The sequence below is a fragment of the Rhizobium sp. Root482 genome, from assembly GCF_001426565.1.
Lineage (GTDB): Bacteria > Pseudomonadota > Alphaproteobacteria > Rhizobiales > Rhizobiaceae > Pararhizobium.
Genome location: NZ_LMFA01000010.1, coordinates 1 through 55978 on the forward strand (window position 1 = coordinate 1; position 55978 = coordinate 55978).

A 55978-nucleotide genomic window follows, 5' to 3' on the forward strand; every position below is an offset into this window, starting at 1 on the left:
CCGCCGGGCGGCTTTGCCGTCCAAGGGCCCAGGGCTTACCCCGCCTCATTGAAAGTCCCGCGGATAAGCGGCGGGATGGGGCATTGGAAGTCTCTCGCAAATGGGAGGCGTAGAAGAACCTGAGAAGCGCGGCAAAAGACACCGAAACGGGGCACGGCATGTGTCACCTATATTTACCTACTGAGGCACCTGTCGTGCCCCGGCCGATCCTCCCCTTGAACCCACGGCGAAATTTTCGCGCGTGGACGCGATGCGTGGGCCCACAAACCACCCGCCCCCGTGAGCGTGGACGACGAAAGCCGAGCCAACCGCGAACCATCCCCGCCAGCCGCCATCGCGCCCTGATTGATTTTCGCAGGAAGCGGCGTTATCTAGGGCATCTCGTGGTGATTTGGCCGGCCGGCTTGCAGCCACGTTAAACAAATCGCTAAAGGGCCGTGCAAGCGCAAGCGGGCCGGTAGCGATTTCATCGTTGCCGGTTTTTTGTTCGCCGGTGTCCGCCGTCCGTTGATCGAGTGTCGCCCATGCCCATCAAGATCCCCGATACGCTGCCCGCCTTCGAGACCCTCGTGAAGGAGGGGGTGCGGGTGATGACCGAAACCGCCGCCATCCGCCAGGATATCCGCCCCTTGCAGATCGGCCTTCTCAATCTCATGCCGAACAAGATCAAGACCGAGGTCCAGATGGCGCGCCTCGTCGGCGCCTCGCCGTTGCAGGTCGAATTCTCCCTCATCCGGCTGGGCGGCCACAAGGCCAAGAACACGCCGGAGGAGCACCTCCTCGCCTTCTACGAGACCTGGCAGGAAGTGAAGCACCGCAAGTTCGACGGGCTGATCATCACCGGCGCGCCGGTGGAACTGCTCGATTACGAGGACGTGACCTACTGGAACGAGATGCGCGAGATTTTCGACTGGACGCACACCCATGTCCATTCGACGCTGAACATCTGCTGGGGCGCCATGGCGGCGATCTATCATTTCCACGGCGTGCCGAAATATGCGCTGAAGGAAAAGGCCTTCGGCGTCTATCGCCATCACAATCTCAATCCGGCCTCCGTCTATCTGAGCGGCTTTTCCGATGACTTCCAAATCCCGGTCTCGCGCTGGACCGAGGTGCGCCGCGCCGACATCGAGAAAGTGCCCGGCCTGGAAATCCTGATGGAATCCGACGAGATGGGCGTCTGCTTCGTGCATGAGAAGGCCGGCAACCGGCTTTATGTCTTCAACCATGTCGAATATGATTCGACCTCGCTGTCGGAGGAATATTTCCGCGATGTCGAGGCCGGCGTGCCGATCCGCATGCCGCACAATCATTTTCCCCACAACGACCCGGCATTGCCGCCGCAAAACCGCTGGCGCAGCCATGCGCATCTGTTGTTCGGAAACTGGATCAACGATATCTACCAGACGACCACCTATGACGTGAACGATATCGGGAAGGACAGAGCGTGAGCGAACCCCTGGTGATCCGGCCGATCGAGCCCGGCGACGAACAGGACTGGCGCCGGCTGTGGAAGGCCTATCTCGCCTTTTACGAAACGGTCCTGCCGGAAGAAATCTACGCCCTCACCTTCAAGCGGCTTTTGAGCGGCGATTCCCATGAGTTCGCCGGCCTCCTTGCAGTGTTCGACGGCCGGCCGGTCGGCCTCACCCATTTCGTCTTCCACCGCTCCTGCTGGACCGAGAATTCGGTCTGCTACCTGCAGGACCTGTTCGCCGATCCGGATATCCGCGGCAAAGGCATCGGCCGCGCCCTGATCGAGGCGGTCTATGCAAGGGCGCGCGATGCCGGCGCCCCGAAGGTCTACTGGATGACGCAGGAGTTCAACGCCACCGCCCGCCAACTCTATGACCGCATCGCCATCAAGTCGCCGTTCATCGTCTACCAGCAGCCGCTCTGACGCGGCGTTCGATTGCCGCATCCGGCGAAATGACGAAAGTTTGCCGCCGTCCGGCGAGAGGAAAGAAGCCATGACCACCAGGACTGAAGTTTTCGGCCACCTGCCAAGCGGCGAGCCGGTATTGCGCGCCACGCTCCGCGGCGGCGGCCTCACCGCCCATATCCTCACCTATGGCTCGGTGATCCAGGACCTGCGCCTCGAAGGCCACGCTCCGCCGCTGGTGCTCGGCTTCGATGATCTGAAATCCTATCTCGATCATTCCCCCTATTTCGGCGCAACGCCCGGCCGCAACGCCAACCGCATCGGCGCCGGCCGCTTTTCGATCGACGGCACGCCCCATCAGCTGGAATGCAACGAAAACGGCGTCACCCATCTGCATGGCGGCAGCGATGGCATCGCCAAGCGGCTATGGACCATCCGCGAGCAGGCGGAAGACCGGATCGTGCTTGAGATCGTCGATCCCGACGGCCGCGCCGGCTATCCCGGAAATTGCACGATCACCTGCACCTATACGCTCGGCGATGGCGGCGGCCTGAACGTCGCCTATGCCGCAAGCACCGACCGCGCCACGCTCTGCAATGTCTGCCAGCACAGCTATTTCAATCTCGACGGCAACAAGGATGCGCTCGGCCATGACGTGATGATCGCCGCCGATCACTATCTGCCGACGGACGAGCGCCAAGTGCCCACAGGCGAGATCCGACCCGTCGAGGGCACCGCCTTCGACCTCAGGTCCATGACCCCGATGCGTCGCCAGTTGGAAGGCGAAAGGATCGGCTACGACCATAATTTCTGCCTGTCGGCGGCGCGCGGTGCAAAGCAACCGGTGGCGCTGGTGCGCAGCGTGGATTCCGGCGTCTCGCTGGAAGTGCGCACCACCGAGCCCGGCCTGCAATTCTATACCGGCTTCAAGATGGATATTCCCGTCCCCGGCCTCGACGGCCGCCGCTACGGCCCCTTCGCCGGCTTCTGCCTGGAAACCCAGACCTGGCCCGACGCCGTCAACCACGAAAATTTCCCGAACGGCATCCTGCGCCCGGGCGAAACTTTGCGCCAGGAAACCGATTATATCTTCAGGAAGGACTGAGGCCGGCACCGAATCGGCTCAAGACAGCGCTAATGACCGCCATGGCATCCACTGCCATGGCGGCGCGATTATACTTTGAAAGTTACGGAAAACGTCAACGCCGAATCGCCCGGAGGCCTGTCGCGTCACATCATGCCTGGAAGAGATATCTTGAAAGAGAAAATGGAGCGGGTGAGGCGATTCGAACGCCCGACCCCAACCTTGGCAAGGTTGTGCTCTACCCCTGAGCTACACCCGCTCATCAGCCTTGGTCCGGGGGTAGACGGTGGACCGCGGCGCCGTCGCATCTCTGCGGCGACGGGCGCTATATGGCCCAGCCGTTTTGCAAATGCAACAGGGAAATGACGCCGGATCGGAGAAATTTTCGAGACCATGTCGCAAGACCCTGAAAACAGGACGTTTTGCAGCCCGCCCCGCCTCGATATTTGCGCTTGTCTCCGCCGCGCCGTAAAGAAAAACACCGCTTTTCGAGACGAGGAAACAATGATGCCCGATGCACAGCCGAAGACGCCCGACGACCTGTTCCGCTTCCTGGACAGCCTGGGCATCGCCCACAAGACCATGCGCCACCAGCCGGTGTTCACCGTGGCCGAATCGGTGGCGCTGCGGGATGAAATTCCAGGCGGCCACACCAAGAACCTGTTCGTGAAGGACAGGAAGGACAATTATTTCCTGCTCACCGTCGAGGAGAACGCCGTGGTCGACCTGAAGACGGTGCACACGGTCATCGGCGCCGCCGGCAAGGTTTCCTTCGGCAAGCCGGAAAAGCTGATGGAGTATCTGGGCGTCATTCCCGGCGCCGTCACCGCCTTCGGCATCGTCAACGATACCGGCCATCATGTCCGCATCGTCCTCGACGAGAACCTGATGAAGGAGGAGATCGTCAATTGCCATCCGCTCAGCAATGACGCGACCACCTCGATCGCCTCGTCGGACCTCCTGCGCTTTATCGAGGCGACGGGACATGAACCGCTTGTCTTGAAAGTGACGGCCTGACATACGATCTCTAGCGCAAGGCAATCAGGCGGACGGCGATATCCGCAAGGAGTGACGATGAGCGGCAGCGACAATCCCTATGCAGGTTCCTATGGCAGCCAGATGACGGCGACGGCGAGCTATGGTGCCGCGCCGGCGACGGCGCCGGGGGCCGCCTCCGACCTGATCAAGGAAACGACCACCGCCAATTTCACCCGCGACGTGATCGAGGCCTCGCGCCAGCAGCCTGTACTGGTCGATTTCTGGGCGCCCTGGTGCGGTCCCTGCAAGCAATTGACCCCGGTGATCGAAAAGGTCGTCACGGAGGCTGCAGGCCGCGTCAGGCTGGTCAAGATGAATATCGACGACCATCCGTCGATCGCCGGCCAGCTCGGCATCCAGTCGATCCCGGCCGTCATCGCCTTTTCCGCCGGCCGGCCGGTCGATGGCTTCATGGGCGCCGTGCCCGAAAGCCAGATCCGCGAATTCATCGACAAGGTCGCCGGCCCGCAGGTCGATGACCGGCAGGCCGAGATCGAGGCTGTTCTGGCCGAGGCAAAGGCGCTTTTCGATGGCGGCGACCTCGAAAATGCCGCCAGCCTTTTCGGCGCGGTGCTCCAGGCCGATCCGGACAATGCGGCCGCTCTGTCCGGTCTCGCTTCCTGCCTGGTCGATGCGGGCGACCTGGAGCAGGCACGCGCCCTCCTGTCCGACCTTTCCGAGGCGCTGGCAAAGGATGCCGGCATTGTCGCGGTCCTGAAGAAGCTCGACCAGATCGAGGAAGCCCGCAAGCTCGGCGATCCACAGGCGCTGGAAAAGGCGCTGGCCGCCAATCCCGACGATCACGCGGCCCGCATCAAGCTCGCCAAGATCCGCAATGTCGAGGGCGACCGCGAGACGGCGGCAGACCATCTGCTGACCGTGATGAAACGCGACCGCGCCTTCGAGGACGACGGCGCACGGCGCGAACTCCTGCAGTTTTTCGAGGTCTGGGGGCCGATGGACCCGGCGACGCTTTCGGCGCGGCGCAAGCTCTCCGCGATCCTGTTTTCGTGATGCCCATGTGATGCCCTCTTAAGGGCGTGCTCCCTTGAGTTTTCGGGACGGCGCACCATTTCTTCCGTGAAAGGTGCCGCCCTGCGGCATCCGTGGCGAAAAGACCTGACAGCGATGGGGTGTGGCAAGGATGCAAGTTGGAAATGCACGTTATCTCGGGCCGCAGGATCTCCCGGAGACGCTTCCGGTATTCCCGCTGACGGGCGTGCTCCTGCTTCCTGGCTCGCAATTGCCGCTGAACATATTCGAGCCGCGCTATCTTTCCATGTTCGATGATGCGCTGGCCGGAAACCGGCTGATCGGCATGATCCAGCCTTCCTTCGGCGAGGTGCGCGTGGAGGCCGGCCAGGCGCATATCCAGGCGCTCTGCCAGGTCGGCTGCATCGGCCGGATCACCTCCTTCGCGGAAATGGAAGACGGCCGCTACCTGACCTCGCTGACCGGCATCTGCCGGTTTCGCCTGTTCGACGAACTCCACCCCTCCAAGGGCTATCGCAGCTTCAGGATCGCCCCTTTCGCCACCGATCTTGCCGGCCCGCAGGATGAGGCGCAGGTGGACCGGCAGGCGCTACTGGCCGCGTTCAGGGCCTATCTCGACGCCAACAAGCTGGAGGCGGACTGGGAAAGCGTCGAGCGGGCAAGCAATTTGACGCTGGTCAATTCCATGGCGATGATGTCGCCCTACGGCCCCGCGGAAAAGCAGGCGCTGCTGGAAGCGCCCGATCTGAAGACCCGCGCCGAAACCCTGATCGCCATCACCGAAATCGTGCTTGCCCGCACCTTCGGCGACATCGAGACGATCCTGCAATAGGAAGATAGGATGGAAGACAGGACAAGCCGGGTCGATCCGAAATTGCTCGAACTCCTGGTCTGCCCGTTGAGCAAGGGCCGGCTGAGCTATCATGCTGACGAAAACGAACTCGTTTCGGAAAAGGCACGGCTTGCCTATCCGATCCGCGACGGCATCCCGATCATGCTGATCTCCGAGGCCCGCAAGATCGAAGACTGACCAGTTCTAAGGATCGACCGGCTCTAAAGATCAAAATGGGCGATGACCGGCACATGGTCGGAGGGACGCTCCCAGCCACGGGCTTCCTTCAGGACATCGACATGGGTCAGATGCGCGGCAAGGTCGCCCGAGGACCAGATATGGTCGAGCCGCCGGCCACGATCGGCCGCCTGCCAGTCCTTGGAGCGGTAACTCCACCAGGTATAGAGCTTTTCCGCCGCCGGCACATGCTGGCGCAGCAGATCGACCCAGGCACCATCGGATAGTATGGCGGTCAGCGCCTCGGTTTCCACCGGCGTATGACTGATCACCTTCAGCATCTGCTTGTGCGACCAGACATCGTGCTCCAGTGGCGCGACATTGAGATCGCCGACGAGGATCGAGGAGAGCCCCGCCTCGCTTTCGGCATGGAGCATCTTCATCTCGTCGAGGAAATCCAGCTTGTGGCCGAACTTCCGGTTGATTTCCCGGTTCGGCTCGTCGCCGCCGGCCGGCACGTAGAAATTATGGAGCCGGATCGTCTTGCCGCCCTTTTCGAAGACGACGGAGAGATGGCGGGCATCGCCGATGCCGCAATAATCGCGCCGGTCGCTCAGATCGTGCAGCGGGAGGCGAGAAATGGTGGCGACGCCGTGATAGCCCTTCTGGCCATGGATGGCGATATGCTCGTAACCGAGCGCCTTCAGCGGCGACAGCGGGAAAAGACTGTTCTCCACCTTGGTTTCCTGAAGGCAGAGAATATCCGGCGCCCATGTCGTCAGGAGATGTTCGACCAGCGGCATGCGCAGGCGCACCGAGTTGATGTTCCAGGTCGCGATCGACAATGACATTCTATGAAAAGCCTTCTGAAATTCGCAAAACGAGCGGTGATCTCATCCGCCCGCAAAGGTGCTTAGGGGATATTCGGGCACTTGACCATGCCTGGCGGAACAAGCCCGCTCAAGAAGACGCGCGCCGGCACCCGGCCCTGTTTATTTGCGGACATCGTCATAGGGAATGCGGAAGACCTTGTCGTCCATCGGCACGCCGTTCTTGACGTTGAAGATCATCACCGACGTATCCTTCTTCTGGGCGTCAGTGATCGTCCATTGGCGCAGGTCGTAGGTCTTCGGGTCGAACATCATCGTGATCGTCGCATCGCCGAAAATGCTGCGGTCTCCGAGCACGATGGTCACCAGGTCCGGTTCTTCCTTGACGTCGCGCACCATCTTGCCGGACAGATCGATCTCGTCGGACAGCAGCAGCTTCAACGGCGTCTTCGACAGCGGATAGAGGTCCCAGGTCTTCATCTTCTGATTGCCGATGACGACCGACTTACCGTCGGCGATCACCCGCATCGGCGACGGCGCGTCATAATTGAAGCGGATCTTGCCCGGTCGGCTGATAAAGAACTTGCCGCCGGTCTGCTCCCCGCGTGGCCCGAACTGCACGAATTCGCCACTCATCGTCTTTACCGAGGCGAAGTGATCGGCGATCTTCTGGGCGACGGCCGTTTGCGCCCGGACAGGCTCGGCCGGCAGGCCGATGAAGGACAAAGCGGCGAAAACGGCAAGCCCGCCGATCAGGGATCGGCGCGTCAGGGAGCCGTTCTTCTGGTCCTCGTCACGGTGGCCGGTTTCGATGGCTGTCATTGCAAACTCCTTGTTTGCGTTTCATGTGGCGCTCAACTGCGGCACCGTCAAGGCGTCGGCGGCGCCGGCGGGCTCAATTGCCCGTGAGCCAAAGGCGCACCAGGCCGCAAGAAGGGGTGCGCCGGCGGGTGGCGGCATCAGAGGCCGGTATCGCTGTCCGTCGGCACGAGGATCTCGCGCTTGCCGGCATGGTTGGCGGGGCCGATAATGCCTTCCTGTTCCATGCGCTCGATCAGCGAGGCTGCACGGTTGTAGCCGATGCCGAGACGGCGTTGGACGTAGGATGTCGAGGCCTTGCCGTCGCGCAGCACGATGGCGACCGCCTGGTCGTAAGGATCGTCGGATTCCGAGAGATTGGAGGTACCGGCCGGACCGCCGCCGTCCTCGCCGTCGTCGTCGTCATCCTCGGTGATGGCGTCCAGATATTGCGGCGCGCCTTGTGTCTTCAGATATTTGACGACGTCCTCGACCTCCGTATCGGACACGAAGGGACCGTGGACACGCTGGATACGGCCACCGCCGGCCATGTAGAGCATGTCGCCCATGCCGAGCAGCTGTTCGGCGCCCTGTTCGCCAAGGATGGTGCGGCTGTCGATCTTGGAGGTGACCTGGAAGGAAATACGGGTCGGGAAATTCGCCTTGATCGTGCCGGTGATGACATCGACAGAGGGACGCTGCGTCGCCATGATGACATGGATGCCGGCGGCGCGCGCCATCTGCGCCAAGCGCTGCACGGCGCCTTCGATATCCTTGCCGGCGACCATCATCAGATCGGCCATTTCGTCGATGATGACGACGATATAGGGGATCGGTGCCAGATCGAACTCTTCGGTCTCGTAGACGGCCTCGCCGGTCTGTCGGTCGAAGCCGGTCTGCACGGTACGGCTGATCTGCTCGCCCTTGGCCAGCGCCTGTTCGACGCGCGCATTGAAGCCGTCGATATTGCGCACGCCGATCTTCGACATCTTCTTGTAGCGCTCTTCCATCTCGCGCACGGTCCATTTCAAGGCGACGACGGCCTTTTTAGGATCGGTGACGACCGGGGACAGAAGGTGCGGAATGCCGTCATAGACGGAAAGCTCGAGCATTTTCGGATCGATCATGATCAGCCGGCACTGTTCCGGCTTCAGCCGGTAGAGGATCGACAGGATCATCGTGTTGATCGCCACCGACTTGCCCGAGCCGGTGGTGCCGGCGACGAGCAGATGCGGCATCTTGGCGATATCGACGATCACCGGTTCGCCGCCGATGGTCTTTCCGAGTGCCATGGCGAGCTTGGTCTTGCTGGTTTCGAAATCCCTGGAACCGATCAGTTCCCGGAGATAGACGGTCTCGCGGCGCTGGTTGGGCAGTTCGATGCCGATGGCATTGCGGCCCGGCACGACGGCAACGCGGGCGGCGATCGCCGACATCGAGCGGGCGATATCGTCGGCAAGGCCGATGACCCGCGACGACTTGATGCCCGGTGCCGGTTCCAGTTCGTAGAGCGTGACGACGGGGCCCGGGCGGACATGGATGATCTCGCCCTTGACACCGAAATCCTCCAGCACGCCTTCCAGCATGCGGGCGTTCTGCTCCAGCGCATCGGCCGACAGGGTCGCGTCGCGGGCGACGTTTTTCGGCTCGGCCAGGAAATGCAGCGGCGGCAGGACGAAACCGTCATCGTCGGAAACGAGCGATGCCTGCGCCTCACGCTCGGTGCGCTGGCCGGCCCTTGGGCGCGGCGCGGCCGCGGCGACCCGCGCGGTGATCGTCGAGGGGGCCGGCGGCGGCTTGCGCGGCGCTGGCACCGGCGCCCAGCCGGCATCCATCCCGTCATCCTCGTCGTCCGGCATGATGCCGGCCGGCAGGCGGTCGTTCTGCGCGTCCAGATAATCGTCGTCATCGTCTTCGTTCGCCAGCGACGGCGGCGTGACGGTGCGGCGGGCGCCGCCTTCCAGCGAGGGCTCGACCCGCTGCGACAGCGCAACCGCCTTCGGCCGCACGGGCTCGTTCAGCGTGCCGAATTCATCGGTGTTGAAATCATAGGGCTCGTCGAAATGACGCGAGGCCGGCTTGCGGCGGCCACTCAGCCCGAACAGGCGGCGCAGCCGCGCCTGGGCGGTGAAACGCATATGGGTGAGCGCGCCGGCCAGCACCATGACGATGCCTTCGGAATCGTCCTCCTCGGTCTCGTCGCTGATCGTGCGCGCCTTGCTGGGCGCGGATACCGCGATGACCGGCTCCTCTTCCGGGTCGGCGGCTCCGATCAGGCCGGCGCCATAGATGAGGAAATAGGCAGACGGCAGGGCAAAGAGCGCGGCCAGCACCAGGCCGACGGTGCCGCTGGGAAAGCCGCCGATGAACAGGGCGGGAAAGCGCAGGATCATATCGCCGAAGACGCCGCCAAGGCCGCTCGGCAGCGGCCAGGTGACCGGGGCCGGAAGGCATCCGAGCGCCGCCGAGGCGAGGATCGATCCGACGAACCAGGCGGCGAGGCGCTTGACGATCTGGTCGAACGGCTTGGCAAAGATCAGCACCATGGCCCAGGCAACCACCGGCAGCAGCGCGACGACGCTGGCAATGCCGAAGAACTGCATGAAGAGATCGGCGAAGGCGGCCCCCGCATAACCGAGGATATTGGTCGGCGCATCGGCGGTCGCATAGGAGAAGCTCGGATCGGCGACATTCCAGGTGGACAGGGCGGCAACGGCCAGGGCCAGCGCCAGGAACAGCGCGAACCCCGCCAGCGCCGCCACCTGCCGCCAGACGAAGGTGGACAGCACAAACCGGTTGGACCGGTCGTCGAATACCGCCTGATTGCTTCTGCTCATGGTAACCTGCTTGCCTGTTTTCCTGCAAAGCGCATAGCGCATGTGCTTTCAAGCTAAGCAGAGGAGGGTTAAAGCCTCATTAACCTTGACGCTTCGTTTACAAGAAAGCGCAGGCTTCAACAGTTTTAGTGCCTGCAGGCACTCACCGAAATAAAAGGGCCCGGATGCAGGCATCCGGGCCAAAGGCGGTTTCGCACTCGCGCAAAACCGCGACGGGACTGGAACGCGGCGCCGCTTTCCGACGCCGCGAAATGTCAGGAATGATAGGCGGCTTCGCCGTGCGAGGAGAGATCGAGCCCTTCCCGCTCGGCCTCGACCGGCACGCGCAGGCCGACGATCACGTCGACGAGCTTGTAGAGGATCGCCGAACCGATGCCGCACCAGGCGATGGTGACGAGAACGGCATAGACCTGCGTCATGAACTGGCCGCCCATGGTCACGCCCTCGGCATAGCCGATGCCGCCCAGCGAGGACGACGCGAAGATGCCGGTTGCCAGCGCCCCGAAAAGACCGCCGATGCCGTGGACGCCGAAGACATCCGCCGTGTCGTCATATCCGAACTTGTTCTTCACGACCGAGACGAAGAAATAGCACAGCGGCGAGACCAGGAGGCCCATGACGATGGCGCCCATCGGGCCGGCGATGCCCGCGGCCGGAGTGATGGCGACGAGGCCGGCAATCATGCCGGATGCGGCGCCCAGCATGGATGCCTTGCCGCGCGTGAAGGTTTCGACCAGCGACCAGGACAGGATGGCGGCAGCCGTTGCGATGAAGGTATTGACGGTCGCGAGCATCGCGCCGCCCGACGCTTCGAGGTTGGAGCCGGCGTTGAAGCCGAACCAGCCGATCCAGAGCATGGCCGCGCCGACGAGCGTCAGCGTCATCGAGTGAGGCGCCATCATGTCCTTGCCGAAGCCGGTGCGCTTGCCGACCATGATCGCACCGATCAGGCCGGCCAGGCCGGCATTGATGTGAACGACGGTTCCGCCGGCGAAATCAAGCGCGCCCCAGCCGAAGAGAAGACCATTGGCATCCCAGACCATGTGGGCGATCGGGAAATAGACGAAGGTTGCCCACAGGACACAGAACAGGATCGCCGCCGAGAATTTTATGCGCTCGGCAAAGGCGCCGACGATCAGCGCCGGCGTCAGCGCCGCGAAGGTCATCTGGAACAGGATGAAGATATATTCCGGAATGACGGCATCGGAGAAGGTGGCGGCCGTCGATTCCGGCGTGACGCCCGCGAGGAACATCTTGGCGGTGCCGCCAAAGAAGGCGGAGGTGGAGCCGCCGAAGGCGAAGGAATAACCGTAGACCACCCAGACGAGCATCATGGCCGCGCCCGCGACGGTGCACTGCATCAGGACCGACAGCATGTTCTTGGCGCGAACGAGGCCGCCGTAGAACAGGCCGAGGCCCGGAACGAGCATGAACAGGACAAGCAGCGTGCACAGGAACATGAAGGCGGTATCGCCCTTGTCGGGAACCGGCGCTGCCGCGACAGCCCCGGCCGCGGCAGGCGCTGCTTCCTGGGCGAATGCGATCGCCGGCGCAAGCAGGGCTGTGACGGCAGCGCCCATCGGCCGAAGAGCGGTGGAAAATTTGAAATTGATCATTGAAATTGCTCCCTGACGGCCGTGGTTACAGCGCTTCTGTGTCGGTTTCGCCGGTACGAATGCGCACCGCATGGTCGATCGAGTAGACGAAGATCTTGCCGTCGCCGATCTGGCCGGTTTTGGCCGCGCCGGCGATCGCCTCGACGGCCGCGTCGGCGAGTTCGGTGGCGACCGCGATCTCGATCTTCAGCTTCGGCAGGAAGCTGACGGCATATTCCGTGCCACGGTAGATTTCAGTATGCCCCTTCTGGCGCCCGTATCCCTTGACCTCGGTCACGGTCAGGCCCTGGATGCCGAGCGCGGTGAGCGCCTCGCGCACCTCGTCGAGCTTGAACGGCTTGATAATGGCCATTACGATTTTCATCTGGTTTCCCATCCTTCATGTTCATCTGCGGCGCGGTGCCGGCTCCCCTTGCCGCTGGAGAAACCCCACCGACTGCACAGGACCATTCAAGCCGCGTGCCAGTTGACACGCGCCGAGCCAACAGATTGAAAAGACACGGGAATGCGAAGAGGCCCCACGGCGTGGCAGCGGGGCCTGGGAAAAACATCGATGTATTAGATTAAAAATTAGGCAGAGATGAAAAGCCGCCCGTTTTTTATTCAGATGCCTTTTTCCGGATCAGACCTTCCTGGGCGACCGAGGCGACCAGCAGGCCGGAGCGGTCGAAAAGACTGCCGCGCGTCATGCCGCGGGCGCCGAAGGCGCTGGGACTGTCCTGGGTATAGAGCAGCCAGTCGTCCATCCGGCAGGGCCGGTGGAACCACATGGAGTGATCGAGGCTCGCCACCTGCAGATTGCGGTCGAAGACGGACGTGCCATGCGCATAGAGCGCCGTGTCGAGCAGGGTCATGTCGGAGATATAAGCCAGCACCGCCGCCTGGATATGGCGCTCGTCGGGCACCGTGCCGAGCGCCTTGACCCAGACATCCTGGGCCGGCTCGAGTTTTTCGCGCGAGAAATAATGCTTGAGGGAGACGGGGCGGATCTCGATCGGGCGGGGCCGTTCCCAATAGCGGCGGATCGCTTCCGGCGCATTGGCGAGGAATTTGTCCTTGATGTCCTTTTCGCCCATCAATGTTTCCGGCGGCGCGACCTCCGGCATGGCGATCTGGTGCTCAAAACCCTCCTCGTCGAACTGGAAGGAGGCCGACAGCGAGAAGATCGCCTTGCCATGCTGGATGGCGACGACGCGGCGAGTGGCAAAGCTCGATCCGTCGCGGATGCGATCGACATCGTAGATGATCGGCACCGCCGGATCGCCCGGCAGCATGAAATAGGCGTGCAGCGAATGCACGTAGCGCCCCTCGCTGACGGTTCGCTGGGCAGCCACCAGAGCCTGGCCGATCACCTGCCCGCCGAACACCCGCTGCCAGCCGACCTGCGGGGAGCGCCCGCGAAACAGGTTTTCCTCCAGCTTCTCCAGGTCGAGCGTCTTGAGCAGGACATCCATCGGAGACGGGGTTTCGGCAGGGCGCGACATTTCGGCTATCTCCAGCGGAGGAACGCGCCAACGGTAGGAAGCGGCGCATCAATGATCTATATAGACCAACAGCAATGCTCAAGAGCGACGGGAGAACAGTGATGATCGATGTGCTGATTGCGGGCGGCGGTTATGTCGGCCTGTCGCTGGCCGTGTCCATCAAGAAGGCCGCGCCGCATCTATCGGTGACCCTGATCGACGGGGCGCCCGAGAGCACTTGGAAGAAGGACGAGCGTGCCTCGGCGATCATCGCGGCCGCATCGCAGATGCTCGACGTTCTCGGGCTATGGGAGAAGATCGAGCCGGAGGCGGAGCCGATCCGGCGCATGGTGATCACCGATTCCAAGACCGCCGATCCGGTGCGGCCGGTCTTCCTGACCTTCGACGATGACAGCGGCGTCGATGGCCGGCCGTTTGCCCATATGGTGCCCAACAGGGCGCTGGTCGGCGCGCTGCGCGAGATGGCCGGAACGCTCGGCGTGGACGTGCGGCAATCGACGGTCGCCCGGGATTTCAAGAGTGGCGACCATGCCGTGGCGCTGACCCTGGAAAGTGGAGAAGTGATCGAGGCACGGCTGCTCGTCGCCTGCGACGGGGTGCGCTCGAAGCTGCGCGCCGCGGCGGGCATCAAGACGGTGGATTTCGACTACGGCCAGTCGGGCATCGTCACCACTGTCGAGCATGAGCGCCCGCATGAGGGAACGGCGGAGGAACATTTCCTGCCAGCCGGGCCCTTTGCCACCCTGCCGCTCAAGAACAATCGCTCGTCGCTGGTCTGGACGGAGCGGACGCGCGACGCGGACCGGCTGGTGGCCAGCGACGACCTGATCTTCGAGGAGGAACTGGAACGCCGCTTCGGCCACAAGCTCGGCGCCTTGAAAGTGGTCGGCGGCCGGCGCGCCTTTCCGCTCGGGCTCACCTTGGCGCGCGATTTCGTGGCACCGCGCTTCGCCCTTGCCGGCGATGCCGCCCATGGCATTCACCCGATTTCCGGACAGGGCCTCAATCTCGGCTTCAAGGATGTGGCGGCGCTCGCCGAGACCATCGTCGATGCCGATCGGCTAGGTCTCGACATCGGCTCGCTTGCGGTGCTCGAGCGCTACCAGAGTTGGCGCCGCTTCGACACGTTCCGCATGGGCGTGACGACCGATGTGCTGAACCGGCTGTTTTCCAACGACATCACCCCAGTGCGGGCGCTGCGCGATTTCGGCCTGGGGATCGTCGATCGCCTGCCCTCGGTCAAGTCCTTCTTCATCCGCCAGGCCTCGGGCCTTGCCGGCGAGCGCGAGCCGAAGCTTCTGGCCGGCCAGCCGATCTGAGATCGGCAGGTCTGCCCGAACCGCCCGCTCAGGCGAAGCGGTTCGCCAGCCGGCCCATATTGGCGATCATCGACCGAAGATTGTCCCTGATGCGGGTTTCGACGATCACCGCCACTTCCGGATATTCTTCCAGCATGCGGCGAAACAGCGGCCGGGTGATGCGGATGACTTCGCTGTCAGTCTCGGCAACGGCAGTGAACTTGCGCTCGACGAAGGAGATCATCGCCAGCTCCGACAGGAGCGTACCGCGCCCGACCGTGCCGAGCGCCTGTGTACCGCCATCGGCAAGGCTGCGCGTCAGGCTGAACGTGCCGCTCGCCACCGCAAAGGCGCAATCGGCCGGCGCGCCCTCGCGGAACAGCTGCTGGCCCTTGTTGAGCCGGCGGCGCTCCGCCCCGAACGCGATCAGCCGCAGCTTGTCATCGTCGATATCCGCAAACAGCGGCACGAGGGACAGAAGGGCGATGTCGTCATTCAGCGCCAAGCGGATATCTCCTGGTGAGCACGCGGCCGGCGCCTGCGAAGCCTGCCGGCAGCGTCATTCCCGATGGTCAGGGCCGGCCATTCAGGGAACGATCTTGTAGCCGCCATTCTCTGTCACCAAAATCTCCGCATTGGAAGGGTCGCGTTCGATTTTCTGGCGCAGGCGGTAGACATGGGTTTCGAGCGTATGGGTGGTGACGCCGGAATTATAGCCCCAGACCTCTTCCAGCAGCACATCGCGGGTGACCACCTTCTGGTCGGCTCGGTAGAGATAGCGGATGATCGCCGCTTCCTTTTCGGTGAGCCGGATCTTCTGGCCGTTCTCCAGCGTCAGCAGCTTCTGGCCCGGCTTGAACATATAGGGGCCGACGGTGAAGGTGGCGTCCTCGCTCTGCTCGTGCTGGCGCAGCTGCGCGCGGATGCGGGCAAGCAGCACGGCGAAACGGAACGGCTTGGTGACATAGTCATTGGCACCGGCCTCAAGCCCCAGGATCGTGTCTGAATCGGTGTCATGGCCGGTGAGCATGATGATCGGCGGCTTGAAGCCGCCCTTGCGCAGGAGCTTGACCGCCTCGCGGCCATCCATGTCCGGCAGGCCGACATCCATGACCAGAAGCGCGATCTGCTGCGTGCGCGCCGTCTGGATGCCCTTGGCGGCGGTCGGCTCCTGGAGAATGGTGAACTCCTCGTAGAGGGCCAACTGCTCCGTCAGCGTTTCGCGCAGGTCCGTGTCGTCATCGACGAGGAGAATGGTGCGGGCCGACATGGATGCTGCCTCCTTGCTTCCGGATGATACGCCGTGTCAACGCTTTTGGCGGGCACGGCACCTGTTCACCCGTTTGTTACATATTGTGACGTGCTATGGTTATGTTTCACATCACGGACAACGCAAAAAACTGTGAGTAAAATGCGACGCAAGCCCCGCAAATCGGCAAACCCGGCCGGTATCGTCACCGTTCGCGCCAAGCCGGGCGCCAGAACCCGCGCGCTCGTCAGCTTTGCCGGGCGCACCGAGGAGGCCGCCATCGGCCGCAGCGGCGCGTCGATGCGCAAGCGCGAGGGCGACGGCGCCACCCCGATCGCCGCGATGCGCCTGATCGGCGGCTATGTCAGAAAGGACCGCGTCACCCTGCCGCCAAGCGCCCTGCCGCTGCGCGCGACGCCCAAAAACCTGCTCTGGTGCGACGAACCGCGCCACGCCCTCTACAACCGCCCGGCCCGCGCCCCCTTCAAGCCCAGCCACGAAAAAATGCGCCGCGACGACGGGCTCTACGACATCTGCCTGGTGATGGACTGGAACCTGCGTGAGCGGAAGAGGCATGGCGGCTCGGCGATCTTCTTCCACCTCGCCAGGCCCGGCTATACCCCAACCGAAGGCTGCGTCGCGGTCAGCCTGCCGGCGATGAAACGGCTGCTGCGCTATATGCGGCGAGGGACGGTGGTGCGGGTGGTGGGATAGCTAAGCGACGCATTCCGAAAGCGCGGGCGGTTACCCCCCCCTCTGTCGGCGACGCCGACATCTCCCCCTCAAGGGGGGAGATGTCACGAAGTGACAGAGGGGGGTAACCCTCCCCGGACGCGCGCAGATGAAGCGCCCCTCATCCGGCCTGTCGGCCACCTTCTCCCCGCTCGCGGGGAGAAGGAATTGCGGCAAGCTCCGTCTTTCCAATCGGCCTCCGTGGTCCCCTCTCCCCGCCTGCGGGGAGAGGGTTAGGGTGAGGGGCAGCGTCATAATAGAGGGTTCGAGGCCCCCTACTTCCACTCGCGGATATCGACGAAATGCCCCGAGACCGCTGCCGCCGCTGCCATGGCCGGGGAGACGAGATGGGTGCGGCCCTTGAAACCCTGGCGGCCTTCGAAGTTGCGGTTCGACGTCGAGGCGCAGCGTTCGCCCGGTTTGAGGCGGTCGTCGTTCATGGCCAGGCACATGGAGCAACCCGGCTCGCGCCAGTCGAAGCCGGCGGCCTTGAAGATCACGTCGAGGCCTTCGGCTTCGGCCTGTTCCTTGACGAGGCCGGAGCCGGGGACGATCATGGCCGAAACGGTGGGGGCAACGGTGCGGCCCTCGACGACCTTGGCGACCTCGCGCAGATCCTCGATGCGGCCATTGGTGCAGGAACCGATGAAGACGCGGTCGATGGCGATGTCGGTGATCTTCGTGCCCGGCTTCAGGCCCATATAATCGAGCGCCCGCCATTTGGAGGTGCGCTTGTTCTCGTCCTGGATTTCATCCGGATTGGGGACGATGCCCTGAACCGAGATCACGTCTTCCGGCGAGGAGCCCCAGGAGACGATCGGCGGCAGCGAGGCGGCATCGAGAACGACGACGCGGTCGTAATGGGCGCCTTCATCGGTCTGGAGGGTCTTCCAGTATTCAATCGCCTGTTCCAGCGCCTCGCCCTTCGGCGCGCGCGGCTTGCCCTTGATATAGTCGAAGGTCTTCTCGTCCGGCGCGATCAGGCCGGCGCGGGCGCCGCCTTCGATCGTCATGTTGCAGACAGTCATGCGGCCTTCCATCGACAGGGCGCGGATGGCCTCGCCGGCAAACTCGATGACATGGCCGGTGCCGCCGGCGGTGCCGATCTCGCCGATGATGGCGAGAATGATGTCCTTGGCGGTGACATGCTCGGGCAGGACGCCATCGACACGCACCAGCATGTTCTTGGCCTTCTTCTGGATCAGCGTCTGGGTGGCGAGCACATGCTCGACCTCGGAGGTGCCGATGCCATGCGCCAATGCCCCGAAGGCACCATGCGTCGAGGTATGGCTGTCGCCGCAGACGATGGTCATGCCCGGCAGGGTAAAGCCCTGCTCAGGCCCGACGATATGGACGATGCCCTGGCGGATATCGCTGGCCGAATAATATTCGACGCCGAAATCGGCGGCATTCTGGGCGAGCGCCTCGACCTGGATGCGGCTTTCCTCGTTCTTGATGCCGAGATGGCGATCCGGCGAGGTCGGCACATTATGGTCGACGACGGCCAGCGTCTTCTGCGGCGCACGCACCTGACGGTTGGTCATGCGCAGGCCTTCGAAGGCCTGCGGGCTCGTCACCTCGTGAACGAGATGGCGATCGATATAGAGAAGACAGGTTCCGTCAGCCTGTTGATCGACCAGATGGTCGTCCCAGATCTTGTCGTAGAGAGTACGCGGTGCGCTCATGGCTTTACATCCGAAATGAAGAGAAGAGGAAAAGTTTTCCGGCTCAGGGCGCCGGCAGCCGGTCGGGCCAAGGCCCGACGATCAGGAAAGCCGGCTGCTGAGCGCGCCGGAAACGCGCGCGAAAAACCGTGCCGGCAGACGCTTGTGGTCCTGCAGCACGACGATTTTCTGCTCGTGACATCCGAATTTGGATTCCATGAACGGGGATATATCAATTTTTCGGCGGCTCGGCAATCGGGGAGAGTATCGAGGGCTTCTTTCCGCACTGGCCAGAGGGCCTGGAGAATGGGTAGGAGGAGAACGGATGGTCAGGAAAGATATTTTCGCCATTTTGCTCTCCTTAATGAGCGGACAGTGATCACAAGGAGGAAGACAGATGGTGGATTATCCGGGGCGGGCAGTCATTGCCCTTGTCGCGGCACTGGGTCTTGTCGGATCGGGCGATGCGGCCCGGTCACAGGACACGCCTTATCCGGGCCGGCCGGGGCTTGCCAGGCCCGAAGCCACGCCCTCAGACATTGCCACTTGCGACACGATCGGCAAGACGCTGGATGGGTTCACGCCGTCGCGCGATCGCGTCGATCTGTGGATTTCCGGGCCATTGACGCTCGTTCATACCGACACCGTGCTCTGGTATCTGGCGGTCTGCCCGGATACGGGCATTCGCGTGATGTGCGTTACCTATTCCGACAATGGCATGAAGATCGGCGATCATGTGGTTCTGGCCGGCGCGCTTGAGATTCAGGACAGGAAACATGCCGTCCTCGACCCCTGCCTTGCCTCCAGGGATTAGAGTTTTGGTTGCCGAAACGTGGCCTTCAGCCGTCAGGCCGTAGGCACGTCAAAGACCTCGCCCGCACGGAGCGGCCGGAAGCGGTCCGGCGCCACGTCGTGGTCTCGCAATGCGGTTTCCAGTGCCACCACGGGCGCTTCGATCGGCTCGTTCGTCAGATGCACCGTGCCAAAATGGTGGCCGACGACGTGGGCGGCCCGGCAGAGTTGCATGCCGTGGACGGCCTCGTCCGGGTTCTGGTGCTGTGCCTTCATGAACCAGCGCGGCTCATAGGCGCCGATCGGCAGGTTGGCGAGGCGGAAGGGGCCGTGCCTTTCGCTGGCGCCGCGATAGTTGATGCCGTTGTGAAAGCCGGTATCGCCGACATGATAGATCTTGCCGGCTGGCGTCGAAATCACGAAGGCGCCCCAGAGCGCCATGCAGCGGTCGTGCGTGCCCCGCGCCGACCAGTGGTGGCAGGGCTCGCAATGGAGGACGGCATCCTCCCGGACGAAAATCCGCTCCCCCCAGTCCATCGTCGAAATCTTCGCGTCGGGAATTGCCCGCCGGATGATCGTGTCATTGCCGAGCGGCGTGACGATATGCGGGCTGTGGATTGCGTTGAGGCGCCTCAGCGTTGCGGTATCGAGATGGTCGTAATGATTATGGGTCACGAGCACCACATCGATCGGCGGCAGGTCGGCAAGGCGGACGCCTGGATCGACGACGCGCTTGGGGCCGGCGAAGGAAAACGGGCTGGTGCGCGCAGACCAGACAGGGTCGGTCAGAATGTTGAGGCCGGCCACCTGAATCAGAAGCGTGGCATGGCCAACCATGGTAACGCGCAGAGCCTCGCCATCGACACGCATATCGGGTTTGGCTGGTGGGAAGGGGCTGGAAGCGCTTCTCGGCCAGGCGCTCCGACCGCCACCGAACTGCCAGCGCAGCAGCGCGCGCAAGCCGAGCGGTGCCTCGCCTTCTGGATTAAAGAAGCGCGTGCCGTCGAAATGGTCGGAGACCGGGCCGGCGTAATAGGGATTGCGAGGTCGTCGGATATCGGGGGATTGCGTCATGAAAACCGATCTGGGTAAGCGCCCTGTTGATCTGCTGCATATGGTGTCGATCGGCGGAATTTTTCAGGCCACAGAAGGAGAGATCGCCGCCATTTCCGTCTCCATTCTTGACTTTCCCGACCATATCGTGTTTACCGCCCGCAATCTGCGACAAGTAACGAGACTTGCAGCCGCCGACCGGGACCCGTCAAGGTATAAAGAGATCCCGGAGGTCAACACCCGACAGCGCGTGGCGCCCTCGGGTGCGTTTTGGCTTTGTGTCTTGTTTTCGAAATTGCAGGACCCACGTTTCCGGGGCACATCCATTATCCGGAAACGAGAAGGAAGAACTTGATGTTTGAAAGTCTCCAGGACCGCCTTGGGTCAATCCTGAATGGATTGACCGGCCGTGGCGCGCTGTCGGAAGCCGATGTTGCGGCTGCCCTGCGCGAGGTTCGCCGTGCGCTCCTGGAAGCCGACGTCGCGCTCGAAGTCGTCCGTTCCTTCACCGACAAGGTTCGCGAGAAGGCGGTCGGTGCCGAAATCCTGAAATCGATCAAGCCCGGCCAGATGGTCGTCAAGATCGTCCATGACGAGCTCATCGCCATGCTGGGTTCGGAAGGCGTGCCGATTGATCTGAATGCGGCCGCCCCGGTCGTCCTCATGATGGTCGGCCTGCAGGGCTCGGGCAAGACGACGACGACGGGCAAGATCGCCCTTCGGCTGACGAGCCGCGACAAGAAAAAGGTCCTGATGGCCTCGCTCGACACGCGCCGTCCGGCAGCCCAGGAGCAGTTGCGCCAGTTGGGCGTCCAGACCGGCGTCGATACGCTGCCGGTCATCACCGGCCAGTCGCCGACCGATATCGCCGCGCGCGCCGTGCAGGCGGCCAAGCTCGGCGGCCATGACGTCGTCATCCTCGATACCGCCGGCCGTACCCATATCGACGAGCCGCTGATGCTCGAAATGGCGGAGATCAAGCGGCGCTCGAACCCGCATGAAATCCTGCTCGTGGCCGATGCGCTGACCGGCCAGGACGCCGTCAATCTCGCCCGCAATTTCGATGAGCGCGTCGGCATTACCGGCCTGGTGCTGACCCGCATGGATGGCGACGGTCGCGGCGGCGCGGCGCTCTCGATGCGCGCCGTCACCGGCAAGCCGATCAAGCTGATCGGTGTCGGCGAGAAGATGACGGAGCTGGAAGAGTTCCATCCGCGCCGCGTCGCCGACCGTATCCTCGGCATGGGCGACATCGTTTCGCTGGTCGAGCGCGCCGCCGAAAACATCGATGCCGAAAAGGCGGCGGCCATGGCCGCCAAGATGAAGACCGGCAAGTTTGATCTCAACGATCTCGCCGACCAGCTTGGCCAGATGCAGAAGATGGGCGGCATGGGCGGCATCATGGGCATGATGCCCGGCATGTCCGGCATGAAGGACAAGATGGCCGCCGCCGGCCTCGATGACAGGATGTTCGGCCGCCAGCTCGCCATCATCTCCTCGATGACCAAGGCCGAGCGCGCCAATCCGGACATGCTCAAGCATTCCCGCAAGAAGCGCATCGCGGCCGGCTCCGGCACGGGCGCCGCCGACATCAACAAGCTTTTGAAAATGCACCGCCAGATGGCCGACATGATGAAGATGATGGGCGGCAAGAAGGGCGGCGGCATGATGAAGCAGATGATGGGCGGCCTTGCCGGCAAGATGGGTCTTGGTGGCGGAATGGGCGGCATGCCCGATCTGTCGAAGATGGACCCCAAGCAGCTCGAAGCCCTGCAGAAACAGGCGGAGGCCGCCGGTCTCGGCAAGGGCATGCCGGGCGGATTGCCGGGAATGGGTGGTGGCGGCCTGCCGGGTCTTGGCAAGTTGCCGGGCCTGGGTGGCGGCGGTTTCCCGGGCTTGCCCGGCCTGCCGAAGAAGAAGTGAGAAGCGGGGAACAGGAATGATCGATCCTGCTGTGAAACAGGAACTTTCGGGCTATCGGCAATCGATCGACAATATCGATGCCGCGCTCGTTCACATGCTGGCCGAACGGTTTCGCTGCACCAAGGCGGTGGGCGTGCTGAAAGCCAAATACAGTTTGCCGCCGGCCGACCCGGCGCGCGAGGAATACCAGATCGAACGCCTTCGCCATCTGGCGAAGGATGCCCATCTGGATCCGGATTTCGCGGAGAAGTTCCTGAACTTCATCATCCACGAAGTGATCCGGCATCATGAAGCCATCGCTGCCGATCTCAAGGATTGATCAGCTTTAAACACACACAAGGCCGCCGGAGGCGGTTCGATATCTCAAGGAGTTAATGACATGGCACTGAAAATTCGTCTCGCCCGCGGTGGTTCCAAGAAGCGCCCGTTCTACCAGATCGTGATTGCAGACGTGCGCTCGCCGCGCGACGGCCGCTTCCTGGAAAAGGTTGGCTCGTGGAACCCGATGCTGAAGAAGGACGATGCCAAGCGCGTCGAACTGAACAATGAGCGCATCGCCTATTGGCTGTCGAACGGCGCCCTGCCGACCGACCGCGTCCTGCGCTTCCTCAACGAAGCCGGCATCGCCACCCGCGAAACCCGCTCCAACCCGACCAAGGGCCTGCCGGGCAAGAAGGCGCAGGAACGCGCCGCCGAAGCCAAGCAGAAGGCCGAAGACGCCGCTGCAGCTGCTGCCGAATAAGCCACGCGACAGCGTATTTAAGGACGGGCGGCGTTTTCATGCCGCCCGTTTTCGTTTATGCGATGGACATAATCTGGAGATCGTCCGGCGATGAGCAAACTCAAAAATCCTGTTCTCATGGGAACGATCGGCGCTGCGCAGGGACTGCGGGGCGAGGTTCGCGTCAGGTCATTCGCGGAAGAGCCAACGGCGATCGGCGACTATGGGCATCTCCATGCCGAGGACGGCCGCTCCTTCGAGGTGCTGGAAGTGCGCGCGGCGAAGAATGTCGTCATCGTGCGATTGCGCGGCGTCAATGACCGCACCGCCGCCGAGGCACTGAACGGGCTCGAACTCTATGTTGAGCGCGACAATCTGCCGGATGACGATCTCGACGAGGACGAATTCTTCTATGCCGACCTGGAAGGGCTGGAGGCACTCGATGCCGAGGGCAAGAGCTATGGCACTGTGACCGGTGTCTTCGATTTCGGTGCCGGCGACCTTTTGGAGCTGAAAGGCCCCGGCAAGCGGCCGGTGCTCATTCCCTTTTCCGAATGGTCGGTGCTTGAAATCGACCTGGAAGCCGGCACCATGCTCGTCGATCCGCTGGCCGCCGGCCTGGTCGACGACAAGGACGAGGATCCAAGCGCGCCCTTCAAGCCGAAGACGCCGTGAGCGGCCAACGATGAGCTTTCGCGCCACCATCCTGACGCTCTATCCGGACATGTTTCCGGGGCATCTTGGCCAGTCGCTGTCCGGCAAGGCGCTGGAGCGCGGGCAGTGGACGCTCGACACGGTACAGATCCGCGACTTTGCCGAGGACAGGCACCGCACCGTCGACGACACGCCGGCCGGCGGCGGCGCCGGCATGGTGCTGAAGCCCGATATCCTGGCAAAGGCGATCGACCACGCGTCCGCCGGCGACGACCGGCCGCGGCTTCTGATGAGCCCGCGCGGAAAACCGCTGACGCAGGGTCGCGTGCGGGAATTGGCGGCCGGACCGGGCGCAATCATCGTCTGCGGCCGGTTCGAGGGCGTCGATCAGCGGGTCATCGACGCCCGCCAGCTCGAGGAAGTGTCGATCGGCGATTATATTCTCTCCGGCGGCGAGCCGGCGGCGCTGATTTTGCTCGACGCCATCGTGCGCATCCTGCCCGGCGTCATGGGCAATGATCTTTCCGGCCTGCACGAAAGCTTCGAGGACGGGCTGCTGGAGCATCCGCATTATACGCGACCACAGGTCTTCGAGGGGCAGGAAATACCGGCGGTGCTGACCTCCGGGCACCACGGCGATATCGCCAGATGGCGCGAGGCCGAGGCGAAGCGGCTGACGGCGGAGCGAAGACCGGATCTTTTGCGGCGATAGGACTCGGCCTGATCCAGAGATCAGGCACGAAGGGCGCGGCGCTCACGACGCCACGCCCCCTCGTTTCCACGCACCGAGACTGCCTTGCCTTCAAGGACCTATCCTATTCCGCAGCCTGCGGCACGGTACCGGCGACAGTCTCCGTCCGCCCCCCGGCCAGGCTCCGCTGGCCCAATGCGATCGTAATCGTGGCCGCCGTGCTGGCTGCCACCGACAGCCAGAAGCCGTTCTGGGCACCGAAATTATCAACGACCCAGCCCGCAAGAAACGCGCCGAGAGCCATACCGATTCCGATACCGGTCGTTACCCAGGTGATACCCTCGGTCAGCATCGCTTCCGGCACCCGCCGCTCGATCAGCCCGAAGGCGGTGATGAAGGTGGGCGAGATGGCGATACCGCTCACGAAGATGGCGAGGGCGAGGAGCGTCACCGTATCGGCCATCAGCAGGGGCAGCGATGTGAGGGCGAGGACGCCGACGGCGACCAGCAGTTGCCGCTGCAAGGGTGTGCGCAGGTTCAAGGCGCCGAGAATAAGCCCGACGACGAAGGAACCGATCGCATAGACGCCGATGACAAGGCTTGCGGCACCCGGCTGCCCAAGCTCCTTGGTAAAGGCGACGGTGGTGACCTCAGCCGTCGCGAAGGTGGAGCCGACGAAGACGAGGGCCAGCGTTATGATCTGCACCGATCGCAGGCGAATGGCCGAGTTCCGCGAGACGCCTGCCTCCGCTTGACGGATCGCCGGTTCGGTGGACCGCTGCAAAACGAAAGCCAGCGTACCGACAGCGAGAAATACGGTGCTGGCGAGCATGCCGGCCTCGGGAAACAGCGCGACCGTGAGGCCGACGGAGAGCGAGGCTCCGGCGATATAAACCAGTTCGTCGGCAGCGGATTCAAAGGCAAACGCCGTGTTCAACTCTGGACGCCCCCGGAAAATCTCGGTCCAGCGCGCCCGCAGCATGGCCGGCATGCTGGGCATGGTCGCCGCAAGAAAGGCGGATGCAAACAGCGTCCATGCCGGCCAGTCCCGGTTTGCGGCCAGCATGAGGAATGCGAAGGCGACGACCGATACGAGGGTGGCGGGAATGATCACCGCGCTCTGTCCATGACGATCGACCAATCGCGAGATGTGCGGCGCGATGAGCGCATTGGTGAGCGCGAAACTCGCCGAGACCGCACCTGCGGTCCAGTATTCGCCGCGCGTCTGCGACAGCATGGCAACGATGCCGATGGGTGCCATCGCAATCGGCAGGCGTGCGAGGAAGCCCGCCGCGGAGAAGCTCTTGGCCCCCGGCACGCTGAATATTTCCTTGTAGGGATTCGGCATCGACATATCCTTCGATCGACAGGGGCATCGCCCGACATACGTGGCGTATGTCTTTAATTAGTTGCATACGTGACGTATGTCAAATAAAATACGACGCGTATGTAAATGAGGAAGCCATGATCAAGCCCCGCCCTGAAATGATTGCCGAAACCCGCGCCAAATTGCTCGCCGCTGCCCGGCATGCCTTCGGCACGGTCGGCTATGCACAGTCCTCGATGGATGACTTCACGGCAGCGGCCGGCCTGACCCGCGGCGCGCTCTATCATCATTTCGGAGACAAGAAGGGGTTGTTCCAGGCGGTTATCCAGGAACTCGATGCGGAGATGACAGCGCGGCTCAACAAGGTTTCCGCCCGCGCTCCGACGCGCTGGCAGGGTTTTGTCGATGAATGCGCAACCTATATCGAGATGGCGCTGGAACCGGAGATCCAGCGCATCATGTTTCGAGACGGGCCTGCTGTCCTTGGGGACATAACCCAATGGCCAAGCGCCAATGGCTGCATAGCCGCGCTTAGCGGAAGCCTTGGCCAATTGAAAAGAGACGGGGTGATTGCCGATATCGACGAGGAGACGACGGCGCGCCTGATCAATGGCGCCAGCAGCCATGCCGCCTTGTGGATCGCCAATTCCGATGATCCGCAGGAGACCTCGAAAAGAGCGGTGCAAGGCTTTCGAAGCCTGCTCGAAAGGCTGAAACTGGACAGGCCCGACGGGGAAAAATAGCCGTCAGCCGGTTACGAAATAATAGACCGCGAGCAGCAGCCCGACGGCAATCACCAGGCCGCGGATGACAGCCTGCGGCACGCGGCGGGCGAGCCAGACGCCGGCATAGCCGCCGAGCGCGCCACCGGGGATCATCACCGCCGCCTGCAGCCAGCCGACGACATTGCCGCCGGCAAAGACGACGATGGCGACCGCGGCGATCACCATCGCAAGAAAATTCTTCATGGCATTGAGGCGGTGATAATCGCCGCCCTTGGAAAGCCCCAGTACCGCCAGCATCATGATGCCCATACCGGCACCGAAGAACCCGCCATAAATGGCGGTGATGAACTGCCCAACCAGGCCGAGCGGCGTGACCGGCGCGCCATCCTTCGATGCGGCCGGACGCAAGAGCGGGCCGACGGCGAAGATCGCGGTCGCGGCGATCAACAGCCAGGGCACCATGACCCGGAAGGACGGATTGGACAGCGACAGGAGGATGAGCGCGCCGGCAAGCCCGCCGACAAGCGAGAGGAGGCCTAGCACGACCGCCTCGCGCCGGTCGGCCATGATTTCGCGTCGATAGGCGAGCGCCGAGGTGACATAGCCTGGAAATTGGACGATGGAGGAGGTGGCATTGGCAACGATCGGCGGCAGGCCGGCCAGCGTCATGGCGCCGAAGGTGAGAAACGTGCCGCCGCCAGCAACGGCATTGACGGCGCTCGACAGGAAGCCGGCGAGAAACAGCATGATGGCGGTGGATATGGACATGAGGCCTCCCCGGCGTTACGGTCCGACATAGCCTGCTGCTTTCTCTGCGGCAAGGCGCGGAATCTGCCCTGCGCCGGCCTGTAACGGCAAGAATCTTCGTCGGCCGGGGATGACAAGCCGCACGCTTTGGTGTATTCGCCCGACCGGTTCGGGTAAATCCCGTCGCCTGTAAAACAAAGAATGGTGAATTCGCTCTTGTCTCCCACCCGGGAAACAAGGCCTGGCGGTCCTCATGCGAGGAGCCAAGAGGCCTGATCGAGCGCTCTGGCTGTTTCAGAAGAAATCGAGAAGGTTAGACACGATGAACATCATCCAGCAGCTGGAAGCCGAACAGGCCGCCAAGATCGAAGCCAAGCGCAAGCTTCCGGAATTTTCGGCAGGCGATACGTTGCGCGTCAATGTCCGCGTCACGGAAGGCACCCGTACCCGTATCCAGGCCTATGAAGGCGTTTGCATCGCCCGCTCCGGCGGCGGCATCAACGAGAGCTTCACAGTCCGCAAGATTTCCTACGGCGAAGGCGTCGAGCGCGTGTTCCCGGTCTATTCGCCGATGGTCGAAGGCGTCGAAATCGTTCGCCGCGGCAAGGTCCGTCGCGCCAAGCTCTACTATCTGCGCGATCGTCGCGGCAAGTCGGCCCGTATCGTTGAAGACACCGGCGTTCGCGCCCGCAAGCTGAACGACGCCGAGCGCGCCGCCGTGGCTGAAGAAAAGGCCCGCCTGGAAGCCGAAAAGGTCGCAGCAGCCCAGGCGCTCGCCGCCGAAAAGGCAGCAGCCGATGCCGCAGCCGCCAAGGCCGCTGAAGAAGCCGCCGCTGCAAAGGCTGCCGAAGAGACCGCAGCAGAATAAGCTTCGATCCCATTCCGGATCATCGGGCAAGGCGGCCTTCGGGCCGCCTTTTTCATTTGGTGAAACGATATAGCTCCCTCAAATACCGGGCTGAAATTCGCGCGAAACACCCGGTGGACGCACTGAGTGGTTTCAAATTCGTGGCCGGGGCGACGCTGTGGGCCTTGCCAGTGCGCGGGCTTCTGTGACAGGTTCCTTTCGCCACAATTCAGGAGCCGTTCCCCTCATGTTTTCCCGCCGCACCATTCTTGCCGGGCTGACCGCCCTTGTCCTCGCCCCGCTCGGCGCCGTCGCCGCCGACCTGCCAGATCTGGCCGGCCGCAGCGTCGTTGTGGTCACGGAAAACGCCTATCCGCCGCTGCAATTCGTCGATCCGAAGAGCGGCAAGGCGATCGGCTGGGAATATGATGCGATGGAAGAGATCGCCAAGCGGCTGAATTTCAAGCTGGAAATCCAGAACACCTCCTGGGACGCGATGATCCAGGCGGTTTCCGATGGCCAGTACGATATCGGCATGACCGGCATCACCATCAAGGACGAGCGCAAGGCCAAGGTGGATTTCTCCGATCCCTATATGCGCTCGCAGCAGTTCATGCTGGTGCGCGGCGACGAGAGCCGCTTTGCCGATGCCAAGAGTTTCGGCGCCTTTGCGGACGGACTGGTCGGCGCCCAGCCGGGAACCTCGCCCTTCTATACGGCGGTCTATGAAATCCTCGACGGCAACGAACAAAACCCGCGCATCAAGCTTTTCGAGACGTTCGGCGCCACCGTACAGGCCTTGAAGGCCGGTGACGTCGATGTCGTGCTGACCGACAGCGTCGCGGCCAAGGGCTATGTCGATTCCTCCGCCGGCGCGTTGAAAGTGATCGGCGGTCCGCTCGGCACCGAGGATTTCGGCTTCATCTTCAAGAAGGGCTCCGATCTCGTCGTTCCGGTCAATGCCGCGATCGCGGCGCTGAAAGCGGACGGCACCTTCGACCGGCTGAACCAGAAATGGTTCGTCGACTACAAGATGGGCGAATGACCGGCATCCGATGACGCCTGCCCGACACGACAATTCTTCGAAGGGCGACTATTCCTGGTGGCTGGTCGCCCTTGCCGTGATCGCCCTGGCGCTGGCCGCGGTGATCGTCTCCAGCGAGATCTACACCGAGGTCTTCACCATCGTCTCGGCTGGCATCGGCATCACCATCCTGGTGACGTTGCTCGGCTTTTCGCTGGCCACGCTGCTTGGCCTCTGCATCGCGCTGATGGCCCTGTCGGGCAGTGCCTGGCTGCGCCAGATCGCCCGCTTCTATACCGAGGTCATCCGCGGCATCCCCATCCTGGTGCTGTTGTTCTACATCGCCTTCGTCGGCGCGCCGGCATTGGTGGCGCTGATCAATTTTCTGCTGTCGCCGCTGATTTCCGCCGGGACCATGGAGCCGGTGCTGGTGCGCGACCTCTCCCTGATGTGGCGGGCGGTCATGGCGCTGACCATCGGCTATTCGGCCTTTATTGCCGAAGTGTTCCGCGCCGGCATTCAGTCGGTCGATAAGGGGCAGGTCGAGGCGGCTAAGGCGCTCGGGCTTTCGCGCTTCCAACGCTTCCGGCTGATCGTCTTTCCGCAGGCGATCCGCGTCATCCTGCCGCCGCTCGGCAATGATTTCGTGGCGATGATCAAGGATTCCTCCCTCGTCTCGGTGCTCGGCGTTGCCGACATCACCCAGATGGGAAAGATCTACGCTTCCGGCTCTTTCCGCTTCTTCGAGACCTATTCGATCGTCGCCTATATCTATCTCATATTGACCATAGGCCTCTCGCTGATGCTGCGGCGGCTGGAGATGCGGCTGCGACGGGGACAGAGGGGCTGAACGAACGCCCTCGCCCGCCGCACTGGTAATTTCCCCCTGTTTCCGCCATATACAGGCAGAGAAACGATGGACGTGGACATGATGGGCGACAGGGTCGAATTTGCCAGGATGAACGGGCTTGGAAACAAGATCCTGATCGTCGATATGCGCGGCCGCAAGGACAGGGTGACGCCTGAAGCCGCCATCGCGCTCAATGCCGATCCTCAGACCGGTTTCGACCAGATCATGGCCATCCACGATCCGAAATCCGAGGGGACCGACGCCTTTATCGACATCCTCAATTGCGATGGCACGAAGGCGCAGGCCTGCGGCAACGGCACGCGCTGCGTCGTCCAGGCGCTGGCCGCCGAAACCGGCCGCCAGACCTTCACCTTCCAGACCGTCGCCGGCATCCTGAATGCGCGCGAACACGAAGACGGCACCATTTCCGTCGACATGGGCAAGCCGGTCTTCGAATGGGACAGGATCCCGCTGTCGGAAGATTTTCACGATACCAGCCGCATCGAACTGCAGATCGGCCCGATCGACGATCCGGTCCTGCATTCGCCGAGCGTGCTGTCGATGGGCAATCCGCATGCGGTGTTCTGGGTGGACCGAGACGTCATGTCGTTCGATCTCGAACGCTTTGGCCCCCTGCTCGAAAACCACCCGATATTTCCCGAGCGCGCCAATATCACCCTGGCCGAGGTCACCTCGCCCTCCTCCATCCGCACCCGCACCTGGGAACGCGGCGCGGGGCTGACGCTGGCCTGCGGCTCGGCGGCATGCGCTGCTGCCGTCTCGGCCGCCCGCACCGGCCGTACCGGCCGCACCGTGACGGTTGATGTGGCAAGTGCTACGCCGCCCGGCATCCTGACGATCGAATGGCGGGAAAGCGACGACCGCGTCGTCATGACCGGACCGGCCGAATGGGAATGGTCCGGCACGCTTGATCCGGCGACGGGCATGTGGTCGCGCGACGAGGCACCGCTCAGGGAAGCGGGAAGCCTGGGCCTTTGAGCGGCGTCGACATCATAACCTTCGGCTGCCGGCTCAATACCTATGAATCCGAGGTGATGCGGGCAAAGGCCGAGAAGGCCGGGCTGAACAATGCCGTGCTGGTCAATACCTGTGCGGTGACCGGCGAGGCCGTGCGCCAGGCCCGCCAGGCGATCCGCCGGGCGCGCCGCGAGAATCCCCACGCCCGCATCATCGTCACCGGCTGCGCCGCCCAGACTGAAAAGCAGAGCTTCGCCGAGATGCCCGAGGTCGATCTCGTGCTCGGCAACGAGGAGAAGCTGAAAAGCGCCTCCTATCGGGCGCTGCCGGATTTCGGCGTGTCGGCGGAAGAAAAGCTGCGCGTCAACGACATTTTCAGCGTGCGCGAGACGGCGCCGCAGATGGTGAAGCTGATCGAGGGCCATGTGCGCGCCTTCATCCAGGTGCAGAACGGCTGCGACCACCGCTGCACCTTCTGCGTCATTCCCTATGGCCGAGGCAATTCCCGCTCGGTGCCGATGGGCGCCGTCGTCGACCAGGCGCGCAAGCTCGTTGAAGGCGGCTACCGCGAGATCGTGCTGACCGGCGTCGATGCGACCAGCTATGGCGCCGACCTGCCGGGAAACCCGACACTCGGCCTGCTGGCCAGGACCTTGCTGAAGCAGGTCCCCGAAATCCTGCGCCTGCGGCTCTCCTCGATCGACAGCATCGAGGCGGACCGGCACCTGATGGACCTGATTGCCGACGAACCGCGCTTCATGCCGCATCTGCACCTGTCGCTGCAGCATGGCGACGACATGATCCTGAAGCGCATGAAGCGACGCCATTCGCGCGCCGATGCGCTCGGCTTCATCGCGGATGTGCGCCGGCTGCGGCCGGAAACGAGCTTCGGCGCCGACATGATCGCCGGTTTCCCGACGGAAACCGAGGACATGTTCGAAAATGCCGCAAGCCTCGCCGAGGAAGCAGGCATCGCCCATCTCCACGTCTTTCCCTATTCGCCGCGCGAGGGCACGCCGGCGGCCCGCATGCCGCAACACGACCGGGCGCTGGTCAAGCAACGCGCCGCAAGACTGCGCGCCACTGGACTTCGTCTCCATCAGGCCCATCTTGACAGCATGATCGGAACGCAGCAAAGCCTGCTGGTCGAGAACAACGGCTTGGCGCATACGGAAAACTTCACCCTTGTCGCCGTGCCCGGCCTGATGCCGCGCACCATCGTGCAGGCCGTGATCACCGGCCACAACGGCAAGCATCTCGACATGCAACAGACGGCCGCAGGCGCGGCCCGGCTTATGGAATAGACATGGCGCTCAGCTTTTTCAAAAAGGTCTTTACCTTCGGCAAGGACAAGCCGGTGGAAGCCAAGCCGGCCCCCGCGCCCGCCGTCGACGAGGTCATGGACCAGGCCGAGGCGGTGTTCACACCGGATCCCCCGCCGCCCGAGACCGAGCCGCAGCCGCTTTACTCCACCGATGACCTGCCGACCGCCACCGATCCGGTGCTGCCGGAGGAAATGGAAACCGCCGGTGGCCCCGCCGCCGACAGCGCCGATGCGCCGGAGTTCGAGGCGGACGAGGAACCCGCCCTTCTTCCGCCCGCTGAAGATATTGGCATTCTCGGCGTTGCTCCGTTGTCGCTGCTGGAGGCTGAGGCCGAGGCATCCGAGAACGAGGAGAGTGCCACACCCCCCTCTGTCCCTTCGGGACATCTCCCGCTCAAGGGGGGAGATCAGTTGGAGACCGAAGCTACCTCCTTGATCTCAAGCTCTGATGACCAGACCGAAAGCGCGCCACCTGCAATCTCCCCCCTTGAGGGGGAGATGCCCGACAGGGCAGAGGGGGGTAAAGCCTCCTCGACCTCGGAACTGCCGGTCGAAACTCCCATCCTCCCCAAGGGCTTTGCCGCCGGCCGTGCCGCCGAAACCGAGCCGGAAGCGCCCAAGCAGAAGCTCACCTGGTTCCAGCGGCTGCGTGCCGGGCTTTCGCGCACCTCCTCGCAACTCACCGGCCAGATCACGGCACTCTTTACCAAGCGCAAGCTCGACGACGAGACGCTGCAGGAGCTGGAAGACCTGTTGATCCAGGCCGATCTCGGCGTCGAGACGGCGTTGCGCGTCACCGATACGCTCGCTTCCGAGCGCTATGGCAAGGACGTGACCGGCGAGGACGTCAGCCGCATCATGGCGGCCGAGATCACCAGGGTGCTGGCGCCGGTCGCCCGGCCGCTGGAACTCGATCTTTCCCACAAGCCGCATGTCATCCTCGTCGTCGGCGTCAACGGCACCGGCAAGACGACGACGATCGGCAAGCTGGCCGCCAAGCTTTCGGGCGCCGGTCTCAAGGTCATGCTGGCCGCCGGCGACACGTTCCGGGCGGCTGCGATCGAGCAGTTGAAGATCTGGGCCGAGCGTACCGGCTCCGAAATCGTCTCCTCGAAACTGGGTGCCGATGCCGCCGGCCTTGCCTATGAAGCGTTCGAACAGGCACGGCTGAAGAAGAGCGACGTGCTGATCATCGACACGGCCGGGCGGCTGCAGAACCGCACGGAGCTGATGGCGGAACTGGAAAAGATCGTCCGCGTGCTCGGCAAGCTCGATCCGGATGCGCCGCATACCGTGCTCCAGACGCTCGACGCCACCACCGGCCAGAATGCGCTGAACCAGGTCGAGATCTTCCGCAATGTCGCCGGCGTCAACGGCCTGATCATGACCAAGCTCGACGGCACGGCGCGCGGGGGCATCCTCGTCGCCATTTCCGCCAAGCATAAACTACCCGTCTATTTCATCGGCGTCGGAGAGGGCGTGGACGATCTGGAACCGTTCGAGGCCAAGGACTTTGCCGAGGCAATCGCCGGAATTGCCCATTGACCCGGATATAGTTTTGCCTTTTTGCTGATGTTATAGAGGCTCCCCAAGCTCCGTCATCCTCGGGCTTGACCCGAGGATCCAAAAACAAAGCGGGGAAGTGGACGATTATACGTCGCACCGCTGATGGATCCTCGGGTCAAGCCCGAGGATGACGGAGCGGGAGACGAATGCACACCGGACACCCACTACATCGCTCCAGCGAGCAGCACTTTAGGAACGACAGCATGTCATCGATCGAGACGGTCAAGCCGCGCAGGGAAATCAGCCCGCTTTTGAAAATGGTGCTGGAACTGGGGCCGCTGGTGGTCTTCTTCTTTGCCAATTCGCGCGGCGAATGGCTGGCGACGCAATTCCCTTCCCTGACGGAACTCGGTGGCCCGATCTTCATCGCGACCGGCCTGTTCATGGCCGCCACCGCGATCGCGCTGACGGTCTCCTGGCTGCTCACCCGCACCCTGCCGATGATGCCGCTGATCTCCGGCGTCGTCGTCCTCATCTTCGGCGCGCTGACGCTCTATCTGCAGAACGACACCTTCATCAAGATGAAGCCGACCATCGTCAATACGCTGTTCGGGGCCATCCTTCTCGGCGGCCTGCTGTTCGGAAAATCGCTGCTCGGTTATGTCTTCCACGCCGCCTTCAAGCTCGACGAGGCCGGTTGGCGCAAGCTCACCATCCGCTGGGGTGTGTTCTTCCTGTTTCTCGCCGTGCTCAACGAAGTGGTCTGGCGCAATTTCTCCACCGATGTCTGGGTGGCCTTCAAGGTTTGGGGCACCATGCCGATCACCGTGTTGTTCACGCTGTCACAGATGCCGGTCATCATGAAACATTCGCTGGAGCAGGATACGTCCGCGTGAGCACCATGATTCCGGCCGAAAGCCGTCCGCCCCGGACAGTCACGCTCTGGCTTTTCGCCTGCGCCGCGGTTCTTCTGCTGCAGGTCCTCATCCAATACTGGATGGGCCGCACGCCGATCTGCGAATGCGGCTATATCAAGCTGTTCGAGCCGGTTGCCAACGGCCCGGGCAATTCGCAGCACCTGGCCGACTGGTACACGCCCTCGCATATCATCCACGGTTTCCTGTTCTACGGCCTTGCCCATCTTACGATGCGCAACAAGCCGCTGGCCGCCAAGCTGCTCCTGGCGCTGGTGATCGAATCCGGCTGGGAAATTCTCGAAAATTCACCCCTGATCATCGACCGCTACCGCACGGCGACAATCTCGCTCGACTATTACGGCGACAGCATCCTCAATTCGGCCATGGACACGATCTTCATGGCGCTCGGCTTCTTCTTCGCCTGGCGGGCGCCGGTCGCGGTCACGGTGGCCATTGCCATCGCCTTCGAGATTTTCACCGGCTGGCTGATCCGCGACAATCTCACTTTGAACGTGCTGATGCTGGTCTATCCGCTGGATGCGGTGAAGGCCTGGCAGGGCGGTGTTTGAGGTGACAGTGGATCACGTTGGACACTGACGTTCGGGGCTTCACCCCCTCTGTCACTGCGTGACATCTCCCCCCCTCAAGGGGGAGATCATTCTTTTCCCTTGAAGGCACCAGGCTCTCGGTCAATCTCCCCCCTTGAGGGGGAGATGTCGGCGTCGCCGACAGAGGGGGTAAGCCCTCCAAGCCCACCAGACTCCAGAGAATGAATTACGTCCCCGCCAACGCCTTCTCGATCGCCGGATAGAGGCCTTCCTTCAGGCTGCGCTCGTCGAACGGGCCGACGCGCTTGTAGACGATGGTGCCGGATGCATCGACGAGGTAGGATTCCGGGATGCCGTAGACGCCCCAGTCGATCGCCGCCTTGCCGCGTGGATCGATACCGATGGCCGAGAACGGATTGCCGAGTTCGCCGAGGAAGCGCAGCGCATTCTCGGACTGGTCCTTGTAGTTGATGCCGACCACCGTCAGCCGCTTATCCTTGGAAAGTTCCAGGATGATCGGGTGCTCGTCGCGGCAGGGCACGCACCAGGACGCCCAGACATTGACCAGCGTCAGCCTGCCCTTGATGGCCGCATCGGTGAGCGCCGGCATGGCGGCGTTGCCAAGTCTGGCACCTTCCAGCGGCGGCAGGGCAAGCGATGGCGCCTTGGTGCCGATCAGGGCCGAGGGGATTTCGCTGATATTGCGGCCGGAGCCGAGCTGGCTCCAGAACAGTGCCGCCAGGGCAACGAAGATCAAGAGCGGCAGGACCGCCAAAACCAGGCGTATCCGCCCCGGTGACTGGCTGGAGGGCGGCTGGCCTTCAACCGACCTTTCGTCAGGCGTTTCGACACTCATTTCGTCTCTCCGCCCGCCTGCGAACGACGGCGGATACCGGCCTCCTCCAGCGCCCGCAATTCACGACGGCGGTTGCGCCCGTCGACGAGCACCCAGAGGACGAGGCCCGCCAGTATGACGGCTGCAAAGGCATAGCTGGCGAAGACATAGGCTGCATGGCTCATCATCGTCACGCCTCCCGGCCGGCGCTGCGGGCCGCCTGCCGGCGCATCGACGTCACCCGGCGGCGCCAGATCTCGTTGCGCATCGCGGCGATGTGCAGGGTAAAGAACAGGACCGTGAAGGCGGCCGCCATGACCAGGAGCGGCCAGAGGAATTCCGGATCGATGGTCGGGCCGTCCAGGCGAAGCACGCTTGCCGGCTGGTGCAGCGTGTTCCACCACTCCACCGAGAATTTGATGATCGGGATATTGACGAAGCCGACGAGGATCAGCACGGCCGAGGCCTTTGCCGCCTTGCCCGGCTCGTCCATCGCCCGATTGAGCGCGATCAGGCCGAGATACATGAGAAACAGCACGAAGACGGAGGTCAGCCGCGCATCCCAGACCCACCAGGTGCCCCACATCGGCTTACCCCAGAGCGAGCCGGTAACGAGCGCCAGAAGCGTGAAGCTGGCACCGATCGGGGCCGCGGCGCGGGCGGCGACATCGGCCAGCGGATGCCGCCAGACCAGCGTGCCGAGCGCCGAGATCGCCATCACCGTGTAGCACATCATCGACAACCAGGCGGCAGGCACATGCACATACATGATGCGCACCGTCTCGCCCTGCTGGTAATCGCCCTCCGTCGTGAAGGACAGGTAGAGCCCGATGGCCAGCAGCACGGCGCTGAGGACGGCCAGCCAGGGCAGGACAAGCGCCGAAAGCCCGAGGAACCGGGTGGGGTTGGCAAGGTCGCTGAATTTGCGGATGGCCAGGCTGTTTTCGTTCATGATGGTTCTTTAACCCCGAAGGCGCTTGTCTTCAATGCATCTCGTGCGGTCGCGATCCGCGTCAGTCGGACGCGGACCTGAGCGCCAGTGCCGCCGCGAGCGGCCCGATCACCGCAAAGAACAGCGTGATCGCCAGCAATATCATCAAGGGCGGCAGGAACGGGGCCGGATCCTCCACCGCCGCGTAGGACGCGCTGACGCCGAAGATCAGGACCGGAATGGCGAGCGGCAGGACCAGGATGGAGACGAGCAGCCCGCCGCGCGGCAAGGTCACGGCAACGGCCGCACCGGCAGCGCCGATCAGCGTGACGGCGGGCGTTCCGACGAGGAGCGTCAGCATGGTCGCGCCGATGGCGATCTCGCTCATATTCATGAACAATCCCAAAACCGGAGAGGCGATCACCAGCGGCAGGCCGGTCGCCGTCCAGTGCGCCAGGCATTTTACCAGCACGGTTACGACCAGCGGCGTCTCCTGCATCAGCATCAGGTCGAGCGACCCGTCCTCGCGCTCCGCCTGGAACAGCCGGTCGAGCCCGAGCAGCGAGGCAAGCAACGCCCCGATCCACAAGATCGCCGGGCCGATCCGCGACAGGAGATTGAGATCGGGCCCGACCGCGAACGGCACGACCGCGACGACCGTGAGGAAAAACAGCACCCCGATCAGCGCCCCGCCGCCGGCGCGCACGGAGAGTTTGAGGTCGCGGAGGAAGAGGGAGATCATCGGGACGCTCTCACTTCACTGAGGCTTTCACCCCCCTCTGTCACTTCGTGACATCTCCCCCTCAAGGGGGGAGATTGGGCCTTGAGGCCGCTGCGAAGCTCTGTCTCCCACACAAGAGAAGCTTGCGCCGGGTAGGAGGTATCCTCCAGCCGATCTCCCCCCTTGAGGGGGAGATGCCCGACAGGGCAGAGGGGGGTGTTCGCGGCAAATTCGATCCTCAAATCAACTCCTCCCCTACGCTCGCAAATCCCGTCATCCGCAATTCCATCGCCTCCACACCGAGCGGCTGGTGCGTTGCCGCCACCACGATGCCGCCAGCGGCGAGATGCTGCGTTGTCAATCCGGCGAACAGGCGATCTGCGCTGGCGTCCAACGCCGCTGTCGGCTCGTCGAGCAGCCAGATCGGCCGGTATGCGACCAGAAGCTTGGCCATGGCCATGCGGCGCTGCTGGCCGGCCGACAGATAGCCGAAGGGCAGATGCGAAATGCCGGCGAGCCCGACGGCCTCGACCGCCGCCTCGATCCCGACGCCGTGGCCGTTGGCCGAATCACCCATGAAGCTTTTCCAGAAGGCGAGATTTTCCGTCACGGTCAGTTCGCGCTTCATGGCGTTTCGATGCCCGAGATAATGGCAAAGCTCGCGCGGATGGCCGATCTCTGCGGGCGCGCCCTCAAGCCGAACGGTGCCGGAAAGGGTCTCCAACAGCCCGGCCAGGACCCGCAGCAAAGTCGACTTCCCCGACCCGTTCGGCCCCGTCACCACAACGGCTTGCCCGGCCGAAAGAACAAAGGAAATATCGTGAAAAATCAGGTCCTCGCCGCGCTGCGCACTAAGACCTTCGACGACGAGGCGGATCGGCATTCACATTCCCTTTACGACATTCGTCGCAACGCAAAAAATTGTCTCAAATTGACCGCGTCCGGTCTGGCACGTTCCGGCGAAATTATCTATAACCGCCCCAACACGCCAGCGGTCGGCGTGAATTTCATCCTAGCGCCGAACATGGAAATGATTTTCCAGGTACGGACAGCGGAAATGACCGTACCCGCATCCCATATCGCGCATCAATGCGTTCGGGCGTTCGTACGTCAGTTTTGGCGATCAAACGGAACGGGGTAACCAGTGTCCAAATCCCTTGACAGTTTCAATTGTCGTTCCACGCTTTCGGTAAATGGCGTGGACTATGTCTATTACAGCCTGCCGAAAGCGGAGGCGAACGGCCTCACCGGTGTTTCCAAGCTGCCCTATTCGATGAAGGTGCTCTTGGAAAACCTGCTGCGCAACGAGGATGACCGCTCGGTCAAAAAGCAGGACATCCTCAATGTCGCGGCCTGGCTCACCAACAAGGGAACCGCCGAAAACGAAATCGCCTATCGCCCGGCCCGCGTGCTGATGCAGGATTTCACCGGCGTTCCGGCCGTGGTCGATCTCGCCGCCATGCGCGACGCGATGGTGTCGCTCGGCGGCGATCCTGAAAAGATCAATCCGCTGGTGCCGGTCGATCTCGTCATCGACCATTCGGTGATCGTCGACGAGTTCGGCACGCCCACCGCCTTTGCCCGCAATGTGGAGCTGGAATACCAGCGCAATGGCGAGCGCTACCGCTTCCTGAAATGGGGCCAGCAGGCCTTCAAGAATTTCCGCGTGGTCCCGCCCGGAACAGGCATCTGTCACCAGGTCAATCTCGAATATCTCGGCCAGACCGTCTGGACCAAGGAAGAGGATGGCGAGACGATCGCCTATCCGGATACCTGCGTCGGCACCGACAGCCACACCACGATGATCAACGGCCTTGGCGTTCTCGGCTGGGGCGTCGGCGGCATCGAGGCGGAGGCGGCCATGCTCGGCCAGCCGGTTTCCATGCTCCTGCCTGAGGTTATCGGCTTCAAGCTGACCGGCAAGCTGAAGGAAGGCGTCACCGCGACCGACCTCGTTCTGATGGTCGTGCAGATGCTGCGCAAGAAGGGCGTGGTTTCCAAGTTCGTCGAATTCTTCGGCTCCGGCCTCGATAACATGACGCTGGCCGACCGTGCGACAATCGGCAATATGGGCCCGGAATACGGCGCGACCTGCGGCTTTTTCCCGGTCGATTCCGAAACCATCAGGTACCTCACCATGTCCGGCCGCGAAGAGCAGCGCATTTCGCTGGTCGAAGCCTATTCCAAGGCGCAAGGCATGTGGCGCGACAATGATGGCGCCGATCTCGTCTTCACCGATACGCTGGAGCTCGACCTCGGCCAGGTGGTCCCGGCCATGGCCGGCCCGAAGCGTCCCGAAGGCCGCATCCCGCTGGAAAACATCGCAACGGGCTTTGCCGGGTCGCTTGAGAACGACTACAAGAAGCCGGGCCAGCTCGACATGCGCTTCCCCGTGGAAGGCGCGGACTACGACATCGGTCACGGCGATGTGGCGATTGCCGCCATCACCTCCTGCACCAATACGTCGAACCCGAGCGTTCTCATCGCCGCCGGCCTTCTCGCCCGCAACGCGGTCGCCAAGGGCCTGACGTCGAAGCCCTGGGTCAAGACCTCGCTTGCCCCAGGAAGCCAGGTCGTCGCCGAATATCTGGAGAAATCCGGCCTGCAGGTCGATCTCGACAAGCTCGGCTTCAACCTCGTCGGCTTCGGCTGCACCACCTGCATCGGCAATTCCGGCCCGCTGCCGGCGCCGATTTCCAGGACCATCAACGAGAAGGGCCTGATTGCCGCCGGCGTTCTCTCCGGCAACCGCAACTTCGAGGGCCGCATTTCGCCGGACGTCCAGGCGAACTATCTCGCCTCGCCGCCGCTGGTGGTGGCCTATGCCCTGGCCGGCAGCGTCCGGAAGGACCTGACCAGCGAGCCGCTCGGCACGGGAAGCGATGGCCAGCCGGTCTATCTGAAGGATATCTGGCCGACTTCGCAGGAAATCCAGGAATATATCCTGAAATACGTCACCCGGGCGCTCTACGCAGCGAAATATGCCGATGTGTTCAAGGGCGACGAAAACTGGCAGGCCGTCCAGATTCCGGCGGGCCAGACCTATGCCTGGGACGACGATTCGACCTATGTGCAGAATCCGCCGTATTTCGTCGGCATGGGCAAGTCCGGCTCGGGCATTTCCGATATCAAGGGCGCCCGCGTGCTTGGTCTGTTCGGCGACAAGATCACCACCGACCACATCTCGCCGGCCGGTTCGATCAAGGCGGCCTCACCGGCCGGTGCCTATCTCATCGACCACGGCGTCGGCATTGCCGACTTCAACCAGTACGGCACGCGCCGCGGCAACCATGAAGTGATGATGCGCGGCACCTTCGCCAATATCCGCATCCGCAACCACATGATGGGACCGAACGGCAAGGAAGGCGGCTACACGATCCACTATCCTTCGAAGGAAGAGATGTCGATCTACGACGCCGCCATGAAGTACAAGGAAGAGGGCGTTCCGCTGGTCGTCTTCGCCGGTGTCGAATACGGCAACGGCTCGTCGCGCGACTGGGCGGCCAAGGGCACCAATCTGCTCGGCGTCAAGGCCGTGATCGCCCAGTCCTTCGAGCGTATCCACCGTTCCAACCTCGTCGGCATGGGCGTCGTGCCCTTCGTCTTCGAAGAAGGCACGATGTGGGAAACGCTCGGCCTCAAGGGCGATGAACGGGTGACGATCGAAAACCTTGCCAACGTTCAACCGCGTGAAAAGCGCATCGCCGTGATCACCTATGGCGACGGCACGGTGAAGGAAATCCCGCTCATCTGCCGCATCGATACGCTGGACGAGGTGACCTACATGAACAATGGCGGCATCCTGCAGACGGTTCTGCGCGACCTCGCCGCCTGATCATCGCACTCAAACGAAAGCCGGGGCCAGCGATGGTCCCGGCTTTTGCATGCCGGTCCCTGTATCCGCGCCTCACTCCAACGTGACTTTCTGTTGAAGGAGGGGCGGCGTATGAAGAGGCAGGCGATCTCTTCGCCGTTCAACGTCTCCGAATGGAAATCCGATGCTCCGACACAGTATCGTCCGCCGCGCCCTTGTTGCCTGCGGTCTTGTCGCCTGCGGTTCCGGCCTCGCCGCGCTGCCGGCGACCGCGCGCGACCTGGCAGCCCCGACCGGCGTCGTGGAACTGTTCACCAGCCAGGGTTGCTCCTCCTGTCCGCCGGCCGATGCGGCCCTGAAGCGGCTGATCGACGACGGCAAGGTCGTGGCACTGGCTTATCACGTCGATTACTGGAATTATCTCGGCTGGGCCGACACGCTCGCCTCCAAGGACAATACCGCCCGGCAATATGCCTATGCGCGGATGCTCGGCCGCAACGGCGTCTATACGCCCCAGGCCGTGCTCAACGGCCGCAGCCATGTCAACGGCGCCGATCTTGCCGGTATCAACAGCCGGCTCCTGGCCATGGCCGATGGCGGCGAGGGACTTGACGTCCCGGTCGAGGCCCGCGTCGGCGGCGACGAGATCGATATCAAGGTGGGGGCGGGCAAGGGAAAGGCCAATGTCATTGTCGTCTATTTCGACCGCGAGCAAATGGTCGATGTCAAGCAGGGCGAAAATGGCGGCCGGAAGATCGCCTATTGGCATGCGGTGCGCGATGTCCAGACGATCGGCATGTGGGACGGCAAGCCGGCCAGCTTTGTGTTGCCGGCCTCGATCCTCGACCAGGGCAAGAACGGCGGCTGCGCGGTCCTGTTGCAAACCATGAAGGACGCCGAAACCCCCGGAGCGATCCTTGGCGCCGCGGCGGTGGTCACCGGCACGGCGGCCGATTGAGGCCATTTTCGGATCTGGTTCGGCCCGGCAGCATCGAGGGGCTGGGGCTGAGGGTTCGAAGATGCCGGACCGAACCGGCCATGTCCCGGCAACTGGCATTGCCGACATGGCATCTGGAGCGGCCGTGCCCGGACGGGCTTGCTGACACTCCAGGCCGCGCCCCGCTGGCCCTTTGTCGGGATTTGGAAGCGCGGAGCCGACACGCGAGAACAAGAAGCGGTGCCGGCGGCGGCGAGTGTCCTGTCGAAATGGGGCGCCGGTTTGACTGAAATGCGGCAGGCGGAAAAAAGTCTGCGGGCGAAGCCTTGGCTTGCGGCTTGCTTTTCGACGAAGGTCAGGCAAACTGTTTTGGTCCTGTCACAATACAAGGCCGGAATACGATATGACTGATCAGCCGGATTTGCCGCAAGGCGAGGCCCGTTCCGAACGGCAGCAAGCGTCCAGCGTCGTCGTCCATCTGCACGAATATCGCGGCAAGGACCAGGATCAGCTTCCCATTACCTTCCACCGCCGTGAACTGGACCTGATCCTCCGGGTCTATGGCCGCATGGTCGGCGACGGCGAATGGCGCGACTATGCCATGGACCACCTGCGCGACCGGGCGGTCTTTTCGGTGTTCAAGCGCTCAGGCGAGGCTCCGCTTTTCCGGATCGAGAAGAACCCGAAACTGGCCGCCAAGCAGGGCGCCTACAGCGTCGTCAATACCCATGGCACGATCCTGAAGCGCGGCCATGACCTGCAGCAGGTCCTCAAGATCTTTGACAAGATGCTGAAGCTGATCAAGACCTGACGCCTCGTTCGCCAAATCGTAGCCGTCAGTCGCGATAGAGCGTATCGGGATAGACGCCGGGGGCCGGATCGGTGCCCAGCCCCTGCCCGAGCGGCAGCTGCATGAGGATCGTATCGAGCCAGCGGCCGTGCTTGAAGCCGGTGCCCTTCATCAGCCCGGTATGCTCGAAGCCAGCCGAGCGGTGAACCGCCACGGAGGCCGGATGCGCACCGCCGATGACGGCGGTCATCTGCCGGAAGCCGAGCTCGGTGCAGCGGCGGATCAGTTCGGCCAGCAGCGCCCTGCCCACGCCCTTGCCCCGCGCCTCGGGCGCCAGATAGATCGAATCCTCGACAAGGAACCGGTAGGCCGCGCGGGTGCGGAAGGCTGAGGCATAGGCATAGCCGAGAAGCGTGCCGTCGGCATTGACCGCGGCGATATAGGGATAGCCATTGCCGATGATCGTTGAAAACCGCGTCGCCATCTCGGCCTCGTCGGGCGGCGTCAGTTCATAGGTGGCGATGCCGTTGGTGACGGATTCGCTATAGATCGCGGTGATGGCGGAAAGATCGGAAAGGGAGGCATTGCGCAGGGTGAACGACATCGGGGAAACCTGGTTCGAACGGGCGGGCTTGGCCTATCTCATAATCCCAAGTCGCGGCCTGACAAATACTATTCTCGGATCGCGCGCATGAAAAAGGCGGCCGAAGCCGCCTTTTCCGAAGTCTGCTGGATGCTGCTATTCGCGGTTGCCGAGAAAGCGCAGCATGAACAGGAACAGGTTGATGAAGTCGAGATAGAGCGTCAGCGCGCCCATGATGGCCTTGCGGCCGGCGGCTTCGGCACTGTCTGCTTCGTAGTACATTTCCTTGATCTTCTGCGTGTCGTAAGCGGTGAGGCCTGCGAAGATCAGAACACCAATAGCCGAGATCGCAAAATCAAGCGCCGACGAGGCGAGGAAGATGTTGACGATCGAGGCAATGATCAGGCCGAACAGACCCATCATCAGGAACGAACCCATGCCCGACAGGCTACGCTTGGTGGTGTAGCCGTAGAGCGACAGAGCGCCGAACGATGCGGCCGTGACGAAGAACGTCTGGGTGATGCTCTGGCCGGTGTAGATCATGAAGATCGACGACAGGGAGAGACCCATCAGGCCGGCATAGACCCAGAAGGTGGTCTGCGCGGCGGATACGCTCATCGAATTGATGCGGAAGCTCATGTAGAAGACGAGGGCCAGCGGCGCCAGCATGACAACCCATTTCAGCGGGCTTACATAGATCGCCTGGCCGAATGCGGTCAGTTGTCCGTCGGCAAAGGCGAACTGGAACGCCGCAAAGGCGGCGATACCGGTGATCGCCAGGCCAAGCGCCATCAGGTTGTACACCTTGAGCATATAGGTGCGCAGACCCTGGTCGATCACGGCCCCGGCCTGCGCGCCGGCAGGCGACATTCGGGATTGGTAGTTTCTGAGATCAGCCATTGTTTCCTCTTTACAAGCCCCGGTGAAGTTACGGTGTCGGGCAGTGGCGCATACGGTTCGATGCCAGCCGATATACCCAGGCGCCGCTGCGGGGCTCCAGCATGCCTGCGTTGAATATGATGTCGAAATACGGCTTGCACAAGAGCGCCAGCCCCCGGAATCGCATGAAATCCGGCCTGGCAAGGCTTTCAGGGGTTAGCGTTAACGGTTAATTCGCCGTCAGAGCTCCCTGAGCACCGGCGCCGCCTTCTGCCCGAGCACCCGCCAGGTGCCGGCAAGTCCGAAGCCGACGGTGACGACAAGGGCGGCCGCCATGGTGGTCAGTGCCACGTCCGGCAGGAAGGACGAGGGCAAAGTCATGATCCGGCTGACCACGAACCAGGCCGCCACGCCGCCGGCAAACAGCGCGAAGACCGCCGTCGAAAGCCCGAGGATGGCATATTCGTAGCAGAAGGCGCGGATCAGCGTCGAGCGGGTGGCGCCGAGCGTCTTGAGGATCACCGCATCATGGGTGCGCGCCCGGTTGCCGGCCGCAAGTGCGCCGGCAAGCACCAGCACCGAGGCGATGAGCGCCACGGCGGCGGCGGCGCGGATCGCCGTCGCCAGCTGGCCGAGCAGCACATTGACGATATCCAGCGCATCCTTGACCCGCACGCTGGTGATCGTCGGATAGCTGTTGGTGATCGCCTTCAGCGCGGCCGCTTCCTCGCCTGCCGTCGCCTGCGGGTCGATCACAGTGGCGATCCAGGCATGCGGCGCGCCGGCGAATGTATTGGGCGAAAAGACCATGACGAAATTGATCGACAGCGATTCCCACTCGACCTTGCGGAAATTGGCGATCCTCGCGGTGACATTGCGGCCAAGCACGTTGACGGTGACGGTATCGCCGAGCTTCAGCCCCAGCTCTCCGGCCTCCTCGGCGGAGAAGGAGACCAGCGGCTCGCCGCTGTAGTCGGGCGCCCACCAGCTTCCCTCCGTGAGGGACGAATTTTCCGGGCGGTTTTTCGCATAGGTGATGCCGCGATCACCGCGCAGCACCCATTGGCCGCCGCGCGGCACGTTCATCTTCGTCACGTCCTCGCCGTTGAAGGCAAGAATGCGGCCGCGCAGCATCGGCACTTCGATGATCTTGCCTTCGGGGAGGGATGTCTGCAGCAGCGCGCGAAACCCTTCGATCTCCGCGCTCTGGATATCCACGAAGAAGAAATTCGGCGCCCGTTCCGGCAAATTGCCGGTAAGTTCGCGCCGCAGATTGCCGTCGATCAGCGCCAGCGTGACGAGAAGCGCCAGCCCAAGGCCGAGTGAGAGGACGACGGAGGGGGTGAGCGCCCCCGGCCGGTGGATATTGCCGATGGCGAGCCTGAGCGCCGGCGAGCGCACGCGCGGCGCCCGGCGGGCAACCATGGCGACGAGAATGGCGACGCCGCGCAGGACCACGAAGGAAAAGGCGATGGCGCCGAGAAAGGTCAGCGAAATCATCCGGTCATAGGCCGTCAGCACCGCAAGGCCGGCAAGCGCTGCCAGGCAAAGGCCGGCCGCCAGCAGATAGGGCCAGGACGGCAGCGCCGATCGCTCGAAGCTCTGCTCGCGAAACAGCGCGGTTGCCGGCACTTCGCGGGCATGGCCAAGCGGCAGGATCGCAAAGGCAAGCGAGGTCAGAAGGCCGAACAGCGCGGCAAGTCCGAGCGCCGACGGGTATAGCTGGAAGGCGGTGGAGACCGGCAGCATGCCGGCCAGGAATTGGGCGGCAACAAAGGGAATGAGCGCGCCGAGCACAAGTCCGATGCCGATACCGATAAAGGCGATCAGAAGGATCTGGACGAGGTAGATGGCCGTCACCATCGCGGCCGGCGCCCCGACGCATTTGAAGGTGGCGATGACGCCGCGCTTGGAATCGAGGAAAGCGCGCACCGCATTGGCGACGCCGACACCGCCGACGATGAGGGCGGTGAGGCCGACAAGCGTAAGGAACTGCGAGAAGCGGGTGATATTAGCCGTCAGCGCCGGGGCGGCGTTCTCGCTAGTCCTGATCGACCATCCGGCCTGCGGGAATTTTTCCTCCGCCTGCTTGCGCAGCGCCGGCACCGTGCCGGGATCGGCGACCTTCACCTTGTAGGCATGCTCGACCAGGCTGCCGGTCTGCACCAGGCCACTGGCGACAAGCCCCGCATCCGAAACCAGCAGGCGCGGCGCAAAGCCAAAACCTTCCGAAAGGGCATCGGGCTCGCGCACGATAAGCCCGGACAGGCGAAAGCGCTGGTTCCCGAGCAGGATTTCGGCGCCCGTCTCAAGACCCAGCCGCTCCAAGAGGAGAGGTGCGGCCAGGGCGCCGTAGACGCCGTCCTGTTCGGCAAGAAGATTGGCAAGCGGCGCGGATGGCTCGCTTTCGAGCGTGCCATAGAGCGGATAGGCCTGATCGACGGCCTTCAACTCGACCAGCGCCTGGTTGGATCCATCGGGCAGCCGGGCCATGGAGCGCAGGCCCGACGACACCGCGACCGTTCCCATTCCGCCGATGAAGGCTTTTTCTTCCTCGGTCGCGACACGGTTGTTGAGCTCGAAGCGGATATCGGCGGCAAGCAGTTCGCGCCCCTGGCTGGCGATCGAACCAGTGATCGACTGCGACAGCGAATTGACGCCGGCAATCGCCGCCGTGCCGAGCGCAACGCAGGCGAGGAAGATATAGAAACCCTTGAGGCCCCCGCGCATTTCCCGAAGCGCGAGGCGGAGCGCCAGCCCGAGGCTGAAATTACCGGCGGCACCGGCCCTCATGCGGAGGCAGCCTTGGTCAGCGGAGCATCGTTTCCGGTATCGGAGATGGCGCCCGAGACGATCTCGCCGGAGCGGACGCGCACCTGGCGCGAGCAGCGCGCGGCGAGCGACGCATCATGGGTGACGAGAACCAGCGTCATGTCGCGCTCGGCCTGCTTGGAAAAGATGAGGTCGGCGACCTGGCTGCCGGTTTCGGCATCGAGATTGCCGGTGGGCTCGTCGGCGATCAGCAGCTTGGGCGCCGGCGCCAGCGCCCGGGCGATCGCCACGCGCTGCTGCTCGCCGCCGGAAAGCTGGCCGGGATAATGCGACAGGCGCTCGCCAAGCCCGACCGAAACCAGTTCGCGCCGGGCGATCTCGAAGGCATTGGCGACATTGGCAAGCTCGAGCGGCACCGCGACGTTTTCCAGCGCCGTCATGTTCGGGATCAGATGGAAGGACTGGAAGACGATGCCGATATTGCGGCCGCGAAATTCCGCCACCCGGTCTTCGCTCAAATCGTGCAGCGGCGTGCCGTCGATGGTAATCTCGCCGCTGTCGAGCCGTTCCAGACCGGCGAGCACCATCAGGAGGGTCGATTTGCCGGAGCCGGACGGACCGACGATGCCGACCGATTCCCCCGCCTCGATGGCAAGGTCCATGCCCTTCAGCACATGAACGGACGCGGCGGCCTGCCCAAGGGTCAGATCCGCATTTTTCAGTTCGATCATGGTTTTTGCCAAAGGAAATTGCCCTATATGTCAAATATCGGAAAAATGCCGGACCGGCGGACTGGCACGGATTTAGGGACGCGGGCATGCGAATAAAAGGTTTCGCCGGATTTTTGTTGGCGTTTACGGTACTCCTGGCGCTGCCGCTTGCCGGCCATGCGGCGACGATCAACCTGGTGGCGGTGGGCGACAGCCTAATGGCCGGCTATCAGTTGCCGCCGCAGGATGCCTTCCCCACCCGCCTCGAAAAGGCGCTGCGCGACAAGGGCCATGACGTGACCATCGCCAATGCCGGCGTGTCCGGCGACACGACATCGGGCGGCCTTGCACGGATCGACTGGTCGGTGCCGGACGGCACGGACGGGGTCATTCTGGAGCTTGGCGCCAATGACGCGCTGCGCGGCATCGCCCCGGAGGAAAGCCGCCGTAACCTGACGGCGATGATCGACAAGCTCAAGGCCCGCGGCATTGCCGTTCTGCTGGTGGGCATGCTGGCGCCGCCGAATATGGGCGGCGACTATGCCGGGCGGTTCAATCCGATCTATCCGGAGCTTTCCAAGTCCCATGGGATACCGCTCTATCCGTTCTTCCTGGATGGCGTCGTCGAGGATGCGGCCCTCAAGATCGAGGACGGAATGCATCCGAACGGCGACGGCATCGGCGTCATGGTCGAGCGGTTCCTGCCGGTCGCGGAAGAATTCATCGGTTCGGTCGCGAACGACGGATAACGCCGGCCAGGCGCCAGGCGTGCCCCGTTCAGGGCTCGTTAATGCCATTGGATAAATATGGCAGGTGCGAAATTGTAATTGCGTGCGGGTGTCAGGCATGATTCGCTGAGGCATCTGCCAAGAGATTCGGGGAGCTCGTCATGCCGAGACTTTTCACCGCCCTCGAGATTCCGCGCAATGCCGCGATGAGCCTTTCATTGCTGCGCGGCGGTCTTCCCGGAGCCCGCTGGATCGATGTCGAAAACTACCACATCACGCTCCGTTTCATCGGCGATATCGACAATCGCACCGCCGACGAGGTGGTCGAGCGGCTCGACCGGATCGAGCGGCCGGAATTCCAGATGCACCTCACCGGCACCGGCGCCTTCGGCTCCAAGAAACCCCATTCGGTCTGGGCCGGCGTCAGCACTCCGCCGGAGCTTTTCGCCCTGCAGGCGGAAATCGAGCGCATCTGCCAGAGGCTCGGCCTTCCCGCCGATCCCCGCAAATTCACCCCGCATGTGACGCTGGCCCGGCTGCGCGCATCGCGGGTCGAGGACGTGGTCGGCTATCTCGCCGGGCGGGGCGGATTTCACACCAATCCCTTTACCGTCTCGCGCTTCGTGCTCCTGTCATCGCGCGATTCCATCGGCGGCGGCCCCTATGTGACCGAGGAAGTCTTCCCGCTCTACGAACGCTCGCTGGGTCTGCCCCTGGATGAACATTCCTCGAACGGCCTGCTATAGGCTTTGGCCGACGGCCTGACGCAATCGGCGTCGTCGTCAGGAAGACAAGCGCCAAGGAGACACGCACCAGGAAGACAGGCGGCGCAATTTCTGGCAGTCTTCCTGCAATCGCCAATGACAGGGATATTGCCATGAAACAGGAAAAGCTGCCGGCGGAGACCATTGCCGACAACCTTCAGAAAATGGAGGGCTGGGTGCTGTCGCAGGACGGCCTGTCGATCTGGAAGGCGTTCCGCTTCAAGAGCTTCGTCGAGGCCTTCGGCTTCATGAGCGAATGCGCGCTTGCCGCCGAGAAATTCGGCCATCACCCGGAATGGTTCAACGTTTACAACAAGGTGGACGTGACCCTGACGACCCATGATTCCGGCGGCCTTACCGAGCTGGATTTCAAGCTGGCGGCACGGATGGACCGCGCCGCCGCAGGACGCATGCCGGATCACCTGTAGCCGGGCGAATATTCAAAGGTCGCCAGGCACGATATTTGAATTTTCGCTGGCGCTCACCATATGATTTTCCATGAAAATGGGAACCGACAGCATGGATGACGTGAAGATCGGCGAAATTCTGCTTCCCGGCGAGGAAAGCGAGCAGGAAGCGAAGGCCCGCAAGGTGGAGCGCCGTTTCTGGCCGACGCTGAAGCGCGCCATGCGTCAGCTGCCCTTCAGCCGCGATGTGGTCGCCGCCTATTATTGCGCGATGGATCCGGCGACGCCGACGCGCACGCGCGGCATCCTCATCGGCGCGCTCGCCTATTTCGTCATGCCCTTCGATCTGGTTCCGGACCTTCTGGCCATGGTCGGCTTTTCCGACGACATCGCGGTGCTGACCGCCGCTTTCGCCGCCATCAGCGGCCAGATCAAGGACCGCCACTATATCAAGGCCGACGAAGTGCTGCGCGGCGAAATCCCGGCCGCCCGGACCTGAGAAGGCGCACTATGACCATCCGGCGTCTCTGCGTTGCGCGAGCCCCAACGATCGCGACCGGGGCGGCTTTTCGGCGTGGACAAATTCTTGCCTGATTCTTTGTGGCATAAACGATCGTCGTGCATGCAACGGCGTGGCGCCTCGGGCGAATTCGGCCTTGGCATCAGGCATTCCGCGGTTTCCCGCAGCAGTGATCGGGATGGCCTGCGCGTGACGACGAGCCTGAAACTTCGGTGGAATTTGCGTCACCATCTGTTCCGTAATAAAGCGGATGGCAGCGAATTCAGGGAATGTTGACGGTTTGGTAACCCGAATTAAGTCAAATTAAATCAAATCGTGACCATGCGTTGCCCGGCGGAGGCTGTTTTAAGCCTCGGCAGCGAAGAAACCGGCAGGACAAGATGTTTGTAAGAAAGCTCAACCTCGCACTCGCACTGGTGCTGGCATTTGCCGGCGCCGCTTCGGCACAATCGCCGACCCGTATCCAGCAGTTCAACGCCTGGGGCGCCTATTCCTACCAGGCCGGTGCCGGCAAGGTCTGTTATGTGCTGTCGGTTCCGAAGGAGAAGAGCCCCGCCAATGTCGATCACGGCGATATCTTCTTCCTGGTTTCGCAGCGCCCCGGCCAGAACATCTCCTACGAGCCGCAGGCGATGATGGGCTATCAATTGCAGGAAAGCTCCAAGGTCACGGTGAAAATCGACGACCGCGACTTCGTGATGTTCACCAAGGGCAATTCGGCCTGGGTGGAGAACGCCGCCGAAGAGCCGGCCCTCGTGGCGGCCATGAAGGGCGGCAAGACCATGTCGGTCGCCGCCAAATCGCGCAAGGGCACGCAGACCTCCTATTCCTATTCGCTGTCGGGCATTTCGGCGGCGCTGAAGCAGATCGAGACCTGCAAGTAGGCTGACCGTTCCACCGCTGACATTTCGAAAGGCCGGCTTGCCCGGCCTTTTTCCGTTGAACGGTCGCCCTGCCTGCACATCTGCCCTGCCCGGCCGGAGGGTGACGCCGGGCAAAAACCGTGCTAAAGCCCGGCTCAAGTAGGCTGCGCGGATCGTTGACGATCCCTGTTCACGACCCCTTGAGGCGCGGCGGACGAACTCTGATCTCAGCATATTCCGCACCGGGCGCAGGCGAACGCTTGAACGGTGCCGGCATATCTCAGGATGGGAAATGGCTGGAATGACCGCGACTGCAACACTTGATCTGGACCGCCCGGCAACCGCGCCGGCCCGCCCTGCCCCTGGCCTTGAAAAACCGACGCTGATCGGCCTTTCGCGCGAGGATATGGCCAAGGCGCTGGTGGAAACCGGCATTCCGGAACGCCAGGTCAGGATGCGGGTGAGCCAGCTCTGGCACTGGCTCTATGTGCGCGGCGTTTCCGATTTCGATCACATGACCAATGTATCCAAGGACATGCGCGAAATGCTGAAACAGCATTTCACCATCGCCCGGCCGGAGATCGTCGAGGAACAGATCTCGACCGACGGCACCCGCAAATGGCTCTTGCGCTTCCCGCCCCGTGGCGCCGGCCGTCCCGTCGAGATCGAGACCGTCTATATTCCCGAGGAAGGCCGCGGCACGCTTTGTGTCTCCAGCCAGGTCGGCTGCACGCTGACCTGTTCCTTCTGCCATACCGGCACGCAGAAGCTGGTGCGCAATCTCACGGCCGAGGAAATCCTCTCGCAACTGCTTCTCGCGCGTGACCGGCTGGGCGACTTCCCCGACCGCGACACGCCGGCCGGCGCCATCGTGCCGAACGACGGCCGCAAGGTCACCAATATGGTGATGATGGGCATGGGCGAGCCGCTCTACAATTTCGAGAACGTCAAGACGGCGCTGTTGATCGCCACCGACGGTGACGGCCTGTCGCTCTCCAAGCGCCGCGTCACGCTCTCGACCTCAGGCATCGTCCCTGAGATCATCCGCACCGGCGAGGAAATCGGCGTCATGCTGGCGATCTCGCTGCATGCGGTGAAGGACGACCTGCGCGACATGCTGGTGCCGATCAACAAGAAATATCCGTTGAAGGAACTGCTCGCCGCCTGCCGCGCCTATCCGGGCCTGTCGAATGCGCGCCGCATCACCTTCGAATATGTGATGCTCGAAGGGGTCAATGATACACTCGAGGACGCCAAGGAACTGGTGCGCCTCCTGAAGGGCATTCCGGCCAAGATCAACCTCATTCCGTTCAATCCCTGGCCCGGCACCAACTACCAGTGTTCGAAATGGGAAGAGATCGAGAAATTTGCCGATTTCATCAACGCGGCCGGCTATGCCTCGCCGATCCGCACGCCGCGCGGCCGTGACATTCTCGCCGCCTGCGGCCAGCTGAAATCCGACTCCGAACGCATGCGCAAGGTCGATCGCATGGCGCTGGAAGCCATGATGATCGCCAATCACGGCGAGGATTGATCAGCAGAATTGATGCGCACAGCGCGCCAATTCGATTGATTTAACCTTTTGGGCTTCCTAAGAAGGCCCGAAATCAATCCAGGAGGACACCCATGCGCTCACTTCTCATCGCTCTTGCAGCAACCGCTGCGATGTCGCTGCCCGCGCGGGCCGACGAGGTCACCGTCGCCGTCACGGCGATCGTCGAGCATCCGGCTCTGGATGCGGCCCGCGACGGTGTCAAGGAAGCGCTGGCCGCTGCCGGCTACAAGGAAGGCGAGAACCTCAAATTCCTCTATGAATCGGCGCAGGGCAACCCCGCCACCGCGGCCCAGATCGCCCGCCAGTTCGCCGGCGAGGCGCCCGACGTCATCGTGCCGATCTCGACGCCCTCGGCCCAGGCGGTCGTCTCCTCGACGCGCGATATCCCGGTGGTCTTCACCGCCGTGTCCGATCCGCTCGGCGCCCAGCTCGTCAAGGACATGGACAAGCCCGGCGGCAATGTCACCGGCCTTTCCGACCTCTCGCCGGTTGCCGAGCATGTGGCGCTGATCAAGGAAATCCTGCCGAACGTGAAGTCGATCGGCTATCTCTACAATTCCGGCGAGGCCAATTCCGTGTCGCTGCTCGCCGTCTTGAAGGCGGAAGCCGACAAAGCCGGCCTGACCATCGTCGAATCCGCCGCCACCAAGTCGGCCGAAGTGCAGGGCGCCGCCCGCGCGCTCGTCGGCCGCGCCGATGTGATCTACATCCCCACCGACAACACGATCATTTCGGCACTCGAAGCCGCCGTCGGCGTCGCCGAAGAGGCCAAGCTGCCGCTGTTCACCGCCGATACGGATTCCGTGACCCGCGGCGCACTTGCTGCCCTTGGCTTCAACTACCGCGATGTCGGCAAGCAGACCGGCGAGATCGTCGTTCGCATCCTGAAGGGCGAGAACCCGGGCGATATCCCGGTGAAGGTCGCGGCCGGCACCGACTTGGTCATCAACAAGTCCGCCGCCGCCAAGATGGGCGTGACCTTCCCGGAAAGCGTTCTCAGCCGCGCCACCCGCGTGATCGAATAAAAGACCAAGACTTCTTCCCAACCCTTCAACGAACGGCGAAGGGGCGGTGCGATCCCTCTTCTCCCCAGCGCGGAGAAGTGCCGAGTGAAACGAGGCGATGAGGGGGTCGGCGAAGACGGAGCCACAACAACGGTGCCTTCGGCCCCCTCATCCGGCCTTCGGCCACCTTCTCCCCGCTGGGGAGAAGAGAATGCGAGCGGCGGCCCCTGTCATCTCCTCTCTCCTTGCGAGGAGGGGCTGGGGAGGTCCTTCGATATATGCAATCCCGCAAGCGCCCCAGATACGGGCGCTTTCGTGTTATCTGATGAACAGCGTCCCCGTTATCTGGACGGTGGCTGAAGGAAAGGACCGACAGCGGTGAGCCAAATTGCCTTCTGGGGAGCGGTGGAGCTTGGGCTCGTCTATGCCTTCGTCGCCATCGGCGTCTTTCTTGCCTTTCGTGTCCTTGATTTCCCCGACTTGACCGTCGACGGCTCGTTTCCGCTCGGCGCCGCCGTTGCCGCCGTGCTGATCGTCGCCGGCGTCAATCCCTGGCTGGCCTCGGGGGTGGCGATGATCGCCGGTGCCGCAGCCGGCATCGTCACCGCCGTTCTCAATGTGCGCTTCCGCATTCTCAATCTGCTCGCCTCGATCCTGACGATGATCGCCCTGTTTTCCGTGAACCTGCGCGTCATGGGCAAGCCGAATGTCGCCCTGATCAATGCCGACACCATGCTTTCGCCCTTCTACGGGCTTGGCCTTCGCGATTTCTACGTCCGGCCGCTGTTTGTCGCGATCCTTGTGCTGATCGCGGTTGTTGCCGTCTGGCGCTTTCTCGAAAGCGACGCCGGCCTCGCCATGCGCGCGACCGGCGCCAATGCGCGCATGGCACGGGCCCAAGGGGTCGATACCAGCCGGCAGATCTATCTCGGCATGGCGCTTTCCAATGCCCTCGTCGCCCTTGGCGGCGCGCTGTTTGCGCAGACCAACGGCTTTGCCGACGTGACCTCCGGCGTCGGCACCATTGTCGTCGGTCTTGCCGCCGTCATCATCGGCGAGACCCTGCTTGGCACGCGCGGCATCCTGATCACGCTGATCGGCTGCGTGCTCGGCTCAATCCTCTACCGCATCGCCATCCAGCTGGCGCTTTCGACCGACATGCTCGGTCTGCAGGCCTCCGACCTCAATTTCGTCACGGCGGCGCTGGTCACCGTCGCCCTCGTCCTTCCCCGCCTGCGCCGCGGAGGTGCCGCATGATCAAGCTCGATTCGATCCAGGTCGTCTTCGGCAAGGGAACGCCCCTGCAGAAACAGGCGCTGAACGGGATCAGCCTGACCATTGAGGAAGGCAGCTTCGTCACCGTCATCGGCTCCAACGGCGCCGGCAAGTCGACCGTGCTGGGCGTCCTCGCCGGTGACGTGCTGCCGAGCGCCGGCCAGGTGACGATCGGCCATATCGACGTGACCCGCAAGGGCACGGCGGCGCGCGCCGGCCTCGTTGCCCGCGTCTTCCAGGATCCGCTTGCCGGAAGCTGCGGCGCGCTGTCGATCGAGGAGAACCTTGCGCTTGCGGCACGGCGCGGCGAAAGTCGCGGCCTGACGCCGGCGCTCGGCCCCAAGCGCCGCGCCCATTTCCGCGAACGGATCGCCGAGCTCAATCTTGGGCTGGAAAGCCGGATGAAGGACCGCATGGACCTGCTGTCCGGCGGCCAGCGTCAGGCGGTCTCGCTGGTCATGGCGACGCTTGCCGGCTCCGAGGTGCTGCTGCTCGACGAGCATACGGCGGCTCTCGATCCGGGCATGGCCGAGTTCATCATGAATCTCACCCAGAAGATTGTCTCCGAGCGCAAGCTGACGGCGCTGATGGTGACCCATTCGATGCGCCAGGCGCTCGATTTCGGCCACCGCACGGTCATGCTGCATGCCGGCGAAGTGGTGCTCGACGTGGCGGGCGACAGCCGCAAGTCGCTCGGGGTCGAGGACCTGATCGCCATGTTCCGCCGCATCCGCGGCCAGACGCTGGAC

58 protein-coding genes, 1 tRNA gene and 1 riboswitch (1 of these 60 cut by a window edge) are annotated in these 55978 nt (G+C 63.1%); of the genes, 37 read left to right on the forward strand and 22 right to left on the reverse strand.

The features are described 5' to 3' along the window. Nucleotides 1-373: 373 nt before the first annotated feature. A riboswitch (SAM riboswitch) is annotated at nt 374-451 on the forward strand. A 73-nt stretch (nt 452-524) separates the two neighbouring features. The 3 genes from metA (at nt 525) to ASD31_RS07420 (ending at nt 2987) form a co-directional block, all read left to right on the forward strand. Beyond that, nucleotides 525-1451, forward strand: coding sequence for a homoserine O-acetyltransferase MetA (gene metA, locus ASD31_RS07410; RefSeq protein WP_056331479.1), 927 nt, complete (start codon nt 525-527; stop codon nt 1449-1451). Then, a complete protein-coding gene (locus ASD31_RS07415; protein ID WP_056331481.1) occupies nt 1448-1900 on the forward strand; it encodes a GNAT family N-acetyltransferase in 453 nt (150 codons plus the stop codon). The genes metA and ASD31_RS07415 overlap by 4 nt, the downstream gene beginning before the upstream one ends. A gap of 70 nt (nt 1901-1970) precedes the next feature. After that, nucleotides 1971-2987, forward strand: coding sequence for an aldose epimerase family protein (locus ASD31_RS07420; RefSeq protein ID WP_056331483.1), 1017 nt, complete (start codon nt 1971-1973; stop codon nt 2985-2987). A 163-nt stretch (nt 2988-3150) separates the two neighbouring features. Here the strand turns inward: ASD31_RS07420 and ASD31_RS07425 are convergent. Then, nucleotides 3151-3225 (reverse strand) — tRNA-Gly (locus ASD31_RS07425). A 248-nt stretch (nt 3226-3473) separates the two neighbouring features. On the opposite strand from ASD31_RS07425, the gene ASD31_RS07430 reads away from it, so the two are divergent. The 4 genes from ASD31_RS07430 to ASD31_RS07445 all read left to right on the forward strand — a co-directional run bounded on the left by ASD31_RS07430 (nt 3474) and on the right by ASD31_RS07445 (nt 6027). Beyond that, a complete protein-coding gene (locus ASD31_RS07430; protein ID WP_056331485.1) occupies nt 3474-3983 on the forward strand; it encodes a prolyl-tRNA synthetase associated domain-containing protein in 510 nt (169 codons plus the stop codon). Nucleotides 3984-4040: 57 nt separating this feature from the next. After that, nucleotides 4041-5018, forward strand: a complete 978-nt coding sequence (gene trxA, locus ASD31_RS07435) for a thioredoxin (RefSeq protein WP_056331487.1) — start codon at nt 4041-4043, stop codon at nt 5016-5018. Nucleotides 5019-5148: 130 nt separating this feature from the next. Next, nucleotides 5149-5829 (forward strand): LON peptidase substrate-binding domain-containing protein, encoded by a 681-nt coding sequence (locus ASD31_RS07440; protein WP_056331489.1) that lies wholly within the window; start codon nt 5149-5151, stop codon nt 5827-5829. Between the two features lie 9 nt (nt 5830-5838). Continuing rightward, entirely contained in the window at nt 5839-6027 is a 189-nt protein-coding gene (locus tag ASD31_RS07445; RefSeq protein WP_056331491.1) for a Trm112 family protein, read from the forward strand. Nucleotides 6028-6050: 23 nt separating this feature from the next. Here ASD31_RS07445 and ASD31_RS07450 read toward each other — a convergent pair whose 3' ends face one another. From ASD31_RS07450 to tesB, 6 genes are all read right to left on the reverse strand, one after another. Further along, complete coding sequence (locus ASD31_RS07450) at nt 6051-6857, reverse strand: exodeoxyribonuclease III (RefSeq protein WP_056331493.1); 807 nt, start codon at nt 6855-6857, stop codon at nt 6051-6053. Between the two features lie 141 nt (nt 6858-6998). After that, nucleotides 6999-7658 (reverse strand): outer membrane lipoprotein carrier protein LolA, encoded by a 660-nt coding sequence (locus tag ASD31_RS07455; protein ID WP_056331496.1) that lies wholly within the window; start codon nt 7656-7658, stop codon nt 6999-7001. Nucleotides 7659-7795: 137 nt separating this feature from the next. After that, nucleotides 7796-10471 carry an FtsK/SpoIIIE family DNA translocase gene (locus ASD31_RS07460; RefSeq protein WP_056331596.1) on the reverse strand — a complete coding sequence of 892 codons (2676 nt, stop codon included), beginning with the start codon at nt 10469-10471 and terminating at the stop codon, nt 7796-7798. 254 nt (nt 10472-10725) lie between these two features. Continuing rightward, nucleotides 10726-12087: an ammonium transporter gene (locus ASD31_RS07465; RefSeq protein ID WP_056331498.1), complete on the reverse strand. Its 1362-nt coding sequence runs from the start codon at nt 12085-12087 to the stop codon at nt 10726-10728. A gap of 25 nt (nt 12088-12112) precedes the next feature. Then, complete coding sequence (locus tag ASD31_RS07470; protein ID WP_056331598.1) at nt 12113-12451, reverse strand: P-II family nitrogen regulator; 339 nt, start codon at nt 12449-12451, stop codon at nt 12113-12115. A gap of 235 nt (nt 12452-12686) precedes the next feature. Beyond that, nucleotides 12687-13571 (reverse strand): acyl-CoA thioesterase II, encoded by an 885-nt coding sequence (tesB, locus tag ASD31_RS07475; protein WP_056331500.1) that lies wholly within the window; start codon nt 13569-13571, stop codon nt 12687-12689. Between the two features lie 101 nt (nt 13572-13672). On the opposite strand from tesB, the gene ASD31_RS07480 reads away from it, so the two are divergent. Beyond that, nucleotides 13673-14890: a ubiquinone biosynthesis hydroxylase gene (locus ASD31_RS07480; protein ID WP_056331502.1), complete on the forward strand. Its 1218-nt coding sequence runs from the start codon at nt 13673-13675 to the stop codon at nt 14888-14890. 28 nt (nt 14891-14918) lie between these two features. On the opposite strand, the gene ASD31_RS07485 is transcribed toward ASD31_RS07480, so the two are convergent. Beyond that, nucleotides 14919-15374 carry a cyclic nucleotide-binding domain-containing protein gene (locus ASD31_RS07485; protein ID WP_056331504.1) on the reverse strand — a complete coding sequence of 152 codons (456 nt, stop codon included), beginning with the start codon at nt 15372-15374 and terminating at the stop codon, nt 14919-14921. A gap of 81 nt (nt 15375-15455) precedes the next feature. Further along, nucleotides 15456-16139, reverse strand: coding sequence for a response regulator transcription factor (locus ASD31_RS07490; RefSeq protein ID WP_056331506.1), 684 nt, complete (start codon nt 16137-16139; stop codon nt 15456-15458). A 141-nt stretch (nt 16140-16280) separates the two neighbouring features. On the opposite strand from ASD31_RS07490, the gene ASD31_RS07495 reads away from it, so the two are divergent. After that, a complete protein-coding gene (locus tag ASD31_RS07495; RefSeq protein WP_056331508.1) occupies nt 16281-16832 on the forward strand; it encodes a L,D-transpeptidase family protein in 552 nt (183 codons plus the stop codon). A 293-nt stretch (nt 16833-17125) separates the two neighbouring features. Here ASD31_RS07495 and leuC read toward each other — a convergent pair whose 3' ends face one another. Continuing rightward, nucleotides 17126-18535, reverse strand: a complete 1410-nt coding sequence (leuC, locus tag ASD31_RS07500) for a 3-isopropylmalate dehydratase large subunit (RefSeq protein ID WP_056331510.1) — start codon at nt 18533-18535, stop codon at nt 17126-17128. Nucleotides 18536-18911: 376 nt separating this feature from the next. Here leuC and ASD31_RS07505 point away from each other — a divergent pair, with 376 nt between their 5' ends. Then, nucleotides 18912-19328, forward strand: coding sequence for a hypothetical protein (locus ASD31_RS07505; RefSeq protein ID WP_056331512.1), 417 nt, complete (start codon nt 18912-18914; stop codon nt 19326-19328). 32 nt (nt 19329-19360) lie between these two features. Here the strand turns inward: ASD31_RS07505 and ASD31_RS07510 are convergent, their stop codons facing one another. Next, entirely contained in the window at nt 19361-20380 is a 1020-nt protein-coding gene (locus tag ASD31_RS07510) for an MBL fold metallo-hydrolase (protein ID WP_056331514.1), read from the reverse strand. On the opposite strand from ASD31_RS07510, the gene ASD31_RS07515 reads away from it, so the two are divergent. The 6 genes from ASD31_RS07515 to trmD all read left to right on the forward strand — a co-directional run bounded on the left by ASD31_RS07515 (nt 20379) and on the right by trmD (nt 24369). After that, nucleotides 20379-20714, forward strand: coding sequence for a hypothetical protein (locus ASD31_RS07515; protein ID WP_056331516.1), 336 nt, complete (start codon nt 20379-20381; stop codon nt 20712-20714). The two genes, ASD31_RS07510 and ASD31_RS07515, sit on opposite strands and share 2 nt — an antisense overlap. Next, nucleotides 20714-22282, forward strand: a complete 1569-nt coding sequence (gene ffh / locus ASD31_RS07520; RefSeq protein ID WP_056331519.1) for a signal recognition particle protein — start codon at nt 20714-20716, stop codon at nt 22280-22282. Before ASD31_RS07515 ends, ffh begins: the two co-directional genes overlap by 1 nt. A gap of 16 nt (nt 22283-22298) precedes the next feature. Further along, entirely contained in the window at nt 22299-22601 is a 303-nt protein-coding gene (locus ASD31_RS07525) for a chorismate mutase (RefSeq protein ID WP_056331521.1), read from the forward strand. 60 nt (nt 22602-22661) lie between these two features. Continuing rightward, the gene (gene rpsP, locus ASD31_RS07530) at nt 22662-23024 is read left to right on the forward strand and encodes a 30S ribosomal protein S16 (RefSeq protein ID WP_056331523.1); all 363 of its coding nucleotides are present in this window, start codon (nt 22662-22664) and stop codon (nt 23022-23024) included. A gap of 90 nt (nt 23025-23114) precedes the next feature. Next, entirely contained in the window at nt 23115-23678 is a 564-nt protein-coding gene (gene rimM / locus ASD31_RS07535; RefSeq protein ID WP_056331525.1) for a ribosome maturation factor RimM, read from the forward strand. A 10-nt stretch (nt 23679-23688) separates the two neighbouring features. Beyond that, nucleotides 23689-24369 (forward strand): tRNA (guanosine(37)-N1)-methyltransferase TrmD, encoded by a 681-nt coding sequence (gene trmD / locus ASD31_RS07540; RefSeq protein WP_056331527.1) that lies wholly within the window; start codon nt 23689-23691, stop codon nt 24367-24369. A 103-nt stretch (nt 24370-24472) separates the two neighbouring features. Here the strand turns inward: trmD and ASD31_RS07545 are convergent, their stop codons facing one another. After that, nucleotides 24473-25696, reverse strand: coding sequence for an MFS transporter (locus tag ASD31_RS07545; protein ID WP_056331529.1), 1224 nt, complete (start codon nt 25694-25696; stop codon nt 24473-24475). 116 nt (nt 25697-25812) lie between these two features. On the opposite strand from ASD31_RS07545, the gene ASD31_RS07550 reads away from it, so the two are divergent. Next, nucleotides 25813-26418, forward strand: coding sequence for a TetR/AcrR family transcriptional regulator (locus tag ASD31_RS07550; protein ID WP_056331530.1), 606 nt, complete (start codon nt 25813-25815; stop codon nt 26416-26418). A gap of 3 nt (nt 26419-26421) precedes the next feature. On the opposite strand, the gene ASD31_RS07555 is transcribed toward ASD31_RS07550, so the two are convergent. Continuing rightward, entirely contained in the window at nt 26422-27168 is a 747-nt protein-coding gene (locus ASD31_RS07555; protein WP_056331532.1) for a sulfite exporter TauE/SafE family protein, read from the reverse strand. A gap of 301 nt (nt 27169-27469) precedes the next feature. On the opposite strand from ASD31_RS07555, the gene rplS reads away from it, so the two are divergent. From rplS to ASD31_RS07595, 8 genes are all read left to right on the forward strand, one after another. Continuing rightward, the gene (rplS, locus tag ASD31_RS07560) at nt 27470-28015 is read left to right on the forward strand and encodes a 50S ribosomal protein L19 (RefSeq protein ID WP_056331535.1); all 546 of its coding nucleotides are present in this window, start codon (nt 27470-27472) and stop codon (nt 28013-28015) included. Between the two features lie 226 nt (nt 28016-28241). Beyond that, nucleotides 28242-29039 (forward strand): transporter substrate-binding domain-containing protein, encoded by a 798-nt coding sequence (locus ASD31_RS07565; protein ID WP_056331537.1) that lies wholly within the window; start codon nt 28242-28244, stop codon nt 29037-29039. A gap of 10 nt (nt 29040-29049) precedes the next feature. Then, entirely contained in the window at nt 29050-29868 is an 819-nt protein-coding gene (locus tag ASD31_RS07570; RefSeq protein WP_056331539.1) for an amino acid ABC transporter permease, read from the forward strand. An 81-nt stretch (nt 29869-29949) separates the two neighbouring features. Further along, on the forward strand, nt 29950-30867 hold the full coding sequence (gene dapF / locus ASD31_RS07575) for a diaminopimelate epimerase (protein WP_056331600.1): 918 nt from the start codon (nt 29950-29952) through the stop codon (nt 30865-30867). Then, complete coding sequence (mtaB, locus tag ASD31_RS07580; RefSeq protein WP_056331541.1) at nt 30864-32150, forward strand: tRNA (N(6)-L-threonylcarbamoyladenosine(37)-C(2))-methylthiotransferase MtaB; 1287 nt, start codon at nt 30864-30866, stop codon at nt 32148-32150. Before dapF ends, mtaB begins: the two co-directional genes overlap by 4 nt. Before the next feature lie 2 nt (nt 32151-32152). Beyond that, on the forward strand, nt 32153-33715 hold the full coding sequence (gene ftsY, locus ASD31_RS07585) for a signal recognition particle-docking protein FtsY (RefSeq protein WP_056331543.1): 1563 nt from the start codon (nt 32153-32155) through the stop codon (nt 33713-33715). Nucleotides 33716-33939: 224 nt separating this feature from the next. Then, the gene (locus ASD31_RS07590) at nt 33940-34572 is read left to right on the forward strand and encodes a septation protein A (RefSeq protein WP_056331545.1); all 633 of its coding nucleotides are present in this window, start codon (nt 33940-33942) and stop codon (nt 34570-34572) included. A gap of 5 nt (nt 34573-34577) precedes the next feature. Then, nucleotides 34578-35162, forward strand: coding sequence for a DUF2585 domain-containing protein (locus ASD31_RS07595; protein WP_056331602.1), 585 nt, complete (start codon nt 34578-34580; stop codon nt 35160-35162). A gap of 205 nt (nt 35163-35367) precedes the next feature. On the opposite strand, the gene ASD31_RS07600 is transcribed toward ASD31_RS07595, so the two are convergent. The 5 genes from ASD31_RS07600 to ccmA form a co-directional block, all read right to left on the reverse strand. Beyond that, nucleotides 35368-35997, reverse strand: coding sequence for a DsbE family thiol:disulfide interchange protein (locus tag ASD31_RS07600; RefSeq protein ID WP_082520472.1), 630 nt, complete (start codon nt 35995-35997; stop codon nt 35368-35370). Beyond that, nucleotides 35994-36164: a heme exporter protein CcmD gene (ccmD, locus tag ASD31_RS25335; RefSeq protein WP_082520473.1), complete on the reverse strand. Its 171-nt coding sequence runs from the start codon at nt 36162-36164 to the stop codon at nt 35994-35996. The genes ASD31_RS07600 and ccmD overlap by 4 nt, the downstream gene beginning before the upstream one ends. Nucleotides 36165-36166: 2 nt before the next feature. Next, nucleotides 36167-36928, reverse strand: a complete 762-nt coding sequence (locus ASD31_RS07605) for a heme ABC transporter permease (protein ID WP_056331547.1) — start codon at nt 36926-36928, stop codon at nt 36167-36169. Between the two features lie 61 nt (nt 36929-36989). Beyond that, nucleotides 36990-37649, reverse strand: coding sequence for a heme exporter protein CcmB (ccmB, locus tag ASD31_RS07610; protein ID WP_056331549.1), 660 nt, complete (start codon nt 37647-37649; stop codon nt 36990-36992). A 217-nt stretch (nt 37650-37866) separates the two neighbouring features. Next, entirely contained in the window at nt 37867-38505 is a 639-nt protein-coding gene (gene ccmA / locus ASD31_RS07615; RefSeq protein ID WP_056331606.1) for a heme ABC exporter ATP-binding protein CcmA, read from the reverse strand. A 267-nt stretch (nt 38506-38772) separates the two neighbouring features. Here ccmA and acnA point away from each other — a divergent pair, with 267 nt between their 5' ends. The 3 genes from acnA (at nt 38773) to ASD31_RS07630 (ending at nt 43190) form a co-directional block, all read left to right on the forward strand. Further along, the gene (gene acnA / locus ASD31_RS07620; RefSeq protein ID WP_056331551.1) at nt 38773-41463 is read left to right on the forward strand and encodes an aconitate hydratase AcnA; all 2691 of its coding nucleotides are present in this window, start codon (nt 38773-38775) and stop codon (nt 41461-41463) included. 163 nt (nt 41464-41626) lie between these two features. Beyond that, nucleotides 41627-42400: a DUF1223 domain-containing protein gene (locus tag ASD31_RS07625; RefSeq protein WP_056331553.1), complete on the forward strand. Its 774-nt coding sequence runs from the start codon at nt 41627-41629 to the stop codon at nt 42398-42400. A gap of 382 nt (nt 42401-42782) precedes the next feature. Continuing rightward, nucleotides 42783-43190 carry a DUF2794 domain-containing protein gene (locus ASD31_RS07630; protein WP_056331554.1) on the forward strand — a complete coding sequence of 136 codons (408 nt, stop codon included), beginning with the start codon at nt 42783-42785 and terminating at the stop codon, nt 43188-43190. A 25-nt stretch (nt 43191-43215) separates the two neighbouring features. Here the strand turns inward: ASD31_RS07630 and ASD31_RS07635 are convergent, their stop codons facing one another. The 4 genes from ASD31_RS07635 to ASD31_RS07650 form a co-directional block, all read right to left on the reverse strand. Next, entirely contained in the window at nt 43216-43773 is a 558-nt protein-coding gene (locus ASD31_RS07635; protein WP_056331556.1) for a GNAT family N-acetyltransferase, read from the reverse strand. Between the two features lie 135 nt (nt 43774-43908). Next, nucleotides 43909-44652, reverse strand: a complete 744-nt coding sequence (locus ASD31_RS07640; protein WP_056331558.1) for a Bax inhibitor-1/YccA family protein — start codon at nt 44650-44652, stop codon at nt 43909-43911. Nucleotides 44653-44871: 219 nt separating this feature from the next. Further along, complete coding sequence (locus ASD31_RS07645; protein WP_056331560.1) at nt 44872-47424, reverse strand: ABC transporter permease; 2553 nt, start codon at nt 47422-47424, stop codon at nt 44872-44874. Next, nucleotides 47421-48146, reverse strand: coding sequence for an ABC transporter ATP-binding protein (locus ASD31_RS07650; protein ID WP_056331562.1), 726 nt, complete (start codon nt 48144-48146; stop codon nt 47421-47423). The genes ASD31_RS07645 and ASD31_RS07650 overlap by 4 nt, the downstream gene beginning before the upstream one ends. Before the next feature lie 74 nt (nt 48147-48220). Between ASD31_RS07650 and ASD31_RS07655 the strand changes: the two genes are divergently transcribed. The 9 genes from ASD31_RS07655 to ASD31_RS07695 form a co-directional block, all read left to right on the forward strand. Next, nucleotides 48221-48862 carry an arylesterase gene (locus tag ASD31_RS07655; protein ID WP_082520475.1) on the forward strand — a complete coding sequence of 214 codons (642 nt, stop codon included), beginning with the start codon at nt 48221-48223 and terminating at the stop codon, nt 48860-48862. A gap of 140 nt (nt 48863-49002) precedes the next feature. Next, entirely contained in the window at nt 49003-49587 is a 585-nt protein-coding gene (gene thpR / locus ASD31_RS07660; RefSeq protein WP_056331564.1) for an RNA 2',3'-cyclic phosphodiesterase, read from the forward strand. 131 nt (nt 49588-49718) lie between these two features. Beyond that, nucleotides 49719-50033, forward strand: coding sequence for a 4a-hydroxytetrahydrobiopterin dehydratase (locus ASD31_RS07665; RefSeq protein ID WP_056331566.1), 315 nt, complete (start codon nt 49719-49721; stop codon nt 50031-50033). A gap of 91 nt (nt 50034-50124) precedes the next feature. Then, a complete protein-coding gene (locus ASD31_RS07670; protein ID WP_056331568.1) occupies nt 50125-50511 on the forward strand; it encodes a YkvA family protein in 387 nt (128 codons plus the stop codon). Nucleotides 50512-50912: 401 nt separating this feature from the next. Continuing rightward, entirely contained in the window at nt 50913-51416 is a 504-nt protein-coding gene (locus ASD31_RS07675; protein WP_056331571.1) for an invasion associated locus B family protein, read from the forward strand. Nucleotides 51417-51696: 280 nt separating this feature from the next. After that, nucleotides 51697-52929: a 23S rRNA (adenine(2503)-C(2))-methyltransferase RlmN gene (rlmN, locus tag ASD31_RS07680; protein ID WP_056331573.1), complete on the forward strand. Its 1233-nt coding sequence runs from the start codon at nt 51697-51699 to the stop codon at nt 52927-52929. A 92-nt stretch (nt 52930-53021) separates the two neighbouring features. Continuing rightward, nucleotides 53022-53975, forward strand: a complete 954-nt coding sequence (locus ASD31_RS07685; protein WP_056331576.1) for an ABC transporter substrate-binding protein — start codon at nt 53022-53024, stop codon at nt 53973-53975. A 357-nt stretch (nt 53976-54332) separates the two neighbouring features. After that, nucleotides 54333-55211, forward strand: coding sequence for an ABC transporter permease (locus tag ASD31_RS07690; RefSeq protein WP_056331578.1), 879 nt, complete (start codon nt 54333-54335; stop codon nt 55209-55211). Then, nucleotides 55208-55978: the 5' portion of an ABC transporter ATP-binding protein gene (locus ASD31_RS07695; RefSeq protein ID WP_056331581.1), read on the forward strand. It continues 24 nt past the right edge of the window; 771 of the gene's 795 nt are visible here — the first part of the coding sequence; it begins with the start codon at nt 55208-55210; the stop codon falls past the right edge of the window. Before ASD31_RS07690 ends, ASD31_RS07695 begins: the two co-directional genes overlap by 4 nt.

Coding starts and splice junctions, on each gene's coding strand:
- metA (WP_056331479.1), top strand. CDS start 525: ATGCCCATCAAGATCCCCGATACGCTGCCCGCCTTCGAGACCCTCGTG.
- ASD31_RS07420 (WP_056331483.1), top strand. CDS start 1,971: ATGACCACCAGGACTGAAGTTTTCGGCCACCTGCCAAGCGGCGAGCCG.
- ASD31_RS07430 (WP_056331485.1), top strand. CDS start 3,474: ATGCCCGATGCACAGCCGAAGACGCCCGACGACCTGTTCCGCTTCCTG.
- trxA (WP_056331487.1), top strand. CDS start 4,041: ATGAGCGGCAGCGACAATCCCTATGCAGGTTCCTATGGCAGCCAGATG.
- ASD31_RS07440 (WP_056331489.1), top strand. CDS start 5,149: ATGCAAGTTGGAAATGCACGTTATCTCGGGCCGCAGGATCTCCCGGAG.
- ASD31_RS07445 (WP_056331491.1), top strand. CDS start 5,839: ATGGAAGACAGGACAAGCCGGGTCGATCCGAAATTGCTCGAACTCCTG.
- ASD31_RS07450 (WP_056331493.1), bottom strand. CDS start 6,857: ATGTCATTGTCGATCGCGACCTGGAACATCAACTCGGTGCGCCTGCGC.
- ASD31_RS07455 (WP_056331496.1), bottom strand. CDS start 7,658: ATGACAGCCATCGAAACCGGCCACCGTGACGAGGACCAGAAGAACGGC.
- ASD31_RS07460 (WP_056331596.1), bottom strand. CDS start 10,471: ATGAGCAGAAGCAATCAGGCGGTATTCGACGACCGGTCCAACCGGTTT.
- ASD31_RS07465 (WP_056331498.1), bottom strand. CDS start 12,087: ATGATCAATTTCAAATTTTCCACCGCTCTTCGGCCGATGGGCGCTGCC.
- ASD31_RS07470 (WP_056331598.1), bottom strand. CDS start 12,451: ATGAAAATCGTAATGGCCATTATCAAGCCGTTCAAGCTCGACGAGGTG.
- tesB (WP_056331500.1), bottom strand. CDS start 13,571: ATGTCGCGCCCTGCCGAAACCCCGTCTCCGATGGATGTCCTGCTCAAG.
- ASD31_RS07480 (WP_056331502.1), top strand. CDS start 13,673: ATGATCGATGTGCTGATTGCGGGCGGCGGTTATGTCGGCCTGTCGCTG.
- ASD31_RS07490 (WP_056331506.1), bottom strand. CDS start 16,139: ATGTCGGCCCGCACCATTCTCCTCGTCGATGACGACACGGACCTGCGC.
- ASD31_RS07495 (WP_056331508.1), top strand. CDS start 16,281: ATGCGACGCAAGCCCCGCAAATCGGCAAACCCGGCCGGTATCGTCACC.
- leuC (WP_056331510.1), bottom strand. CDS start 18,535: ATGAGCGCACCGCGTACTCTCTACGACAAGATCTGGGACGACCATCTG.
- ASD31_RS07505 (WP_056331512.1), top strand. CDS start 18,912: ATGGTGGATTATCCGGGGCGGGCAGTCATTGCCCTTGTCGCGGCACTG.
- ASD31_RS07515 (WP_056331516.1), top strand. CDS start 20,379: ATGAAAACCGATCTGGGTAAGCGCCCTGTTGATCTGCTGCATATGGTG.
- ASD31_RS07510 (WP_056331514.1), bottom strand. CDS start 20,380: ATGACGCAATCCCCCGATATCCGACGACCTCGCAATCCCTATTACGCC.
- ffh (WP_056331519.1), top strand. CDS start 20,714: ATGTTTGAAAGTCTCCAGGACCGCCTTGGGTCAATCCTGAATGGATTG.
- ASD31_RS07525 (WP_056331521.1), top strand. CDS start 22,299: ATGATCGATCCTGCTGTGAAACAGGAACTTTCGGGCTATCGGCAATCG.
- rpsP (WP_056331523.1), top strand. CDS start 22,662: ATGGCACTGAAAATTCGTCTCGCCCGCGGTGGTTCCAAGAAGCGCCCG.
- rimM (WP_056331525.1), top strand. CDS start 23,115: ATGAGCAAACTCAAAAATCCTGTTCTCATGGGAACGATCGGCGCTGCG.
- trmD (WP_056331527.1), top strand. CDS start 23,689: ATGAGCTTTCGCGCCACCATCCTGACGCTCTATCCGGACATGTTTCCG.
- ASD31_RS07545 (WP_056331529.1), bottom strand. CDS start 25,696: ATGCCGAATCCCTACAAGGAAATATTCAGCGTGCCGGGGGCCAAGAGC.
- ASD31_RS07550 (WP_056331530.1), top strand. CDS start 25,813: ATGATCAAGCCCCGCCCTGAAATGATTGCCGAAACCCGCGCCAAATTG.
- ASD31_RS07555 (WP_056331532.1), bottom strand. CDS start 27,168: ATGTCCATATCCACCGCCATCATGCTGTTTCTCGCCGGCTTCCTGTCG.
- rplS (WP_056331535.1), top strand. CDS start 27,470: ATGAACATCATCCAGCAGCTGGAAGCCGAACAGGCCGCCAAGATCGAA.
- ASD31_RS07565 (WP_056331537.1), top strand. CDS start 28,242: ATGTTTTCCCGCCGCACCATTCTTGCCGGGCTGACCGCCCTTGTCCTC.
- ASD31_RS07570 (WP_056331539.1), top strand. CDS start 29,050: ATGACGCCTGCCCGACACGACAATTCTTCGAAGGGCGACTATTCCTGG.
- dapF (WP_056331600.1), top strand. CDS start 29,950: ATGGGCGACAGGGTCGAATTTGCCAGGATGAACGGGCTTGGAAACAAG.
- ftsY (WP_056331543.1), top strand. CDS start 32,153: ATGGCGCTCAGCTTTTTCAAAAAGGTCTTTACCTTCGGCAAGGACAAG.
- ASD31_RS07590 (WP_056331545.1), top strand. CDS start 33,940: ATGTCATCGATCGAGACGGTCAAGCCGCGCAGGGAAATCAGCCCGCTT.
- ASD31_RS07595 (WP_056331602.1), top strand. CDS start 34,578: ATGATTCCGGCCGAAAGCCGTCCGCCCCGGACAGTCACGCTCTGGCTT.
- ASD31_RS07600 (WP_082520472.1), bottom strand. CDS start 35,997: ATGAGTGTCGAAACGCCTGACGAAAGGTCGGTTGAAGGCCAGCCGCCC.
- ccmD (WP_082520473.1), bottom strand. CDS start 36,164: ATGATGAGCCATGCAGCCTATGTCTTCGCCAGCTATGCCTTTGCAGCC.
- ASD31_RS07605 (WP_056331547.1), bottom strand. CDS start 36,928: ATGAACGAAAACAGCCTGGCCATCCGCAAATTCAGCGACCTTGCCAAC.
- ccmB (WP_056331549.1), bottom strand. CDS start 37,649: ATGATCTCCCTCTTCCTCCGCGACCTCAAACTCTCCGTGCGCGCCGGC.
- ASD31_RS07625 (WP_056331553.1), top strand. CDS start 41,627: ATGCTCCGACACAGTATCGTCCGCCGCGCCCTTGTTGCCTGCGGTCTT.
- ASD31_RS07630 (WP_056331554.1), top strand. CDS start 42,783: ATGACTGATCAGCCGGATTTGCCGCAAGGCGAGGCCCGTTCCGAACGG.
- ASD31_RS07635 (WP_056331556.1), bottom strand. CDS start 43,773: ATGTCGTTCACCCTGCGCAATGCCTCCCTTTCCGATCTTTCCGCCATC.
- ASD31_RS07640 (WP_056331558.1), bottom strand. CDS start 44,652: ATGGCTGATCTCAGAAACTACCAATCCCGAATGTCGCCTGCCGGCGCG.
- ASD31_RS07645 (WP_056331560.1), bottom strand. CDS start 47,424: ATGAGGGCCGGTGCCGCCGGTAATTTCAGCCTCGGGCTGGCGCTCCGC.
- ASD31_RS07655 (WP_082520475.1), top strand. CDS start 48,221: ATGCGAATAAAAGGTTTCGCCGGATTTTTGTTGGCGTTTACGGTACTC.
- thpR (WP_056331564.1), top strand. CDS start 49,003: ATGCCGAGACTTTTCACCGCCCTCGAGATTCCGCGCAATGCCGCGATG.
- ASD31_RS07665 (WP_056331566.1), top strand. CDS start 49,719: ATGAAACAGGAAAAGCTGCCGGCGGAGACCATTGCCGACAACCTTCAG.
- ASD31_RS07670 (WP_056331568.1), top strand. CDS start 50,125: ATGGATGACGTGAAGATCGGCGAAATTCTGCTTCCCGGCGAGGAAAGC.
- ASD31_RS07675 (WP_056331571.1), top strand. CDS start 50,913: ATGTTTGTAAGAAAGCTCAACCTCGCACTCGCACTGGTGCTGGCATTT.
- rlmN (WP_056331573.1), top strand. CDS start 51,697: ATGACCGCGACTGCAACACTTGATCTGGACCGCCCGGCAACCGCGCCG.
- ASD31_RS07685 (WP_056331576.1), top strand. CDS start 53,022: ATGCGCTCACTTCTCATCGCTCTTGCAGCAACCGCTGCGATGTCGCTG.